Source organism: Snodgrassella sp. ESL0253, from assembly GCF_013344965.1.
In the GTDB taxonomy this organism is placed as follows: domain Bacteria; phylum Pseudomonadota; class Gammaproteobacteria; order Burkholderiales; family Neisseriaceae; genus Snodgrassella; species Snodgrassella alvi_B.
In genome coordinates, this window is sequence record NZ_JAAEDQ010000001.1 from 173,015 (window position 1) to 230,685 (window position 57,671).

A 57,671-nucleotide genomic window follows, 5' to 3' on the forward strand; every position below is an offset into this window, starting at 1 on the left:
CACCACTGCTTTGCCATCAGCCACATCGGTAATGCGATATACCATTACCTCACCAGTTTCCGGGTCGTCAGCTTCAAACATCATGCCCACTTCCACTTCAACCGGAAAAACATCCAGCGGTTCAATGCGAATTAAATCTTCTTCCTGTTCACCAAATGCATCGTCCGGTGCCAGTGTTACATCCACTACATCGCCTACTTCTTTGTCATGTAACTGTTCTTCCACCAGTGGAAAAATACCATCATAACCACCATGCAAATAGCTAATCGGTTCTTCAGTTTTGTCTATCAGCTGGTTATCAGCATTAAACATTTCATAATCCAGCATCACAACAGAGTTTTTGGCGATTTTCATAACATTTTTCCATAATAAACTGCATTCGCAGCAAACAGTGTCTAGTTTAACATGGAACAGGCAAAGCCACATGCAACAGCCGTAAAGTGCACTATCAGGATTGCAGACTATTCAGCCGCGCCATCATACTGGCCAGAATACTTTTGCCTTCCGACTGGCTAACAATGGGTTCACTGCCCTTGCGTCCAAGTAAACGAATATCTTCAGCCGGCATCTCGTCAATAAAACGGCTGGGTTCATGAAATTCCCATGAACCGGCACGTTTGCGTTTATGACAATGGGTCAGCGTCAGGGTTTGCCGTGCCCGGGTAATACCCACATACATCAGCCGGCGTTCTTCATCAATATTGCCTTCTTCCACACTGTCGGCATGGGGGAAAACGCCTTCTTCGCAGCCCACCAGAAATACATGCGGATATTCCAGTCCTTTGGAAGCATGCAGCGTTGACATGCTTACCATATCTGCATCTTCATCTTCTTTGCCCTCAAGCAATGTCATCAGTGCAATCGTCTGAGCTATTTCAAGAATATTTTTGCCGTCTTCTTCGCCTTTTTTGCCTATCCAGCCAAGTAAATCCCGAACATTGCACCATTTGATTTCTCCGGCGCGCCCTTCTTCGGTATTGAGCAGATGTGCCTCATAAGCGATATCAGCCAGCAGATTATGCAGCAGGCTACCGGCTGCCTCTGTACTGGCACGTGCCTGATAATCAGCCAGCATAGCCATAAACTGCTGTAAAGGTTCGCGGCTTTTTGGCGACAGTTCTGCTAAGGCATCCATACTGCGTGCTGCCTCAAACAGACTACATTGTGCCACTTTGGCATAATTATTCAGTTTGGCCAGCGTGGTTTCGCCCACTCCTCGCCGCGGTGTCGTCACTGCGCGTAAAAATGCCGGATCATCATCGGGATTGGCCAGCAAACGCACATAAGCGAGCACATCCTTGATTTCAGCCTTATCAAAAAAACTTTGTCCGCCGGAAAGCCGGTACGGGATACGCCGGCTGCGCAAGGCTTCTTCAAATACCCTTGCCTGATGATTACCTCGATACAAAATAGCAAAATCCCGGTAATGCACTGCATCACCACCAACCAGCTTCTGATGGGCAATCCGGCTTACCACCAAATCAGCTTCATGGCTTTCATTTTTACAGGCAATCACATCAATCATGTCGCCAAGGCCATATTCACTCCATAAGGTTTTGGCAAATAGCTTGGGATTATGCGCAATTACCTGATTGGCAACCCGTAATATGCGTGCTGTAGAGCGGTAGTTCTGCTCCAGCTTAATAATTTTCAAATCCGGATAATCCTGCTGTAACAGGCGCAGGTTTTCCATATTGGCGCCACGCCATGCATAGATACTCTGGTCATCATCACCCACGGCGGTGAATTTACCCTCCGCGCCGGTAAGCAGACGCATCAAGGCATACTGGCAGGTATTGGTATCCTGACATTCATCTACCAGCAAATAACGCAAACGTAATTGCCATTTATAACGAATCTCTGCCTCATTTTGTAACAGCTCAACCGGAATGCGGATTAAATCATCAAAATCCACCGCCTGATAACTGGTCAGGGTATCCTGATAGGAAGCGTATAGCTGCCCGATCTGATGTGTCCACGGGTCTTCTGCCTGCTGAATAATCGTTTCAGGTGTGAGTAGGCTGTTTTTCCACAGTGAAATCTGGTGTTGCGCTTTAAATACCATTTCCCGGCCGCTACTACCCAGTAACTCGCTGATAATTTTGCCAGCATCAGCACTGTCCAGAATGGAAAACTGTTTCTTATATCCGGCCGCAGCCGCTTCTTCGCGCAGAAAGCGCATGCCCAGTGAATGGAAGGTACATATGGTCAAACCACGTGTTTGCGGTTTACGCAATAAATGCCCCACCCGCTCTTGCATTTCGCGTGCTGCTTTATTGGTAAAAGTGATAGCGGCAATCTGCTGTGGCGGATAATTTGCCTGAGTAATCAGATAGGCAATTTTCTCGGTGATAACACGCGTCTTGCCGCTGCCGGCACCAGCCAGTACCAAGAGCGGCCCAGCAAGATAATGAATGGCTTCGTGTTGTTGCGGGTTTAGATTTAACATGGTTTTAATGATGCTTTCCAGCAAGGCAGAACAAGGTTATTTACCTGAAAACCGTAGCTGCGGCATGCTGGCCGATAAACAGCATACTATAGCTGCCAGTCTATCGGAGTCAGGCCGTGCTCTTGCAGGTATGCATTGGCTTTGGAAAAGTGCTTGCAGCCAAAAAAGCCCCGATAAGCCGATAACGGCGAGGGATGTGGCGCAGACAATACCAGATGCTTATGTCGGTCTATCATGGCACCTTTTTTCTGTGCATGGCTACCCCACAGCATAAATACCACGTGCTCACGCTCGGCATTGAGCACAGCAATAACCCGATCAGTAAAAGTTTCCCAGCCCAGTTCAGCATGTGAATGCGCCTGTCCGGCGCGTACGGTTAAAACAGTATTCAGCAGCAGTACTCCCTGTTCTGCCCAATGCTGCAAATAACCATGCTGTGGAATATGAAAGCCGGGAATATCATCCGCCAGCTCTTTATAGATATTGACTAATGAAGGTGGAATGGCAATACCCTGCCGTACAGAAAAAGATAAGCCATGTGCCTGTTGCGGACCATGATAAGGGTCCTGCCCAAGAATCACCACCTTAACCTGAGCAAACTCAGTTGCCTTGAATGCGTTGAACACATCCTGAGCAGGCGGATAGATTACCTTGCCGGCCAGCCTCTCCGCGCGTACCACTTCAAGAATATGCTGAAAATATGGTTGCTGTTTTTCTGCACCAATTGCCTGATGCCATGTCTGCATTAGCACTCCCCTGTCTGAAAAATGGCAATTACTGCCTTACCCTGATTAGCTGTCAAGCAGCCAATTTTAGCATACAGATGAAACCACTAATCACGTTTTATGCGCCAGAAATGGGCTAACGGACCATAACCATGTCCAAGATGCCAGTGCTGGCCCACCTCAATCGCACCATGCACATAGCTTTTAGCTGCTGCAACCGTATTGGCCAGATTCTCATGCTTGGGGCGCAATGCGGCTATCGCAGCTGAAAGTGTGCAGCCGGTACCATGGGTATGAGAAGTATTAATCCGTAAACTTTTGAAACACACTGGTTCGCAATCCACCTCCAGCAGCCAGTCAGTAGCTTCTTCAGAATCATTACGGTGCCCGCCCTTTACCAGTACAGCCTGACATCCCTCATCCAGCAATATCTGCCCTTGTTCCAGCATTTCCTGATCCGTGGTGGCAATCGGTTTCTGTGTTAGCGTAGACAGTTCAAACAAGTTAGGCGTAACAATATCAGCCAGCGGCATTAGCAGTTGCTTCAATGTCTGTACTGTATTCTCTATAGACAATGCCGAACCAGACGTAGCCACCATCACCGGATCTAACACAGTAAAAGGCAGATGATACTGCTGTAGCGTCTTTGACACTTTACGAATACTGTCAGTGTCGGCGAGCATACCGATTTTAACCGCATCAATCCGAATATCCGACATCACAGCAGCACACTGCGCCTCAATCATATCCGGAGGTACAACCATAACCTGATGTACACCGAAAGTGTTTTGCGCAGTAATGGCGGTAATGACACTGGTGCCATATGCGCCAAGTGCAGCAAAGGTTTTTAAATCCGCCTGAATACCAGCACCACCACTGGAATCAGAACCAGCAATAGTCATTGCACGAGGGTAAGGCTTGGCCAGCGCCATAGGCATCTCTCTAAATATTTCTATTAGTCAACGAATTAACTTATATATACTTCCTGCAAAAAAAACAAGCCTGTAAAAATATCCGCCCGCTGCCCAATCTGCCCGTTTGTAAAGACAAAATTGCGCAAAGCGGGGATGCTTTCAAATAAAAACAAAAAATTAACTAAAACAATCAGTCAGTAAAACTGTGCTCTACGCCCGGAAAAACTTTTGCCTTTACCTGATTTACATAAGTACTGATTGCCGCCTGAATAGTGTCATGCCCCTGCATAAAGTTTTTAACAAATTTAGCTGTTTTACCCGGATAAATACCCAACATATCGTGCATTACCAGTACCTGACCATCACAATCCACTCCAGCACCGATACCGATGGTTGGGCAGCTTACTGTAGCAGTAACCTGTGCTGCCAGCTGTCTGGGTACACATTCCATCAACACCATATCCGCCCCTGCCTGAGCATGCGCCTGAGCATCAGCCAGCAATTGTGCCGCAGCCTCACCACGCCCCTGCACTTTATAGCCGCCCAGCGTATGAACGGATTGCGGAGTTAGGCCAATATGCGCACAAACCGGGATACCACGCTGCTGCAAAAACTGCGTGGTTTCTGCTATCCACGCACCACCTTCCAGTTTAACCATGTGCGCACCAGCCACCATCAGACGTACCGCGGCAGCAAAAGCCTGCTCCTTACTTTGCTGATAGGCACCAAACGGCAAATCAGCCAGAATCAGTGCCTGCTGATTACCACGCGCCACCGCTGCCGTGTGGTAGCAAATATCCTCTACACTAACCGGTATGGTAGAAGTCTGCCCCTGTACCGCCATGCCGAGTGAATCACCAATCAGCAGCACATCAACACCTGCATCGCTCATCAGGCGGGCAAAGCTGGCATCATAACAAGTCAGCATAGCAATTTTTTCGCCAGCTGCTTTCATCTTTCTTAAAGTGTGAATAGTATGCATAAACAGATAAATCCGTTAATTATGTTCATTAGAAAAATACTGCCGGTGGCTACTGCTTATTTACCTGTCGTCAGCACACTGACAAAAGACATCTGTGTAAGTTAACGCAAATAGCATCCAGCCTGGATTAATGACCGGCAAAATACCACAGCCGCCCGCCATACCAGAGCAGATTAACAAACATTTTGCCAGCAGCCGCATTTTCATTAGCCTAATAAATAATCTCTAACATTTAATTCAATTCGAGCAAAATAATCAGGCTATGCAGCTAAAATCGGCAGCACTCGTTTACCACCAGACTTTATCTGTTTTATTTACTGCTGAATTTTGCGTCCAACAACCAATTATTCAGTTAGCCAATATACAAAAACTGTACTTTTCCAATGGAAAAATACAGTTCGCTACCATGCTCATTTGTAAATCAGTCTGCTAAATACCAGACAAAAAGCATAATATCATTGATATATTTTTACCTAGGTTAAACAGCGTAGCTAGCTAAAATAGCACATTTACGACAGACACAGGCTACAATAATTACCAAAACCAGCAGATATTAACAGCCTTTTCGGAAGCTACATCAGAAAGTTACTCGCTCAAATTCAGATAGTTGCGACTACCCTTCATATTGGCAATGGTATTGAGCAACAGCTCAAAATGGTCGTCATTACCCAGAAAATCCAGCTCATTGGTATTAGCAATTAACAGAGGCGCGTGCTGGTATAAATGAAAAAAACGACGATACTCTGCATGAATCTGTTGTAAATAACCCGCAGGAAACAGGTTTATCATCCCATCTTCACGCTGATGCAGACGCCTGTCCAGTAAATCATCATCTGCTTCCAGATAAATCACCAGATCGGGTACTGGAAATTTCGGCATCACTTTCTGTTTGATTTGCCAGTACAGAGTCTGTTCACCTTCACGCAAAATTACCGGTACATATATCTGGTCTTTTTCCAGCAGAAAATCAGCAATAATCCGTGAACGCCGCTCATCCTCAGCATAAATCACATTGATTGCCTCACAACGACGCATCAGAAAATGCATCTCGGTGGCCAAGCCATGATTAGTGGCATTCAGATAAAATTTTTCCAGAAACGGATTGCTTTCCGGTATTTCCGATAACAGCAAGGCATCGAAATACTGCGCCAGACGACGGCTTAAAGCTGATTTGCCACTGCCTATAGACCCTTCTACGACAATGTAGCGATAATCCATATTTTCCTCCGCCCTAGTCCTGACCGTCTGCAATAATGGTCACCGCATCTGGCTGTGCCTTCAATAATTTTGCGGCCAGAGTTGAGGCACTACCGTGTGTACCAATTACATAATACGGCGCAATAGCCGCAAGCGGAACCATCACAAAGGCACGCTCATGCGCACGCGGATGAGGCAGAACCAAATCAGCATCATTAAAAATCTGATGATGATAATCAATCAGATCCAAATCAATTACACGCGGGCCATTAGGGATATCGCGTACCCGGCCCTGCTGCTTTTCCAGTTTTAGCAAGGTGTGTAACAGCTCCGATGCACTCAGCGAGGTATGAACCAATACCGCCGCGTTAACAAAATCAGGCTGGTCAGTCAGCCCTACAGGCTTAGTAGTGTAAAGTGGTGAAATTGCCTTAACTCGAATTCCTTTAACCTGATTTAAAGCAGCCATGGCTGCTTCAACCTGCTGGCGCGGATTTTCCAGATTAGCCCCTAAAGCAATAACCGCTGTCACTGTATTCATGCTTCCTCCTGCTTAGATTGCTTAGTTCGTTTGTTACGATATCGTTTTTGTCTTATTGATGTTTTTTCCATTTGCATGGCAGTACCAATCAACTGCTCACGTTCTGTATCCGAGCCATGCTGAAAAGCCTGCCACCATTGAACAACTTCTTGTGGCACTTCTCCCAGATTTGCACGCAGACACATAAAATCAAAAGCGGCGCGAAAACGCGGCTGGCCAAGTAAACGATAAGGCCGTGCCCCACGCATAATTTCAAACTGAGGTTGTAAAGACCAGATTTCACGCATGGTAATACTATACCGCTGCGGCACACCCCAGCGTTTGTCCACATACTGGCGCTCCGAAGCGATTGCCGCATTCATAGCCGCATTGGTACGCATGCCAGCAGCCTGTTCGCGCTGCCATGCATCTCTGATATGCGGCCATAATACAGCAGCGAGTACAAAGCCCATCGAAACCGATTTATCTGCCCGCAGACGTTCATCCGTATTATGCAGAGCCAGTGCAACAATATTATCATTACTTTCACCGCCCGGCATCAGTGCATCCAGCAATGGATGAACATTTTTCAGCCCAAGAACAGCCATCTGGTGCAGACATGCTTGCGCATTGCCACTGAATAAAATCTTCAGCACTTCGTCAAATAGCCGGGCTGGCGGTTCACGCTGTAGTAACTGCGCACATTCAGCAATCGGCCTAGACGTATGTTTATCGACAGTAAAATCAAGTTTGCCTGATAGTCGGGCCGCACGCAACATCCGTACCGGGTCTTCCTGATAGCGTTCCAGTGGATTGCCGATCATCACCAGACGCCGGTTACGGATATCTTCAACGCCATGATGGAAGTCCAGAATAACCTGACGTTTCGGATCATAGTACAAAGCATTGGCGGTAAAGTCGCGGCGCATTGCATCTTGCTCAAGGGTGCCGAAACTGGCATCTTTCATAATCCGACCCAGCTCATTGTGGCTGTTGACGACTCCACCCCGGAAAGTTGTTACCTCAATCGTTTCAGGACCCACCATAACATGTACAATCGGAAAACGCCGGCCAATAATGCGGCTGCGCCTGAACAGCTTACGTACCTGTTCAGGCGTGGCATTAGTCGCCACATCAAAGTCTTTAGGTGTCACACCAAGCAACAAATCACGCACGGCACCACCCACCACATAGGCCTGATATCCTTCTTTCTGCAAGCGGGCAATTACTTTTTCCGCAGCAAAACTAAGCTCATCTGCCTGAATATGATGTTGTGCTAATGGTATTTCCCGTTTTCTGCCACCGCGGGCAGTCTTTCGCGGTAAAACCCTGTGTAACCACTTTGTTAGCATAAATAATACAATAATTTATGAAAAAAATACTCGCGTGCCGCAGCAAACACGACCGATAAAGCGGCATAGTATAACCTATCTGTTCACCTCTCATCATTCCCTGCTGCTAAAACCAGTGCAATTAGACCGGCATCTACACCAGTACGGCCTAATTTGTATATAATAATACTCTCGTTTCTGAATACCATATCCAAGAAGAAACCAATATGTACAATTATCAGTCTGACACTACCCAATTTCTGAATGAATTTATGGCTAAACACCCCGAAGAAGCTCAGGTTCAGCTAAAACATCGTGCCATGTTATGGGATGTTCAGCTCAATCCAGAAGATGAAGCAAACTTCGCCGCAGCCAAACTGCCAAAAAAAGGCTATACCTATCTGACTGAATAATCGCTGGCTGGTCTGTCATGAGTCAACATACCTGTCTGAGTACGCCGGCACTGGAGCAATATCTGGCCGGGATTAATCCTGTAGAAGAGCCATTGCTGGTACAGCTGCGGGCTGAAACTGCGCGGCATCGCAAGGGCGCCATGAGTATTGCACAGGAACAGGCAAAATTAATGGTATGGCTGGCACAGCTAATTCAGGCACGCAACTATCTGGAAATCGGTGTATTTACCGGCTACAGTAGTACAGCAATGGCACTGGCACTGCCTGAAGACGGGCACATTACAGCCTGCGACATCAATGTTACTTATACCGATATTGCCCGTCGCTACTGGCAGCAGGCTAATGTCAGCCACAAAATACAGTTACACCTGCAACCGGCGCTAATCACACTGGATAAATTGATTGCCAGTAATCAGACCAATCATTACGACATCGCACTGATAGATGCCGACAAAACACCCACTCCCCATTATTTTGAACGCTGCCTGCAATTGGTTCGTCCCGGCGGCATTATTGCCATAGATAATGTGCTGCTGCATGGCCGTGTTGCTCAGACAACCGGTGGTGGTGAGTCTGAAAGTGTCCTTATCATGCGTAAGTTTAATGCTGGCCTGATACACGATCAGCGCATACGCCCATTAACCATACCGCTAGGCGATGGCCTGACACTTATTCAGAAAAAATAATAACGATTACCCAGAGGAGAAAAGCATTTCATGCCACTTTCAAACTATCGCCATTTCAGTCTGGCCCTAATAGCCATTCTCACCATCAGCGCATGTAGCACCATGCCTTCCTCTGGCGCACCGGTTACCGTCACTTCAACTAAATCAGCAGCTGATACTACCCAAACTGCTGACCAGCTCAGCCAGATTCAGACACAACTGGCCAGCCTGCAAACCCAGATTGATGGTCTGCAAAATCAGATGAACGATATTCGCCAGCAACAGACAACCCTGTCGCGTTATATAAATGTACGTATTCCGGCCAGTGAGGGGAGTGCGACCAGCGACTCGGCCGCTAACGACAATACCAGCGAAGCACGCCGCTTATACAATGCAGGGCTCTATGCACAAAGTATCCGGCTGCTTAAAAATGCTGATAGTGGTGGCAATGGCAGCGCTTCGGCACAGGAACGCATGTGGTTACTCCTGCAAAGCCATACCCGATTAAACAACTGCGAATCGGTTATCAATATTGGCAAACGCTTTACCAACCTATTCCCGCAGAACAGCCATAGTCCTAATGCTCTGTATCAGGTGGCACAATGTCAGGCACATTTACAGCAGCAGGATATTGCCCGTACCACCTATCAGCACATTATCAGCAGCTACCCCAACAGCAGTGCGGCCAGCAGAGCCAGACATCTGTTAAAAAAATAACCCGTTATAGTAAATAAGGTACAACATGAACACTCCACTAATCGGCATCATTATGGGCAGTAACAGCGATTATCCGATAATGCAGCAGGCAGAACAGTTTCTGCAACAATTCTGCATTCCATATGAGATACACGTTGTTTCCGCCCATCGTACTCCAGATTTAATGTTTGAATATGCCGAAAATGCACGTGCTCGTGGTTTGAAAGCGATCATTGCCGGAGCCGGAGGTGCTGCTCACCTGCCAGGTATGATTGCCGCCAAAACCACCATTCCAGTACTGGGTGTACCTGTTCCTAGCAAATATCTGCGTGGTGAAGATTCATTATTGTCTATTGTACAAATGCCTAAAGGGGTACCCGTAGCCACATTCGCCATTGGTGAGGCTGGTGCAGCCAATGCTGCCCTGTTTGCCATCTCACTACTAGCCAATGATAATCCCGAGCTGGCACAAAAACTGGCTGATTTTCGTGAAAACCAGAAACAAAGCGTTCTGGCCATGAATTTACCCAGCCAGCCTGCCTGATTGCCATAACTTCTTATAGCCATCTTCTGAATAACAGCCCATGCTGAACAGAATTACTCTATTGCTGCTCCTACAGCATTTTATTCAGATAAAAACCTGTATAGTATTGCTGCCACGACACATATTCATTACCTGTTCAGATTAGTTATCACATCATTACCTGTTTGCCGCTCTATTGCCGAACTTTAGTGCTGAATCAATACATTTAATAAAATACAGAGGTATTGAATGTTTAAATTAACTAAAAAGGATATTCATTTAAATCAAAGTGCAACCGGTAAAATACAAGCAATAAAGAGTATTGCCCAAGCTTTGGTTGACGCAGATTTAGTAGAAGATGGCTATAGTGAAGAGATACAGCAATGTGAACAACAAGCGGCAAGCTATTTGGATAATGGAATCGCAATAATACCTACAACCGTATCCCGTCATTTAATTAAAAAAGCCGGAGTACAAATATTTCACTTTCCTCAAGGTATTGTTTGGGGTGAGAATGGTAAATTGGCTTATATCGTAATCGGCATTGCAGCAAATTCAGATGAACAACTCACTTTTCTTGACAAATTAACACGCAATATAAGTAAGGACGGTATTGAAGAAAAAATCAAAAACATAAAGACTGTCGAAGATGTTATTAATATTTTGACTGGAAAAAATGATAAAGTAACATTGCTCGAGCACACCATTGACGCTTTGCTAGACTCAATAATTTTTTAATTTTTAGATTCATTATCAAGCTCTGACTATTTATGCCATCGGTGCAACCGAACTCGTGCGAAACAGTCAATAAATTAAACGCATAATTACTTATTTTCATTTTTACCCATAATCTAGTTATACGCAAATGAACATTATTGAATTTTAAGAATTCTCGCCTACCCCGCATAGGCTTCATTTCTATTTTAAATATTGACAACAAATCATTTAATCAAAAATCCTATACATCATAACAATTAATTGATTAATATAATTTAAAGTCATTGTTTTTTATAAATATATTTGCAAACTACCTATTTTCATTAGCTAAAACTATAAATAAAATACGAATAAAATTTAATCACAGCTAAATATTACAAACTGAACTGACTAATGAGTGATTATATAAATCATTAGCAGATTATCTGTTATTTAGACTTTATAACATAGTTATTATCATATCACTTATATAGAACTAGCTATTATCCTGTCCGCAAATAATACACACGGATAGAACAAAAACGGTTACTGCATAATAGCAGTAACCGTTTTTCTGTACCTGAAAAGTTATTTATTGGTGCGTAAGTCCTTACGCAGAATCTTGCCTACCGCAGATTTAGGCAATTCAGTGCAGAACTCAATATCTTTTGGCACCTTATAGCCAGTCAGATTCTGGCGGCAATGGGCAATAATCTGTTCACGCGTCAGATTGGGGTCGCGCTTAACCACAAATAATTTAATCGCCTCACCACTTTTCTCATTGGGTACGCCAATACAGGCTACTTCCAATACTTCGGGCATAGCGGCTACTATTTCTTCCACTTCATTCGGATAAACATTAAATCCCGATACCAGAATCATATCTTTCTTACGGTCAACCAGACGCACATAGCCTTTGGCATCAATTTCAGCCATATCACCAGTAGCCACAAAGCCACGGCTATCCAGCACTTTAGCGGTTTCTTCCGGCCGGTTCCAGTAGCCTTTCATCACCTGCGGCCCCTGTACCCATAATTCGCCTACTTCACCAATACCCAGCACTTTACCATTATCATCACGGATTTCGATATCCGTATTCGATACTGGCAAGCCTGCTGTACCTGTGTATTCAGGATTATTTAAAGGATTAGCACACACGCCCGGGCTGGCTTCAGTCAGGCCATAGGCATCGATAATCGGTACATTGGTAATGGCTTTCCATTCCTGTGCCACTACTTTCTGAGTAGCCATACCGCCGCCCAAAACCAATTTCCATGATGAAAAATCAATCGTTTTAAATTCCTCATTATGAATCAGGGCATTAAACAGTGTATTGACTCCGCTCATTACCGTTACCCGATTCTTTTTCAATACTTTAACCAAAGCATTGATATCACGCGGATTGGTAATCAGAATATTCTTGGAGCCAGTATTGGCAAAAATCATAATATTCACAGTGAGTGAAAAAATATGATACAGCGGCAATGGCGTTACCACCACTTCCTCGCCGGGCGTCAGATTGGCCTTAATCCATTCCGATGCCTGCTGCATATTGGCCACAATATTGCCATGTGTCAGCATTGCCCCTTTGGAAACACCAGTTGTGCCGCCGGTATACTGCAATAATGCCAAATCTTCCAGTTCCAATGGTACTGGGGTAAAACGCTGCTTTTTCCCCAGCGCCAATGCCTGAGCAAAAGTAATCGACTGGGGCAGATGAAAAGGCTTCACCATTTTTTTAACTTTGCGCAGCATGAAATTGACGACGCTGCCTTTCAGCCAGCCAAGCATATCGCCCATACTGGCCACAATTACCTGTTTGACTGCTGTTTGCGCCAATACTTCGGCCACTGTATGGGCAAAGTTTTCCAGCACGATAATGGCAGTAGCACCCGAATCAATTAACTGATGTGCCAGCTCTCTTGGTGTGTATAGCGGATTGACATTTACCACTACGCCACCGGCCTGCAATACACCAAATACGGTAATCGGATATTGCAATACATTCGGCATCATAATTGCTACCCGTTCACCTTTTTGCAGCTTCAGTACATTCTGCAAATAAGAAGTAAACTGATTCACATAAGTAGCAGTTTGCGTATAAGTAAGCGTTGTGCCCATATTGGAAAAACTTGGCTGCGGGCCAAACTTCTTCACACTGGTGTGCAGCACGTCAATAATCGACGAATAAGCACGCACATCCACCTCTGCCCGCACCCCTTCCTGATAACTTTTTAACCAGATTTTTTCCATTATCTTTTATCCTTTGCAACAACGCGTCTGATTTAAAAGGAAGTAAGGAAATTTCAGTCGAAACCGACTGTAAAGAAAACATCAAATCAGAACTTCAGCATCATTGCCAGTAAGATGACTGCCTGTATCCAGACAATCTGTTGAAACCAAACTAATTATTATAAATACTGTGACTATCGGTATCGCTGATAATACCACCACCCAGACAAATATCGCCAGCATACAGTACAGCAGACTGCCCGGGCGTCACTGCCCATTGCGGTTCATCAAACACCAGCTCGGCACAACCATCATCCAGATAATGCAAAGTAGCCTGTGCATCTGGCATCCGGTAACGGGTTTTTACCCCATAACGGCCTTCAACCGGCCGCTGTGGAGTAGTAAAACTCAAATCATGCATAATCAGGCTGTGGCTGAATAATAGCGGGTGATCATGCCCCTGCACCACCACAAGCTCATTACGCGGCAGATTTTTACCGGCTACAAACCACGGTTTGCCATCGCCACCGATGCCCAAACCTTTACGCTGTCCCAGAGTGTAATACATCAGGCCTTCATGTTCACCTACCACTTTGCCTTCCGGCGTTACCATTGCACCCGGATTGGTTGGTAAATAACGCTGCAAAAACTGTCTGAAAGGCCGCTCACCAATAAAGCAGATACCGGTACTGTCTTTTTTCTTTGCTGTCGGCAATTGTGCCTGTTCAGCCAGCAGACGTACCTGAGATTTTTCTAGCTCACCCAGCGGAAATAAAGCGCGTTGCAACTGATAGGGTTGCAGACGATACAGAAAATAGCTCTGGTCTTTATTCTGATCCAGCCCCTTGAGCAGATAATGCACGCCATCACGCACATCCTTGCGCGCATAATGTCCGGTAGCAATCAAATCTGCGCCACCGGCCAGTGCGTGTTCCAGAAAACATTTAAATTTAATTTCAGCATTGCACAGCACATCCGGATTGGGTGTGCGCCCGGCCTGATATTCCTGCAGGAAATACGCAAAAACATTGTCTTTGTATTGGCCGGCAAAATTGACAATATCAATATCCATACCAATCAGGTCGGCCACTGCTACCGCATCAAGTGAATCCTGCTTGATAGAGCAATACTCGTCATCGTTATCGTCTTCCCAGTTTTGCATGAAAACACCGCGCACATCATAACCGCCCTGTCGGAGCAGCCAAGCAGTGACCGATGAATCCACACCACCGGACATACCAACAACAATACGTTGTGATAAATTTGCTTTTATATTCATTTACATTCATCCAAAACCGGCGCAGATTGTGCCACAGCCAGAGCTTAGCCACAACTTACCGGCATCATTAATCCTGTAGCAAACTAACTTTCTGCCAGCATAAATACACAGTAATAATCAAAAAACAGCATTATTTAACATAAAAAAACATCTGGCAGAGTAGCAACAGAATAAATAACACAGGCTGCCGGCACTGCATTATTTGCCCATGGACAAACAATCACAATACCGGCAGCCTGTGCAAATGCAAATCAGACTCAATTCTGGCGCAGGCGGCGCAATACCTCATCACGCCCCAATAACGCCAGTACCTGATCAATTGACGGAGTCTTACCTGTGCCACATACAGCCAGACGTAAAGGCATACCCAATTTACCCATTTTAATATTCTCTGCTTCACAGAATGGCGCAAACAGCGCATGAATGCTTTCCGCATCCCACTGTGGCAGCTGTTCTAGCTCAGTAGCAAAGCGCTGCATGCGCGCCGGAGCATCTGCATCCCAGTGTTTAGCTACTTCTTTCTCACTCGGCGTGGCTTTCGCATAAAAATACCTGCATTCGTCGGCCAGCTGATTCAAATCCTGAGCGCGTTCCTTTACCAATGCCACTACATCTGCCAAAGCCGGCTGCTCGGTAACTTCAATGCCTGACTGTGCCAGACGTGGTTGTATCAGTTCAGCCAGACGAATATCATCACTGGCTTTAATATGCTGCGCATTCAGCCACAACAGTTTCTCATGGTCAAAACGGCTGGCTGAGGGGCTGACATCCTTTAAGTCAAACCATTCAATAAATTGCGCCATGGTAAAGAATTCATCATCACCATGACCCCAGCCCAGCCGGGCCAGATAATTCAGCAAGGCTTCCGGCAAAATACCCTGTTTGTCGTAATCAACCACACTTACCGCATCACGGCGCTTGCTCATTTTCGCGCCTTTTTCATTCAGAATCATCGGCAAATGAGCATATTGCGGCAGTGTAGCCCCCATGGCGCGCAGAATATTAATCTGTTTGGGAGTATTGTTGACATGATCATCACCGCGGATTACCTGAGTGATACCCATATCATAGTCATCTACTACGACGCAGAAATTATAGGTAGGCGTACCATCGGCACGTGCAATAATCAGGTCATCCAAATCCTGATTGGCAATGGCGATATGCCCTTTAACCAAATCATCCCATGCCGTTTCGCCAGTCAGCGGCATTTTAAAACGCACCACCGGCTGCACACCTTCAGGTACAGGCGGCAGGGTTTTACCCTCATCCGGACGCCAGCGACGGTCGTACCAGAAATGTTCACCGCGCGCTTCGGCTTCCTGCCGCATCGCTTCCAGTTCTTCACGGCTAGTATAGTCATAGTAGGCATGGCCGGATGCCAGCAATTCACGCAAAACTTCCGCATAGCGGTCAAAGCGTTGCGTCTGGTAAAACGGACCTTCATCGTAGTCCAGACCTACCCAGTGCATACCATCCAGAATGGCCTGCACCGATTCGGCCGTAGAGCGCTCCAGATCCGTGTCCTCAATCCGTAACACAAATTTACCCTGCTGTTTACGCGCAAACGCCCATGAAAACAAAGCTGTGCGCACACCGCCAATATGCAGAAAACCGGTAGGACTGGGAGCAAAACGAGTACGTATCATGATTATCATTCAGACACAGAAAACCACTATTGTACGCGCAAGCCGGACTAAACAAAACCCATCCGTGCTATGCTTGCATCTGATACTTTTATTGTCTGAAAGGCGGTATATGCATATGACAACCCAGAAACATGTGGCTGTTTACTACACCGGTGGTACCATAGGTATGCAGCAAACCCCTGCCGGACTGGCACCTGCAGCCAGCCTCGCCAATCTGGCCGCGCCCATCTTTCAGGAATACAGTCATCAACTTCAGTGTGACTGGTTTATCAGCGAGCCATTAATCGATTCTTCAGCCATTACCCTGAGCAACTGGCAGACATGGCTTAACTGGATAGACAGTAAGGCCGCAGATTATGATGGCCTGCTTATCCTGCATGGCACCGATACTATGGCTTACAGTGCCAATATCATTGCACTGGCACGGCCACAACTTGGTATTCCCGTCATCCTTACCGGTGCCATGTTGCCGCTGGCTGCGCCTAATAGTGATGCGCCACTGAATCTGCGCACAGCGCTGGCAGCTTTCAGCCTGTCTGGGTTTACCCAGACAGCGATAGCTTTCAACGGCCAGCTCTGGCCAGCCATTGGCAGCAGCAAAATCAGTACGGAGCGGGCAGACGCATTTGCCAACCCGCAATTTGGCACACTGGCACAATGGTCGGTGACAGACGGCTGGTTTAACACCAATCTGCCTGTCAGCACACCCACTTCTGCACCAATGTGCCATAACATCAGCCCGTCTGCCAGAATTCACTGCTTTACTCTTACTCCGGGCGCCAATTTAGACATGATTACCGCCAGCCTGACTCACAACCCGCCCGATGGTGTGGTTTTGCAAAGCTATGGCAATGGTAATACGCCAACTGATGCCAGCTTTCTGGCGGCAATCAGACAAATCGGCCAGCAATCCATACCTGTTCTGAATATCAGTCAGGTTTTACAGGGTTGTGCCTCCGCGGTTTATGCGCAAGGGCATGAGCTGCGCGCAGCTGGTGTGATTAATGGTGGGAAATGCAATCTGGAAACTGCACTGGCAATCCTGACCTTGGCCGCCAGCAATCATTGGCAAAAAGAACAAATTGAAAATTTACTGCATCAACAGCAGTTAGTCTAAACCTTTGTGTCAGCACAGGATTATTCGGTTAATTTAAAACCGTTTAATCTTGTACTTTTAACCATTAATCCGGTTTAATAATTATCTTTTCATTATGAACAGCATATCATACATATTTAAAGAATTTTCTGAACAAACATATCTGCTCTTGCAAAATAAAATGCCAGCCATGCATGATTGATACATTGATACAGTGCATAGCAACCAGCCCTTATTATCTCCGGCCGTCAATTGCTTATACTACTATTTAGATACTAACTACCAATACATACGTATCAGATAAATAATAATTTAAAATCAGCTATCCGATTAATTAACAGATTAACAATAATTTATACTATCATACTGTCTGCAACATCCTGTTCAGGTAGAATTTTAGACATCCATCAGCATGAGATGTGATATAACTCTTTCTTTTCAGAATAGAAAAGTTAAACGTGGAAGAAAATATTGCTGTAAAACAAAAGACTTATATTATTCTGGGTTCTTTTCTGGTAGCTGCATTTATTATTGGTATTGCCGGTGCCTTACAGGCGCCTACTCTCAGCCGCTACTTAGCTGAAGATGTTAAAGTAAATCCGTATCAGGTAGGATTGTTTTATTCAATAAATGCTATCGCCGGAATAGTAGTGAGCTTTCTACTGGCACAGTACTCGGATAATAAAGGCATCCGGCGCAATATCATTTTATTTTGCTGCCTGATGGGTATCGGTAACTGCATCACGTTTGCCTTCTCTCGCCAGTACCTGATACTGGTCACAGTTGGTATCTTTTTTTCAGCACTCACTTCGGCAGCTATGCCGCAGATTTTCGCCTCTGCACGTGAATATACCGACCAGACTGGCCGCAATGTTGTGGTATTCAATGGCATTTTACGGGCACAATTATCGCTGGCCTGGGTAATCGGGCCGCCTTTATCATTCTTGTTGGCGGTAAATTACGGCTTTACCATCATGTATCTGAGCGCCGCAGCCATGTTTTTTGTGGCCTTGCTGATTGTTTTTCTGTTTTTTCCAGCCATCAGACGTCCTGCTCCTGTCAGTAAGCAGCAGGAGCAGAAAGAAAAGATTTTCAGTAATCACAATGTTGTCTTGCTGTTTATCGCCTCTATCAGCATGGGTACGGCCAATATGATGTATATGATTGACATGCCTTTGTATATCGACAAGATACTGCCCGGTTCACCCTCCCTGCCCGGCCATTTAATGGGTATTGCCGCAGCGATTGAAATTCCGGCTATGCTGGTGGCCAGTATGCTGGTACCGCGTTTTGGCAACAAGAATCTGATTTGCTTTGCTGTTATTTGCGGCATCATATTTTATATTGGTATGCTGTTTACCCAGAATGAACGGATGCTGATTGCCCTGCAATTGTTCAATGGTCTTTTTATCGGCATCGTGGCCAGTATCGGCCTGATTTATTTTCAGGATTTGCTACCCGGGCGCACCGGTGTTGCATCTACACTGTTTAATAACTGTGTATCTTGCAGCATTATTCTCGCTGGCATGCTACAGGGAGTAATTTCTGCCAATTTAGGCCATCATGTGATTTATGAAATTGCACTGGTGATGGTATCTGTATCCTTTGTGTTCTGTCTGCTTATCGGCAAGCCGGCACGTATTAAGGTACGCTCCTGAACTACTGTTAAAAATACTGTATTCATCTGGCATTTCCGTATTAAGACATGTTGATTTAGCATATTTTCCGGCTCAACCATTCTGGTTGAGCTTGTTAACCAGTAATGTCGGCCACCTCAGCATAATTAAATCGACATAAGCAATAAAAATCAAATAACTACTAAAAATCCGTATTTATAAGAATATATGCATAAATTAAGCAATCAAATTAATTATTAATAGTGATTTTTAATATAATTTGCCAATATTCACTACATAAAAATTACTTTATTCCAATTAATATGAGATTTTTATTTATAAGTCATGCCAGCGAAGTATCTGACTGGATTGACAGCATAAATTTAATCCCGTAACTTGCCGGAATAATGCAATCCCCCCTCTTGACTGACTGATTTCAGCCAGTTAATTATATTGTTACAACGCACATCATACCGGTGGTATGCGTGATATACCTGCTCAGGCCGGTCTACATTTTTCTGGAGAGAATTTATGAATCAAACAGGCAACATCCGCCAACGTCAACTGGCTGCCGCTCCGCGTGGTGTCGGCTTTATGTGTGATTTTTACATTGATCATGCCAAAAATGCCGAGTTCTGGACACCTGAAGGCAAGCGTTATATTGACTTTGCTGGCGGTATTGGCGTTCTGAATACCGGCCACCTGCATCCGAAAGTACAACAGGCAGTGACTACCCAGTTGCAGAAATTTTCGCATACCTGCTTTAATACCGTACCGTATGAGCTGTATGCCAAAGTAGCGGAAAAAATCAATGCCCGTGCCCCTATTGCCGGTGACAAGCGCACCATGTTTGTTACCTCTGGTGCTGAAGCGGTTGAAAATGCCATTAAAATTGCACGAGCCTATACCAAAAGACGTGGCGTGATTGCATTCAATGGTGCTTTTCATGGACGTACCAACCTGACCATGGCCCTAACCGGCAAAATTGCACCCTATAAAGTCGATTTCGGGCCATTTCCAGCAGATATCGTGCATGCACCCTATCCCAATGCCCTGCATGGTGTCAGTGTAGAAGATGCGCTGCATGGACTGCACAATATTTTCAAATGCCATCTGGCCGCCAGTGATGTTGCGGCAATCATTATTGAGGTGGTACAAGGTGAAGGTGGCTTTAATGTCACACCAAACGAATTCCTGCGCGCCTTGCGCCAGCTAGCCGATGAACACGGAATCGTACTGATTTTTGATGAAATCCAATCAGGCTTTGCCCGTAGCGGCAAACTGTTTGCTACCGAGCTGACTGGTGTGCAGCCTGATTTGATGACCATTGCCAAATCTCTGGCCGGAGGTTTCCCGCTGTCTGGCGTAGTGGGCAAGGAAGCCATCATGAACGCTCCTGTTGTTGGTGGTCTGGGTGGCACTTATGCCGGCAGCCCGCTGGGGCTGGCTGCGGCCGATGCCGTTATCGACGTTATTGAAGAAGAACAACTGTGTGAACGCGCCAATATTCTGGGTAACCGGCTGAAAGAACGCTTCAACGGCCTGAAACAAACTATTCCAGCAATTGCCGAAGTACGCGGCCCCGGCTCAATGGTTGCCATTGAATTAATCAAACCCGGCAGCACCGAACCAGATGCCGAGATGACTAAAAAAGTACAGCAGCTGGCACTGGAAAACGGCTTGATGATTCTGACATGCGGCCAGTACTATAACGTGATTCGCTGCCTGTATCCGCTAACCATCGAAGACAACGTGTTTGACGAAGCACTGGATATACTTGAAGCAGCCCTGCGTCAGGCTCAATAATATCCGGTATCCTGAGGCTGCCAGTACAGACTGGTTTACTGGCAGCCTGTTGTGTGTGTGTGTTTTAGTTACTTTGGGAAAAACCTATGCAATTGCATGATTCTGCACTATTAAAGACCCAGTGCTATATAAATGGTCAATGGGTAAACGCCGACAACGGCGCAGTAATTTCAGTGACTAATCCGGCGAGCGGAGACAATCTGGCCGATGTACCCCGAATGGGTACAGCAGAAGCAGAACGTGCCGTAGCCGCAGCTCATGCAGCTCTGAAACCATGGCAGGCCAAATCAGCCAAAGAACGCAGTAATCTGCTGCGCCGCTGGTTTGAACTGATGATGCAGCATCAGGAAGACCTGGGCATAATACTGACTTCAGAACAGGGCAAGCCGCTAGCTGAGGCCAAAGGCGAAATTGCTTATGGCGCTTCCTATCTGGAATGGTATGCAGAAGAAGCCAAACGCATTTATGGCGATACTATTCCTGCTCCGGCAAACGACAAGCGGATTATGGTGCTCAAACAGCCAATTGGCGTATGCGCAGCGATTACCCCGTGGAACTTCCCCAATGCAATGATTACGCGCAAGATTGCACCGGCTCTGGCGGCTGGCTGTACTTTTGTTATTCGTCCTGCTTCACAAACTCCCCTATCGGCACTGGCCATCGCAGAACTGGCACAGCGCGCCGGTATTCCAGCGGGCGTAGTGAATGTGATTACCGGCAGCTCAAGTGAAATCGGCAAGGTATTAACCGAAGACGACCGAGTTAAAAAATTCAGCTTCACCGGTTCCACCGAAGTAGGCCGCAAACTGATTGCCCAGTGTGCCAGCACCGTAAAAAAAGTTTCTATGGAACTCGGTGGTAACGCACCTTTTATTGTCTTTAACGATGCTGATATCGATGCTGCCGTTGAAGGGGCAATGATTTCCAAATTCCGCAATGCCGGCCAAACCTGTGTCTGTGCCAACCGTTTATATGTACAAAGTGCAGTATATGACCAGTTTGTCACTAAACTGGCACAAGCCATTGCCAAACTGAAAGTCGGCAATGGGCTGGAACAAGGTGTAACCGTTGGCCCTCTGATTGACGCCAGTGCAGTCAGCAAGGTTAAGGAGCATATTGCTGATGCCGTTGGCAAAGGAGCAGAAATCGTTACCGGCGGGACAGCAGACCATCACGGTGAGCTGTTCTTTCAGCCTACCCTGCTGAAAAATGTCACGCAGCAAATGAAAGTTGCCCGCGAAGAAACCTTCGGCCCGCTGGCACCAGTATTCCGCTTTGAAACCGAAGAAGAAGTGGTTAACTGGGCTAATGATACTGAATTTGGACTGGCCAGTTATTTTTATAGCCGTGACATCGGCCGGATTGTGCGTGTCAGCGAAAATCTGGATTATGGCATGGTGGCCATCAATACCGGCCTGCTTTCGAATGAAGCAGCCCCATTTGGCGGCGTTAAACAGTCTGGCCTTGGACGCGAAGGTTCCAAATACGGCATTGAAGACTACCTTGAAATCAAATATGTACTTCTGGCCGGTATAGACCAGTAATTCCTGAATCTAAGGCGGCATCAACACACGATGCTGCCACCTTCTTTTCTGCAAGAGTAAAACAATCCTGAATGCTTTGCATAAATCAGGAGAGCCCGTGGCCGACTGTAATCTGAGCATTCCAGCTTACCAGTCTGGCATTCACTACCACTTAGGAGGAACACGTTGAGTACATCATCCGCACTCAAAAACGGACTTAAAACACGCCATTTAGCCATGATATCCATTGCTGGCGTCATTGGTGGCGCATTATTTATCGGTTCCGGACCAGTAATCTACCATGCCGGGCCAGCCGCGATTCTTGCCTACGGCGCCGGCGGCATACTGGTTATGCTGATTATGCGCATGCTCGGCGAAATGGCTGTTGCCCATCCGGACAGTGGCTCTTTCTCTACCTATGCCGATATTGCTATCGGCCGCTGGGCCGGTTTCAGCATCGGCTGGTTATACTGGTATTTCTGGGCACTGCTCATGGGCTGGGAAGCATATGTAGCCGGTAAAATTCTTAATAACTGGTTCCCAATAATACCCATCTGGGGCTATATGCTGGCAGTAACAATAGCCTTAGTCATCATCAACCTGATGGATGTCAAAAATTACGGTGAATTTGAATTCTGGTTTGCTCTAATCAAAGTGATAGCCATCGTTCTGTTTCTGATTGTGGGCAGTCTGGCCATTATGCATTTATGGCCTTGGGGACAGGCAGATGCCAAAGGCTGGTCACATTTAAGCAGTCAGGGCTTTATGCCCAACGGTGTATCCTCAGTTGTCACCGCCTTACTGGGAGTAATGTTTGCCTATATTGGTGCGGAAATTGTTACCGTTGCCGCAGCAGAGTCCAGCCATCCGGCAACAGAAATCCGCAAAGCCACCAAATCCGTAGTCTGGCGCATTATTCTGTTTTATGTCGGTTCGATTTTCATCACCGTATGCCTGATTCCCTACAACGACCCACACCTGAACGATCCTACATGGGGCACATACAGCGTAGTATTAACCTCTTTAGGTATTCCGCAGGCTCGTCATATCGTCAATTTTATCGTACTTACCTCCGTATTAAGCTGTTTTAATTCAGCCCTGTATACCTGCTCGCGCATGTTGTACTCACTGGCCAAGCGTGGCGACGCACACCGGATAATGGCCTATACCGCGAAAAACGGCAGTCCGCAAATTGGCGTGCTCATTTCCTGTATCTTTACCCTGTTCGCCGTTTATCTGACTGCCAGTGCCAGAATGAACGTTTATGATTTACTGATGACAGCCACCGGCACCATTGCCCTGTACGTCTATCTGGCCATCAGCTTTTCACAGCTATTTTTGCGCAAAAAACTGGAAAAACAGGGGCAGACACTGACATACAAAATGTGGTGCTTTCCCTGGTTAACCTACGTTGTTATCGGGCTGATTATCGCCTCCATCATCACCATGGTTATTGAGGGAACCTATAAACATGAAGTGATTTACACCAGCATACTGGCAGCCATCATTCTGCTTATGGGCATACTGGCACAGGCATGCAAATTGGGCAGTAACATAACCAGAGCAGAATAAAACTGGCAGCCACTATCCACCACACTGAGGTTATCATTTTATATCAATATATTCACAAAGTTAGCCTAAGGTAAACATTGGGATAAATTAATTTAAAATTTATTCGCCATGTCAAGCAACTATTCTGTACACTATTCATTTTTCAAACTCAACCTGCGCAAAATGATTACACTAGAACAATGTCAGCAATGGGATGCCGCCGACACTCTGGCATCACTCAAAAACCAGTTTGAACTGCCACAAGGCATCATTTATCTGGATGGTAACTCCCTGGGCGCCAAACCCAAACAGGCAGCAGAGCGCGCACAGGCTGTGATTAATCAGCAATGGGGCACAGACCTGATTAATAGTTGGAACAAGGCCGGCTGGTGGGATTTACCCGTGCGGCTGGGCAACAAAATCGGCCGGCTGATTGGGGCACAGGAAAATGAAACCGTGGTTACCGATACCACCAGCCTCAACCTGTTTAAAGTTCTGGCTGCTGCGATACACATTCAGCAGAATAATGATAACAGCCGTAAAGTTATTATTGCCGAACGCGATTCTTTTCCCACCGATATTTACATGATTGAAGGCTTTATGGCTCTGATTAATCAGGGTTATCAGCTTCATTTAATCGACACACCTGCTGATCTGGCTACCAGCATCAACCAGCACACCGCCGTGGTAGTGCTTTCGCATGTCAACTACCGCACCGGCTACCTGCATGATATGGCTGCAACCAACGAACTGGTACACGCCCATGGCGCATTGCTCATCTGGGACCTGTGTCACTCAATTGGTGCCGTACCTATTGACTTAAATGGCAGTAACAGCGATTTTGCCATTGGCTGTACCTATAAATACCTGAATGGTGGCCCCGGCGCACCAGCCATGTTGTGGGTACATGAACGCTACCAGACTGCATTCAGCCAGCCCCTTTCTGGCTGGTGGGGACATGCAAAACCCTTCGACATGGCCGTAAACTACACGCCTGCCGACAACATACGCCGCTATTTATGCGGCACACAGCCGATTGTCTCCATGAGTCTGATAGAAAGCGGTATAGATATCTTTTTACAGACCGATATGCATGCTCTGCGGCGCAAATCCCTGCAACTAACCGACTTACTGATTGCGCTAACCGAACAGGAATGTGCCGGCTTTGACCTCACCCTGATTACCCCACGTGAGCATGCACAGCGTGGCAGCCACGTCAGCCTGCGCCATCCACATGGTTATGCCATCGTTCAGGCACTGATTGCCCGCGGCGTGATAGGTGACTACCGCGAACCCGAAGTTATCCGTCTGGGCGTAACCCCGCTATACCTGAGCCACGTCGATATCTGGCAGGCTGTGCAACACCTGAAACAGGTTTTGCTCAATCAGGAATGGGCACAACCCCAGTTTCATACGCGCGGACAGGTAACCTGATTTGCATTTTCAACTCAAACAGTTACAGGCCGGGCATAAGTATTCTGCTCGGCTTGTGCTTCTCATCATAAGGAAAAACGATGGGTAATTTCGAGCGAATACAGTCGCGGGAAACGGGGTTACACAAAAAACTGTCTGCCAGCCAGATGAGTATGATTGCCATTGGCGGTGCAATTGGTACAGGGCTGTTTCTGGGCAGCAAATTTGCTATTGGTTTTGCCGGTCCGGCCGTGATAATCAGCTATGCGTTGGGTGGGCTGATTGCACTGGCGCTGATGGGATGTCTGGCAGAAATGACCGTACAACACCCTACTTCCGGTTCTTTTGGTGCCTATGCAGAATTCTATCTACACCCAATGGCCGGCTTTCTGGTGCGTTACAGCTACTGGGCGTGTATCGTACTGGCCGTAGGCACAGAAGTCACCGCCATTGCCGAATACATGAAATTCTGGTTTCCGCAGGTAAACTCATGGATATGGATTGCCCTGTTTTCCTGTAGCCTGATTGGCGTCAATGCCTATAGTGTCAAAGCATTCGGTTCAGTAGAGTACTGGTTTTCCACCATCAAGATTTTCGCCATTATGGTATTCATTGTGCTGGCGGTAAGCGTATTACTGTCACAGGGCAGTATCAGCAGGATTGAGCATAATCTATTTAGCGGCGGTTTTGCCCCGCATGGATTTTCCGGTATCTGGACTGGCGTCATCATTTCCATATTTAGCTATCTGGGTATCGAAATGATTGCCATAGCCGCAGGCGAAGCCACCAATCCCGAACAGGCAGTAAAAACAGCATTCAAGGGCACACTGGCACGACTACTGATATTTTACCTGCTGGCACTCAGCCTGATTGTCATGCTGGTGCCGTGGCGCGAGCTGATTCAAGAAAATAGCACCAGCCCATTTGTTACCGTGATGCAAAACGTGGGGATACCCTTTGCCGACAGCATACTTAACTTTATTGTCATTGTAGCCGCACTTTCTGCCATGAACAGCATGCTCTACATCGCCACCCGCATGATGTTCAGCCTGTCCCGTGCCCACGAAGCACCACAAATATTTGGCAAAGTAAAAGGCAACGGCGTACCACTCAATGCACTGGCTTTGTCTTCTGCAGGCATTGCTGTGGCAGCACTGGTATATGTGTTTAATCCAGAAACCGCCTTTCCCATCATGATAGCCCTGTCCATGTTTGGGGCACTGTTTAGCTGGGGCGCAGTGTTTCTAACGCATCTGTGTTTTCGCATCCGCATGCGGCAGCAGCAAAAAACACTTAAATTCCGGGTTCCAGGATTTCCATTTATCACCCTAGCCGGCCTGATGGCCATCATCAGTATCATGATTACTACCTGGTTTACACCAATATTCCATGCCACCCTATTATTTGGCATTCCTTTTCTGGCATTTCTAATTCTGATGTATATTATTCAGGCATATCATAAAAAAAGCACAGGCAAATAAATAAGCCCATGCTTAATCGCATACAATAGCAGCTTCAATAGTAACAGCCATGAAGCTGCTATTTCATACTTCCATATCAGGATTTAACCGTAACAAATATAAATTGCAGCTTATTTAGCAGTGGCAAATATTGTCTGAGATCGAACCAAAAATTCAATCAACAACATGAAAGATATACTACAATCTATTTTATACAATTTGCGTAATCTAATTAACTAATTATACCTATGCTGCACAATCTGCCAGTACAAAACTGTTAGTATAAACCTTTGATTTCTTCATGAATATCGTCAACAAAACTCATATTTTCAAAATAGACAATAAATAAAACGGCTAAATAACGCATTCCCAAGAATACGATAAATAGCCGTTATCAATAAAATATTGCTTAAGCTGTTAAAATAATCCCTCAAATATATTAAAAGATTTGGATTTTTTTACTCTATGTAAATAATAGGCCGGATTGGCCAACTGTGCACACATCACTGCATTAATGGCTCCTATTCCTCTATCAGGTAAATTGCATATTGTAAAAATCAGATCAATTAAAGTTAAGAAAATTATTAATGATATTGCTTTACGCCACATACCCAGACATAAAAAATATAAGGGACCAAAAAAGAATGACCAGAGATTCCCTCCTATCTTCGCGCGCGACCAAAACGGCAATTTTTTAAAATTTTCTTTGTATTGAGCAGTTGGTTTTAATTTTGGTAAACCATTCTCTTCAAAAAACTCGAATCTGAACTGCCATACTGGCTTAAGATCCATGCTGGAAAAATCATATTTTTTTTCCGTACTGTTATCCATAAATGACCTTTTAATATACAACTTAAAAAAAGAAATCCTAATATTATATTTAACAAAAAATAATATTTTTAAAAATCAAATCCGAATTTTTAACGCAATTTATTATTTTAACCTATTTTATTAATATAAATATATTAAAATAATTTAATCAAAATTTTCTTTACATTTTATTTTATAAAACAGCTTCTAAAACCATAAACCCGTGTTGAACTAACCTATCTGAGCGATAAAAATAGTATGTAATCTCATACTGCTACTTATATTTTTGAATGTATTAATTTTTTTCTTGTCAAACAAAGCATATCGGAAAGAAATTATCATTACAGCAAAATAAATAATTGAATCTATCTACCTTATGCCACATTGCCATAAGTCACATCAAATAAAACAACTATTCAAACAGCAATAAAAAAGCTGCCTCAGACGAGACAGCCTTTATAAACCGTATAAACAGCTTTACTGATTTAATGTTAGTAATAAATGATTCATGCGTTTTACAAATGCAGCCGGATTTTCCAGTTTGCCACCTTCTGCCAGCAGCGCCTGATCGTATACCAGCTCAGCCAGCTCATTGCGCTGAGTTTCATCCTGTTCCCCTGCAATTTTCTTAATCAGCGGATGTTCCGGATTAATTTCCAGCGTTGGCTTGGTGTGCGGAATCTGTCCGGCCGCGCCAGAAGCTTCCAGCATGCGCGCCAGATGCTGGCTCATATCATGCTCACCAACCACCAGACAGGCCGGACTTTCAGTTAACCGCGCTGTTGCACGCACAGCATCTACTTTATCACCCAGAGCTGCTTTAACCTGCTCAACCAAGTCTTTATTGTCTTCTTCAGTTTTAGCCTGTGCCGCTTTTTCTTCCTCATCGGCCAGATTACCCAAATCAAGTGAGCCCTTGGCCACACTCACCAAAGCTTTACCATCAAATTCCGGCAGACTGTTTACCACCCATTCATCCACACGGTCAGTCAGCAGTAATACCTCAACACCTTTTTTCAGGAAAATTTCCAGATGCGGGCTATTCTTGGCAGCAGCATAACTATCGGCAGTAATATAATAAATTTTTTCCTGCCCTTCTTTCATGCGACCAATATAATCAGCCAGCGTCACATTCTGCTCGCTGCTATCATTATGCGTAGAGGCAAAACGGCATAAGCCAGCAATTTTATCTTTATTATTATAATCCTCAGCAATACCCTCTTTCAGCGTATTGCCAAATACCTGCCAGAATTCAGTGTATTTCTCCGGCTGGTTTTTCTTCAGGTCTTCCAGTAAAGACAATACCTTTTTCACACTACCAGCACGAATAGCATCCAGATCACGGCTTTCCTGCAAAATTTCACGTGATACATTCAGCGGTAAATCACTGCTATCAATTACCCCGCGGATAAAACGCAGATAGGAAGGCATCAGCTTTTTCGCATCGTCCATAATGAACACACGTTTTACATACAGCTGCACCCCGTGCTTGGGTTCACGTTCATACAAATCAAACGGCGCATGTTTAGGCACATACAGCAATCCCGTATATTCATGCCGGCCTTCCACACGAAAATGCGTCCACGCCAGAGCATCATCATAATCATGCGATACATGACGATAAAAAGTCTGATACTGCTCAGCAGTAATTTCATTTTTCGGCCGTTGCCATAAAGCCTGAGCCTGATTAACCACTTCCAGCTCATCTGAAGGTTTTACATTACCTTCCTCATCATATTCCGGCGCCTTTTTCATATAAATCGGCACAGAAATATGGTCACTGTAAGTAGTCACAATCCGGCGTAACGTCCAGTCAGACAACAAATCCTTTTCGTCTTCTTTCAGATGCAGAATCACATCCGTACCACGCGCAGCCTTGCTGATGGATTCAACAGTAAACTCACCATCACCGGCGCTCACCCAGCGCACCGCCTCATTTTCAGCCACACCAGCCTTACGGCTTTCAACAGTTACCCTGTCTGCTACAATAAATGCAGAATAAAAGCCTACCCCAAACTGACCAATCAGATTGGCATCTTTCTTATCATCACCCGTCAGCTTTTCCAGAAATGCTTTAGTACCAGATTTGGCAATCGTACCCAGATGTTCAATCACATCTGCTTCATTCATACCAATACCATTATCAGATACCGTAATCGTTTTAGCCTCCGCATCCGCAGTAACAGTAATTCTGAATTCCGTATCATCCCCAAGCAAAGAAGCATCATTCAATGACTCAAAGCGTAATTTGTCGCAAGCATCTGCCGCATTGGAAATCAGCTCACGCAAAAAAATCTCTTTATTACTGTATAAAGAATGAATCATCAACTGTAACAACTGTTTTACTTCAGTCTGGAAACTGTGTGTCTGTTTCATAATCTTTCTCAAAATACCTAAAAATAATTGTTGTAGATTCAAAATAAGGGCAGCACAATCCAGTTTCAAGCCAGCCTGTTGCCCAAATTACCAGCTTGCCCACTTACACCAGCAAGCAAATAAATACAGCCAGATATCAGCATCTGCATTTCCGCCAAAACTAATTTGCTACAATAGCACATTTACACAAGTCTACTAAAATTGACTCAACATTATGAATACCACACATCACTGCCTGCCAGATACACGTGCCTATCCTACCGACCACGTTAAAAACGAGCTGTTACTGCATGCAGCCAGTCTGGTAACGCCTACATCAAAAGCCCAAACCACCCTCGCCAGAGAAAGCCTGCAAGCAGAAATCACCCGGATGCTGGCACAAAATAATTACACCAACCTCTCAGTAGCACTGGCCATGGCTGCCAATAGCGATATTTACAATATCCTGTGGAACACCATGGAAACAGTATTACAGGCACACAACCAGACAGAAGTACAGTGGCTGGCTTTACCTGTCATAGTAGTAGGTGGTGCCAAAGAAAATATCCGCCTGCCCGAAACCATTCCCGCAACCGCCATCGCCGAAACCTTTAAAAACCAGCCCTGGGCTGAAGCCTGGAATAACATTCACTGGGCAGACTATCTCATCAACGACACCACCTTAACCCATATCAAGGCCAGCCAGTGGTTTGCAGCCAAACAAAACCCACAAGTGGCCGCTAACTTCCTCAGCCAGTTACCACATTCACCGCTACTGGTAGAAAGCGGGCAATCAGTACAGGTTTTCTACGCCCTGGGTTTTGCCAGCACAGACATTCAGCCTGCCCTGAACTGCAATCTGGCCGATACCGCCCTGCCCCTGATGCAAGTCTGGCAAACCCATCTGGCTACCGCCGGTGCCACCTTATTCATCAACCCGCTTTCTCCACAATCGCCCCTGAATGCCCTACGTTCAGGTAATACCATGCGTTTGCGCATGGCCTGCGATGTATTCACCACCAACGCCATACGCGCCATACGCCTACAAAGTCCGCGCGTAGGCGTCGTCATCGCAGCACAGGAAGGTGGAAAAATTCTGTTTGGCTTTAACGCTACCGACAGCGCATTCGAACTACAGCCACAAATTTTCCACTGGCCGCTCACTCAGGCTGATAATATCGACAGCATCGTACAAAATTTCATTGATTTACTGGCCGAATGCCAAGTTGAAAATATCCGCCTGCTGCACGAACCCATCAGCACACAGGCGCAACTTCCCAGTTATGCCCAGTCTATCAACATGATAGGGCACAATCCCCTTTTTCCACGGAGTCACTAACATGTCTGTCACCAAAGTCCTGTTTGTCTGTCTGGGTAACATCTGCCGCTCACCCATGGCTGAATATGTTCTGCGTGATCTGATAGCCCAAAAAGGCCTGAGTCAACAGATTGAAATTGCCAGCGCAGGTACTTCCGGCTGGCACAACGGCGAAGACATGCATCAAGGCAGTAAAGACATTCTGCATGCGCACAACATCAACACCAATGGCTTCCAAAGCAGCGAAGTAAAGCCGGAAGACATCGCCATCTACGACCATATCATCGCCATGGACGACAAAAATCTGCAAGATTTATCCCGGATTTTTGGCAGCAATCGCCCAGACAAAGTCTATAAAATTACCGATTTACTGCCAGACAGCGAATACGATTACGTACCCGACCCCTATTTCAGCGGCAATTTCAGCGAAACCTACACCATCGTCCACGCCGGCTGCATCGCCTGGCTAAACCACTGGCAAAACAACCGTACAAAATAGCCCAGATTACCCACCCAATTTATACAAGATAGCAACCTACTCAATAAAAAAGCAATATGGTAAAATTAATACCATATTTCAATTATTTGATGGCGTTCCAACCTGCCAAAGCCCCAAGCTTTGGCTTTGTTTTAACGCATAAAATCATCACAAAAACAAGGATTTCAAAATGGCAGGACACAGCAAGTGGGCCAATATCCAGCATCGTAAAGGACGTCAGGACGCCAAACGCGGCAAAATATTCACCCGCCTGATTAAAGAAATTACCATTGCCGCCAGACTCGGAGGCGGTGATCCAAACGCCAACCCGCGCCTGCGTCTGGCCATGGATAAAGCCACCGATGCCAATATGCCCAAAGACAATATTCAGCGTGCAATAGACAAAGGCACAGGCAATCTTGAAGGCGTTGAATATGTAGAACTGCGTTACGAAGGCTACGGCATCGGCGGCGCAGCAGTCATGGTAGACTGCCTCACCGATAACAAAACCCGTACCGTGGCCGACGTACGCCACGCATTCACCAAACATGGCGGTAATCTGGGCACCGATGGTTCCGTAGCATTCCAGTTTACCCATCAGGGCTATCTGCTTTTCAGCCCGGATGTAGACGAAGACAGCTTAATGGAAGCCGCACTGGAAGCAGGTGCCGAAGACGTCATCATTCAGGAAGACGGCTCCAAAGAAGTCATCACCGAGCCCTATCAGTACAGCAGCATCAAAGAAGCACTCGAAGCTGCCGGCTTTCATGCCGCAGATGGCGAAGTAACCATGCGCCCAGTCAACGAAACCGTACTGGCAGGAGCCGAAGCAGAAAAAATGCAGCGACTTCTGGATGCACTCGAAGACCTGGATGATGTCCAGAACGTGTACACCACCGCCGTACTGGAAACTGAATAAAACAAAACGGACTGCAATCCAGTCCGTTTTTTATTATTCACCGCCCCACAACCATTAGTACCTACAGATTCATGCAAGCCACAACCCAACTTTTCCAAACAGCTTCAGCCGGAGAATGTGCCGAAGTTCTCGATTTCTGGTTAAACGAATGCAGCCTTGATCAAGCACCGGATACACAGACAGTGCAGCAATGGCAGCAACTCTTCCAGCAGCGTGGCAGCAAATTTATCCGTCTGGCTTCCCTGTGCCAGCAATGGCTGAACGAAACCAACCCTCAATGAAAATTGCCTACCTTAACAAATGGCTGTTACTGGCCACCTGCTGGTTTATCGCCAGCATCTACTTTCTGTTTTTCAAAGCCAGCAGCAATCCGGTACCCATTCCCCAGTTCGACAAAATCTGCCACTTCGGCCTGTTTTTCGGTCAGTTCTGGTTACTGGCCAAAGCCTACTTCAGTGCCAACATCACCATACCACAACGCCTGTTTATCATAACAGCAATCATCTGGGCAGCAGCCAGCGAAACCATTCAGGCACTATTCACCACTCGTGAAGGGGATATAATGGATGCCATTGCCGACCTCATCGGTGCAGCACTGGCACTGTGGCTGGCTCAACAAATACAAACTGCTCGCCGCAACAGCAGCAGGGAGAAATACTAACAATGGATATCGACATTACCGTTTATCAGCAACGTCGTCAGCAAGTACTGGAACAAATCGGCGAAGATGGCATTGCCATTCTTTTTGCCGCACCAGAACAGCGCCGCAGCAACGATACAGAATACCCTTTTCGGCAGGACAGCTATTTTCATTACCTGACCGGCTTTCCCGAAACCGGCGCCGCACTGATACTAAATGGCCGAGAACACAGCGCCACCTTGCTGTGCCGGAATAAAGACCCCAAACAAGAAATCTGGAATGGCTTTCGCTATGGCCACACAGCAGCACGAGAAATATTTGCTTTCGATGCCACCGACGACATCAGCCAATGGCCGACTTACCTCAGAAATGCCCTGCCCGGACATCGGCGCCTTTTTGCCCTATGGGGTTTGTATCCAGAAAACGACCCGAAACTAATCGAATTATGGTACGAAGTTGCCCGCATCGCTAACTATCGCAGCGCCAATGGCAGCACCCTCGCACCAGACAGCATGGTCAATCTTGCCACCATACTCGACCCAATGCGTCTCATTAAAGACCAGCATGAGCAGGCATTAATGCGCACAGCCGCCGAAATCAGTGCACAAGCGCATATCCGCGCCATGCAGACCACCCGCTCGGGACAATATGAATATCAGATAGAAGCCGAAATCCTGCACGAATTCATGCAGCGCGGAGCACGCTACCCTGCCTATAACAGCATCGTCGCCAGTGGCAAAAATGCCTGCTGCCTGCATTACGTCAGCAATAACTGCCAGCTTCAGCACAACGAACTACTCATGATAGATGCTGGTGCCGAATACCAGATGTATGCAGGCGACATCAGCCGTACCTTCCCCATCAGCGGCCGCTTCAATAGCGCGCAAAAAGATATTTACGACATCGTACTGGCCACTAATCAGGCCAGCATTGCCGCTACCGTCAAACAAGCCAACTGGCAAACTATCAGTGCCACAGCCATCAGCATGCTTACTCAGGGGCTCATAGATTTGCGTATACTGCATGGCAGCCTTGAACAAAATATCGAAACTAAAGCCTACCGACGCTTTTACATGCATGGCCTCGGCCACTGGCTCGGTCTGGATGTCCATGATGTTGGCGGCCGTTTTGATGAAAACGAACAGCCTATCCTGTTACAGCCCGGCATGGTAACCACAATCGAACCCGGCTTGTATATCAGCGCTGCCGATGACATACCAGCAGCATTTCATAACATCGGTATCCGCATAGAAGACAACGTACTCGTTACCGAAACAGGCAACGAAGTCCTTACCGCCTCCGTGCCCAAAACCACCACAGAGATAGAAACATTAATGCAGCATTAAAACAGCAGCATTACCACAATCAGACAGCAAAAAAGCAGCCAGCGAATTCCGCTGGCTGCTTTCTGTTGCAAACTCAGTACTTAATGATTCAACTGCCGCGCTGCCAGCTTCTGCTGTGCCGTTGCCACAACATCACTGCCAAATAAAGCACTCACGTTAGCTGATAGATAAAAAAGAAACAATTACACCATATATCATTTTGAAATTACGATTTTCAATAATATAATATCATTAACAATAGTGATAGAAATAGTTATATTTTTATATATAACAAATATATATATCACGTACTGGCCATAGATGGATAAACATGATCAAGCAATAACCGTTATAAATGACAAAAGGATAATCGATGATTCAGTATGCTATGGATTAAAATAACGTTACGGCAGATGGTAAATCTATTAAATTAAATATGTTTCGGGATAGGAGTATTTGACGTCTTTTCGGGCGTAAATCCAACAACAAATATTGCAGAATGTGCATTTAAGAATAAGGCAGCCCTTCCTTCTGGAACTTATGGGATAGTCCCGCGTCCTGAGGGTAGCTTTGCTAATCGTGTACAGACTTTCATAAAAGATTATATAAATGGAACAGACCACAGTGAATAGTTTGGGCTGTATAACAATCTAACGATGAGTAATCACCTTTTTGTTAATGACGTTGAAAGAGGCGGATTTAGGCTACATCCATTACGCCCAAATGGTTCCGGTGAATCATGGGGTTGTATAACATTTCGCCAATATTCGCAGTTTCAAATGCTTAGAAGGGCACTTCTTTCTACAAAAAAAGTTAAAGTCAAAGATGGCGTTCAAGCATATGAACAAATTGTCATTAGAGGAAACACCAATTATGCAAACTGCAGAATCAAATAGTCGCTTTCATTCTATTGCATTATTCATAGTTATTTACATAATATGTCAGGGAATAGTATTTTTCGTCCATCCTGTTTGGCAACTCATAGAAAAATTATCATTTCTCATAGATGATTTACTAAATATAACTGGAATCGCATTGGCTGATGGTGAATTTAATCCATCTGGATTATGGGTTATTTTTGGTGTTCCCTTATTATGTACCCTTATTATTTTCTACCTCATCAGAAAACTAAGTTAATTTTGACAATCAGGTAAAGCCTCTTTTCAGGATAAGATAAATACAATTAATTCTTTTACAACCTATACCAATAATATCAAGTATGGCTTTGGAAAAAATGACGTAATTGATTTTCGCTACCTGCATACAGACCTTTATCAAAAATAATATAAAGCTATTATTTGAATTGATTGCCTGCAAAAAAAGCAGCCAGCGAATCCCGCCGGCTGCTTTCTGTTGCAAACTCAGTACTAATGATTCAACTGCCGCGCCGCCAGCTCCTGCTGTGCCGTTGCCACAACATCACTGCCAAAGAGAGCATTCACATCAGCCTCATCAAACACATAGCGCGCATAACAGAAATCACAATTCACCTCAATACTGCCCTGCTCCACTACCGCTTCACCTACCTCCTGTCCGCCCAGCAACAGCAGCATATCACCCACCTTGGCACGGGAACAGGTACAGGCAAATTCCACATCCTGCGGCGCAAACAGCCTTACCTCATGTTCATGAAACAGCCGGTACAGCAAAGTCTCAGCATCCAGTTGCAACAACTCATCCCCGGTAAGCGTACCAGCCAGCGCAGACAATTCCGTCCAGCTATCTTCCTCGATATCCTGTTCTGGCAATCTTTGCAGCAACAATCCACTGGCATGCTCATCATCTGCCGCCAGCGTAATATGAGTCGCCAGTTGTTCCGAGCGCGCCATATAATTCATCAGCATCTGCGCAATACTGTCACCGGCCAGTTCCACCACCCCCTGCCATGACTCACCCTGAGCCGGTTGCAACGTCAGCACAAACATGCCGCCCTCACCCAGCAAATCCACTAGCCTCATATTCTCATCAATTACCGCAGACTCATCCCAGCGCGCAGTTGCCCGGCAGGTTGCTGCTGACGTAGCTTCCGCCACCAGCATTTTCAACACCCCCTTACCTTGCACCTGCACAATCAGATTACCATCAAACTTCAAATTACTGGCCAGCAACACCGCCGCTACCGTCAGCTCCCCCAAAGCCTGATGAATCGCCTTTGGATAAGCCTTATTCTGCGCCACATGCCGCCATACCTGCTGCAAATTCACATGCAGACCACGCACCGGACAATCATCAAACATAAAACGCGTCAACTGATCTGCCTTAGCCATCTTACTTTCTGTCATCATTACCATCCCAGCAAAATAATCAGCCAATATGGCCGCACCGGCCAAAAAAATCAAGTCAGATTATCGCCAAACCAAAACCTGAAAACCCCAATCAGTTCAGCATACGAAATATAAGAGCTGTATAAATAGAAAGCGATACACAGGGATATCAAAACACAGCAACTGCTCACACACTTGATAAAAAATAAATATTAATAAAATATAACTTTAAAGTTATAGCTTTCACTAGTACCATATCATTAATAATAATGATAGAAACAGTTATATTCTTTAAAACTGGTTACACTCAAAACCAGATTAAGCAACTACTATCATCATTAAATTTATTTCATTTTAATAGAGAAAAGAAGCGTGATAATCAATTACCAAATAAGCATGCAGCGCATTGACTATTCAACGCGGCTCCCCGAGTAAAAAAGCATGCTCATATGATAATGCAGTAGTGCATGCAAAAATTAAAACAGTCAGAGCGAAATTTGCCAAAGGCGAAAATTTTATGCCAGTTCAAAAATTGCTACAAACCTTTGCTATTTATGCTCATTAGTACATACACAAATGGTTGCATCCATCATTAGGCAACCTGCCGGCTGCGGAATTTAAAAACATCCACATATTAATTTTATTGTGTGCCAACGTATTGCCACACCAGAAAGAGAAATCATAGTTATACTATTTCAGTAATGACAGCTAATGAACTACTTTGAAAATGCAATAACAAATTATTTAACGAATTTAATTACAAAATTTTGATATAAAATCAAACCCAACTCAAAATTTTAAAACTAGCTTATGATATAAGCTAATAAATACAAATTACCCGGAGCGATGCGAACGCCCGACCCTCTGGCTCGTAGCCAGATACTCTATCCAACTGAGCTACGGGTGCAATTATTTTTTATTCTAATCTAAATAAAAAATACCGTTAAATTTCTCAGATTAAACTTATCCTGCATAAAAGAGGCCACTTCCCAGAGCTTGGTTCTTAATTTAGCTCATAATAACCATGCCCCCTATAATCTGCTAAAGATTAGTGGGGGCAGAAGAAAAATAGCCAACATAAATTCAACAACTATTTAGTTAATAACATCATCGATACAGTCAAAATAATTATATTCATAATCAATATAACAGCAATTGGACGCCCCATAAATTTTAACCAAGTACTGTAATTTACCTTAGATAATTGCAAGCCACCCATAACAACACCAGACGTTGGCGTAATCAAATTTACCAAACCACTACCAGCCACAAAAATCATAATCATAATATTAGGATCCATCCCTAACTTAGCCGTCAGCGGCCCCAGAATTGGTATAGAAACAAAGGCCAGAGCAGATGTTGAAGGAATCAAGAAAGACAGACCTAAATAAATCAAGTAGGCTACAGGAACAAAAATAACTGGCGACAACCCTGTTAACAGGTTTTGGGCTTTATCTAAAATAAATAGATCAAAATGTGTTTCCCCCATTAATACCGAAATAGAACGAGCAACAACAATAATCAACACTACAGATAAAATATCACAAGCTCCCGCAATAAAATTATCAACAATTTCTTTTTCTGACATTTTTGCCGCAATACCAATGACTACTGACATCAGCAAAAACCACATGGCTAAATCACCAAAGGTCCAGTCTCCGAAGTTACTGCCAGTCAAAAATGACGTCCAATCATTAAAAACGGTTATATTGAACTCTCCCCAAGGTATCAATGAAATTATCATTACAATAAAAGTGAATGCAAACAGAATTAAAATATTTTTTTCACGCCGTCCGAATCTAAGATGTTCTGTATTTTCCGTATTAAAATACAAATTCATTTCCGTTTGTTCTTGTTGGGACAATAATGTAACTGTTTTATCCTTTTTAATCCTTTTGGCATACCTCATCACATACCATATACAAAAAGCAAGCGTTGACAGCCAGAGGGCTGTTCCTACCGTAATTATGGTTCCCTGATTCGGATTATAGCCAACACCCTTCAATGCATCACCAGCCACACCAGTAGCGAAAGGATTTACCGTTGATCCCAATACCCCCGCTCCTGCTCCTAAGAGAATAACTCCCACTGCAATCAAAGTGTCAAAGCCAGCGGCAACTAAAGTTGCAGTGATAAGAACATAAAATGCAATAGTTTCTTCAGCCATGCCATATACAGTTCCGCCAACAGAAAACAAAAACATCAGCAGCGGGATAAGCACCAATTCTTTTCCTTTTAATTTCCGCACCAATGCAGAAATACCAGCTTCTAAAGAATTTGTTTTCATCGCCACATTGATAAAACCGCCCAAAACAAGAATAAATACCGCTATATTGATTGAATTTTGAAAAGATTTGAACGGAGCCATCACCAGATTACTAAGTGATGGAGAAATAACAGTAGAGACTACTTCTGAACTTTCAGGGAGAGTGACCGGAGTAAATGAATGACCAGATAATAATTTAGAAATAATCCATAGCAAAGTCAGAATAATAAATAAAATACTAAATGCTGATAAGGATTTTTTCTTTTCTTTTGATTGAGTATTTTTTTCAGATTGCATAATAACGAATCCTTAAAAAAAAGGTACCGCATTCATTCAATACGATACCTAATTTGCTTTAGTTAATAGTATGTTAGCTCAGTAGAAAACGATGTATTAATCTTCGTACCAGCAATACCTTTAACAATATCATCAATATCAGCCAAAGACCCGATGACTGCTGATTTTCCCGGATTTTCTCGTGCAAAATTTATGGCAGCCTGTACTTTTGGCCCCATAGAACCGGCGGCAAAGCCCATTTTCTCTAACGTATCCGGATGTGCCTCCTTAATCGCATGTTGATTTGGTTTGCCCCAATTAACAAAAGTTGCAGATACATCCGTTGCAATAATAAAAATATCAGCCGCAACCTGCTTTGCTAACACCGCCGAACAAAGATCCTTATCTATTACCGCTTCTACTCCTTTTAAAGTACCATCATCGTCATAAAATGTCGGTATACCACCACCTCCAGCACAAATAACCACAGTACCTTTTTCTAATAACCACTTAACCGGCCTAATTTCAAAAATACGTTTAGGAATCGGGCTAGGAACAACACGCCTGTATTGATCGTTATCAGGAGCAATACTCCAATTTTTTTCTTTTGCCAGCTTTTCAGCCTCTTCTTTTGTGTAAACAGGACCAATAGGCTTAGTTGGATTCATAAATGCCGGATCGTTTTTATCAACTTCCACTTGAGATAATAACGTTGCCAATGGAGTCTCGAGAGGAAGCAGATTACCTAATTCCTGCATAATCATATAACCAATCATCCCAATAGATTCTGCCCCTAAAACATCTAAAGGATATGAAGGAACATCAGTATATGACAAAGATTGCAATGCAATTAATCCCACTTGCGGACCATTGCCATGCGCAATAACCAACTCATTTCCCGGGTAAACCTTAGCAATTTGCTGGCAAGCAATTTTAGTATTCTGGCGTTGATTCTCAACCGTTAAAGGCTCTCCTCTGCGTAAGAGCGCATTACCACCTAAAGCAATGACAATTCTCATTTTAATTCCAATCGTTTTTATTTTAAATCAAGCTGGATACAATAACTGCTTTAATGGTATGCATCCTGTTTTCTGCTTGTTCGAACGCAATGTTAATAGGAGACTCAAATACATCCTCTGTAACTTCAATCCCATTTTTAAATTGGGGATATTGTTCGGCAACTTCCTTACCAACTTTCGTTTCTGAATTATGAAAAGCCGGTAAACAGTGCATGAACTTAACTCGCGGATTACCTGTAGCCGCAATTAATTCTTTATTAACCTGATAGGGAGTTAATGCATCAATACGTTCCCCCCAAGACTCAATAGGTTCACCCATAGAAACCCAAACATCCGTATGAATAAAATCCACACCTTTTACTGCTTTTTTGACATCATCAGTAACCGTAATACGAGCACCACTTTCCTCTGCAAATCTTTCACACATTGCTACTAACTCAGGCTCAGGCAACAATGATTTCGGGCCGGAAATACGAACATCCATCCCTAACTTCGCCCCGATTAACAACAATGAATTACCCATATTATTGCGCGCGTCACCAACATATGCATATTTAATCTCATTTATTGGTTTGCCATTAGAATATTCCAACATCGTTAATACATCGGCAAGCATTTGCGTTGGGTGGAATTCATCGGTTAAACCATTCCATACAGGAACACCGGCATAATCAGCAAGTTCCTGCACAACAGATTGCTTATAACCACGATATTCAATCCCGTCATACATACGTCCTAACACACGGGCAGTATCTTTCATACTTTCTTTATGGCCAATCTGTGAACCACTTGAACCAATATAAGTTACATTGGCGCCCTGATCATGAGCGGCCACCTCAAAAGCACAACGTGTTCTGGTAGAAGTTTTCTCAAAAATTAAAGCAATATTTTTACCTTTCAGTAACTGTTGTTCAGTACCTGTATACTTAGCTCTTTTAAGATCACGAGCCAAATCAATTAAATAATTAATTTCTCGTTCAGTATGATGAACCAAACTAAGTAAATTACGATTTTTTAAATTGAAAGCCATAATGAATTTCCTTTATTTAAATTTAAATGATTGAGTCACGGATAATTGGACAAGTCATACAATGACCGCCGCCACGCCCACGTCCCAATTCACCTGCATCCACTTCTAATACCTCTACACCGTGATCACGCATTATCTTATTTGTATAAATATCACGGTCATAAGCAATACAAACCCGTCTATCCAGCATAATTACATTATTAGCATCGTCCCATTGCTCTCTTTGAGCTTGGAAACTATTCCCGCCAGTTTGAATACGGGTAACTTGCGAACCTGTTACCTTGCCCATTGCTTCGGCAACAACATCAACAAAATGTTGCCCCTTATGTTCTTCAATAGTGATTTCTTCTTCAGCACTCCTTTTATATAAGCTGTAGCATTTAATCTGATCGACAACTTCCGGAAAAACTGAAAATAAATCATAATCTAACATCGAAAATACGGTATCCAGATGCATTGCTGCACGCGATTTAGGCATTTGACATGCAATTACCCTAGTTGCTCCATCCTCTTGACCACAAATACTTTTAGCTAATTGAGATACCATTTGCGGGTTAGTGCGTTCGCCCATACCAAGCAAAACGATGCCGTTTCCTATCGGCATGACATCTCCCCCCTCTACCGATAATGTTCCTGAACTTTCATCCGTATCGCCCCACCAGATTTTGGTCTTACCTGCAAAATAAGGATTAAATTTATAGATTGCGCGCATGATTAATGTTTCTGGACGACGTGCAGGCCAATACATCGGATTTAAACTGACACCGCCATAGATCCAGCAACTTGGATCACGTTGGAAAAGAGCATTTGGCGTAGGAGCAATTAAAAAATCATCATCGCTCATATAATTAAACATCAAATCACTACTTGTCTTAAAAGGTAAATCTGATTTTGTAATACCACCGAATAAAAACGCAGATAAATCTTCAGCAGCAAGCTCATTTAACCAGGCACGCACATCACTTAGCATATGAGCCCCAATGTTTTGAGGAATAAAAAGACGATCAAGAATCCAGTTTCTATGTTCTTTATTTTGTAATACTTCACTTAACGCAATATTGGCATCAATGACATGAACACCACGATCTTTCATTATTTTCACAAAGTTATCATGATCACGTTGAGCTTTTTCAACCCAAATCACATCATCAAACAAAAGATCATGGCAATTAGTTGGGGTCAATCTGTTATGGGCTAAATTAGGGCGACACACCATGACACTGCGTAATTTACCGCACTCTGAATTAACACCGAAATTTCCTGACATTATCAAAACTCCTCAATACATTATTTAACATGTAGATACTGAATTCAGAACTATTATGACTTTTTTGTATTGAAATTAAATTTTTTTAATTATCTATCTTTAATATATTTTGAAATTTTGTTTCAAACAATCCATGATTAATAGAATCAGATTTTAAATGTAAATTAAGCTGAAAAAAGTCCTGCAAAATTCTTCAAAATTCTCTATCATTAAACAAAAAGGGAAGCATGAAGTGACAAAACCAGCAGAACATCAAACAGTATCAATATCAGAAAAAGCCGAAGCTGACATACCTGTCAAAAGCTTTTGCGGCCAATACGAAAGAGGTATTTATACATTGCAGAAATGATAAAACAGCCAGTTTTCAGAAATTAAAAGTACAGGAGCAAATAAACTGACAACCCTAAACTAACGTAGCTATATTAAGTGATTTAACCAAATAGATTAATCAGGAGTACATAATGTATATCTTTTTGTTAACCTTTAAAATGCAAAAAGCATAAAACAGTTAACAATATATAGCACCAAGCATCCTCATAAGGAATTAAGCAATATGATACCAATAAAATATAAATTATTTGAACAAGATACATAATTTTCTATGCAATTGCTGTACTAACAATGAGGCATATATAATGAAATTAGATAACATTGATAAAAGAATACTTCGAATACTTCAGCGAGAAGGTAATATTCAAAATAATGAACTTGCCAAAAAAGTAGGATTATCTCCATCCCCCTGTCTGCGACGCATAAAAATATTAGAAGATGCCGGATTTATAAAACAATACGTAGCACTACTCGACAAAAAAACCATTAACAAACAACTAATAATATACGTCAGAATAAAGATAGATATTGCCAACACTAACTCTGCTGCCATCGAAAGATTTATTTATGAAGTAAAATTACTGTCACAAATCCAAGAATGTTATGTAATGGCAGGAGAAAATGATTTTTTACTGCGGGTTTTGTGTAAGGATTTAGAAGAGTATAGAAGTTTTCAAGTCAATACCTTAGCATTGTTACCAGGCGTCTGTAATATCAGAACAGAAATACCATTACAGGTTGTGAAATGGACAACAGAAATAGACATTTAAATATAGAAATAAAAAAGCCTGAATTTACAGGCTTTTTTATTTCTTACATTTTGTCTAATACATCTAACCCCAAAAGATGCATTCCCTGTTTTAAGGTTTTCCCTGTTAATCTGGCTATCTGTAAACGACTATTTCTGATTTCATCCTTTTCTTTTAAAATCGGATATTTTTCATAAAATTTAGAGAAAGAAGAGGCTAATTGAAATAAATAATTAGCAAGATAATGAGGCATACATTCTTTCGCCACAGAAATAATCACATCCTCAAACTGCAACAATAAGCATAACAGATTTATCTCATCCTGCTCTATTGCCCTGATAACATGATCAACATCAGGCTCAATAGACTGTCCGCTTTTATTAAGCAAACTTTGAATACGTGTATAAGCATATTGTAAATAAGGCGCAGTATTCCCATCAAAAGACAGCATGCCTTCCCAGTTAAAGATATAATCACTAGTTCTATTTTTAGACAGATCTGCGTATTTTATTGAAGAAATACCAACAGCAGTAGAAATTTTATCAATTTCTGCATCTGATAAAGCCGGATTCTTTTGACGTACCAATACCGCTGCCCTCTCTACCGCTTCATTCAGCAGATCAATTAACTTCACCGTATTACCATCACGAGTTTTAAATGGTTTACCATCCTTTCCCATCATAGTACCAAAGGCAATATGCTCTAACTTAGTCTTTTCTGTCGCGAATCCTGCTTTATGAACCGTTGCGAATAACTCTTTAAAGTGCAAACTTTGGCGGACATCAACAACATAGATAATCCGGTCTGCTTTTAACTGTCTAACACGATAGCGAATACATGCCAGATCAGTAGTCGAATACAGAAAACCACCATCGCGCTTCTGAATAATAAATGCAGTCGGATTACCGTCGTTATCTTTAAATTCATCCAAAAATACTACCTTTGCCCCCTCACTATCTACTGCTATGCCTTTCTGAACAAGTTCATCAACAGTTGGCTGTAAATCATCATTATATGAAGATTCCCCTTTCAAATTACTTTCATTAACCAACAATCCAAGCTTTTTATAGACGCCCAAACAATGTTTTTGAGACACCTGTACAAAGCGACGCCATAAAGCAAGAACCTTTTCATCGCCACTTTGTAATTGCACCACATAGCTTCTGGCTGTTTTTGCAAATTCTTCTGATTCTTCAAATCTTTTTTTTGCATTTCGATAGAATTCTTCTAAATCAGCCAACGCAACATCACTCTGCCCGACTTTTTCCGCTTCTACCATATAGGTAATCAGCATACCAAACTGCGTTCCCCAGTCACCAACATGGTCCTGACTAAAAGCATCATGGCCTAAAAATCTTAAAACTCTATTTAAAGCATCGCCAATAATACTGGCACGCAGATGCCCAACATGCATCTCTTTGGCTAAATTGGCAGAAGGATAATCAATTGGTATAATTTGTTTTGGTTGTTTTTTTACGCCTAGCCGTTCATCAAACAAAGTTTCAAATGCCCTCTGGCTAAGAAAACCGCTAGATAAAAAAATATTAATAAAACCCGAACCCAATATTTCGATACTATCAACAATCCCTTCTTCTTTTAAACTTGCTAAATTATTTACAACATTTTCAGCAACCTCTCTAGGATTTAATTTTAAAGATTTTGCTGCCCCCATGGCACCATTAATCTGATAATGGCCAAATTCAGCTTTCGATGCAGGGCGTAATAAAGCTGGATATAAAGACAAGCCACTAATTTCAAAAGCTTTATCCACATAATGACTTAAAAATTTTTGTAATTCCATTATCACACACCTCATCTTTTATATTTATACTTCTATATATAACATAAAAAAATATAAAAGAAATTATAATTATTAATAGAATTTATTGATAAATGTGCTTTTTATTAAATTATTTAACAAAATCTATAAATATATTGATACTAAACATATATTTATAAAAAAATATATACGCATACTAAAAACTAAAACATTAGCACAAATATAGCATATAAAATATAAACCATAATTTTTCTCATACAATTCAGAATTTCCTCAATATACCAGCAACATGCCAAGCATACTTCACTTACACAGACTTTATTAAAATAATAGTAGCCACACGCTGAAAAAGAATTACAAATATTGCGTAATTTCTTGAGCATCAAACCAAAAATAACCAGCTCAATAGCAAAATCGCATCAACATCAAAACAAACAGAAATTAAGATAATTATCAATGATTCTGGCCTAAATATAAAAATAGATACTTAAAACCTTGATAAACAGCTAGAAAAATACGGCAGTATGGAAACAATCAATATCAGGTAATTAAAAGTTTTAAATCTATCCAAAACCACATCAACTTATTACACATGCCTGTTAATAATATTTTTATCTATAAATTCGTTTATCTGACACCAGACATATATCAGCAAAATAAAAATGTCAGCTTCACAGCTTCACATCCAAAAACAAACAGCAAAAACTAGCAATAGATGTTGCCATTTATTTGTACCAGACTATGCTTTTTCGCCATTAAATTCTACCTACCCCCACCACCGTGCATTTATCGTAAAAAATAATTATTGCTTTCAGCTTATCTTTTCATTACATAGATTAAATTTTGTATAACCGATTATTTCCTTTATGTTAAAACTGTGATAATTTCTATATTAGCTATAGAGGACAAATCAGTATGAAGAGCATATTTAAACTGTATTTTAAGCTTAGCTGTTTAAGCTGCCTGCTACTGCTAGCTGGTTGTGATGATGATAAGCAGAGCGGCGATAAAGCGGCACAGCAGCAACCGGCACCTGTAGTACGCCATCGGGACAGATTTGGCCGCTATGATTCTATTGGTAATCTGGGCGGCAAGCCAGTAAGTATCCCTGGTGGAGTGGTGTTTACCTGGGTACACTATATCGGCGACCCGAGCGATTTCGATACCAGCAAACAAGCACAAAAATATCAGCGTCCGCCGATTACTTACCAATTGCCTATTGAAGGTTTTGATTTTCAGTACCGGCTAACAGATGGCGCGGTTAAAACCAGAAGAGAGCAGACAGATGAGGATTATCTGCGTGATAACAGAACTTTGATTCCAGAGGGGAAGCCATTTCCATGGGGCTATACCATTGTTTACAACATTGTTGATCCACACCAGCCACTTAATTTTAATAAAGCACTAGCTGACGAGTTACAAGCCACCAAGAAAGTCTGGCACTTTGACTATTTTGAACAACCGCAAAAAGTATATGGCTTAACTTATTTCAAAGCCAATAATGGGATTGATCCCCGTACCAATCAGCCGTGGCAGGATAATATCGCCGGACCGGATATTTTTATTTCCAAAAATGCGCAAGGTGATATTAAAACCTATATTCTGTGTGATTTTATTGGCGATGTTCAGCAATGCAACCATCGATTTTATCTTAACTATATGCCAGTAATGGTAGATATAAACTATAACCGGATTTATTTAGAAAAATGGCAACAAACCGAAAAAAATATAGCCGGCATACTGGATAGCTGGGTGGTTACGGATAAAGGCGCATTAATTAAGAAGCAGGCAGGGAAGATGTAAAAATTCCTGCTAATTATGTCTGTATTGTTAACAACTGATGAAAGAGGTAAGTAGATATCTAAGCTACAGCTTTTAATAAAAAAACTGGCAGCCATCACTGGCAGAAAATCTTGCCATTTATTTTTATCAAACTATGCTTTTTCGCCATTAAATTCTACTTATCCCCACTACAGTGCATTAATCGTAAAAATAATTGTTGCTTTTAGTTTATTATTTCATTACATAGATTAAATTTTGTATAACTACTTATTTCCTTTAGGTTAAACCTGTGCTAATTTCTATATTAGCTATAGAGGATAAATCAGCATGAAGAGCATATTTAAACTGTATTTCAAGCTTATTTGTTTAAGCTGCCTGCTACTACTGGCTGGTTGTGATGATGATAAGCAAACCGTCGATAAAGCGGCGCCGCAACAGCAGCCGGCGCCTATAGTACCCCATCAGGACAGATTTGGCCGCTATGATTCTATTGGTAATTTGGGCGGCAAGCCGGTAAGTATCCCCGGCGGTGTGGTGTTTACCTGGGTACACTATATCGGCGACCCGGGCGATTTCGATACCAGCAAACAAGCGCAAAAGTATCAGCGCCCGCCGATTACTTACCAATTGCCTATTGATAGCTTTGGTTTTCAGTACCGGCTGACAGATGGCGCGGTGATGAGCTATAGAGAGCAAACGGAAGAGGATTATTTGCATGATAACAGAACTTTGATTCCAGAGGGGAAGCCATTTCCGTGGGGTCATATTATTGTTTACAACATTGTTGATCCACACCAGCCACTTAATTTTAATAAAGCGTTTACTGACACTCAGCAAACTAAAAAAGAAGTCTGGCACTTTGAATATTTTGAACAACCACAAAAAGTACATGGCTTAACTTTTTTCAAAGCCAATAATGGGATTGATCCCAGCACCAATCAGCCGTGGCAGGATAATATCGCCGGGCCGGATATTTTGATGTCCAAGAATGCGCAAGGCGAGATTAAAACCTATATTCTGTGTGATTTTATTGGCGAAGTTCAGCAATGCAACCATCGATTTTATATTGATAATTTACCTATATTGATAAGCATAACTTATAACCGCCACTATTTGAAACTCTGGCAGCAAACCCAAAAAAATATAGCCGGCATACTGGATAGCTGGGTGGTTACGGATAAAGGCGCATTAATTAAGAAGCAGGCAGGGAAGGTGTAAAAATTCCTGCTAATTATGTCTATATTGTTAACAACTGATGAAAGAGGTAAGAATATGTCTCAACCACAGGTCTTAACTAAAAAAGATATAGAAGCTTGGAGCGAGCAAATCAAAACCGGCGAGCTGTCGGCCATAGGGGAAGTGTATCAGGCGCTGGCCCAAAAGGGCTATGACTATGCTCAATGGGCATTTGGGGTGGCCACGGCTGATACCCTTACTGGCAATGGCGCTTTGCAGTTTATGCAGGCGGTGGCCAAAGACCATAAGCAAAAGCTCCCCCAAGCGCGGGTTGACAGTGTACGGCGCGATATGGCGCTGGGCTATCTGGCCATGCTGCAAAAAAAACTGGAAAACGGCCAAGGCGGTAAAGATATTACCTATGAAGAAATGTTAGACTTTCATGTAAAAGTTTTTAATGACAATAAGCTGGATATCAGCTACTGGACGCTGTATACGCCGATGTCGATTATCCAGAACCATGCTTCGGCTACCGGCAGCAATGGTCAGGTGATTGGTGGTAAGCAGGTTGTGGAAAATATGTGGCAGCATATGCGGGCTACTAAGGGAATCAAGCTTAAAGGCTCATGGGTAAGCCTGATGTTATACGGAGTAATGCGGGATGCGCAGAAGGGCTACATTTACGTTAATAAGTCCAACGGTGAGGTTGCGCCAATAGACTACATTATCAAGACTGCTGCTTATTCAATTAATATTCCTATCGCTAATATTGTAGTAGGTACCGATGTGGAGAAGTTGGCTAATGTACTTGGCTATAAAAAGGTGGCCGTTTCCAGTGCTGAGCAGCAGCAGGCGCGGCAGTGGTGCAAAGATACGGATATGGCGGCTGCTTTCACTGCTTTTGCCAAGGAAATGGTTGGCGATAATATTCTTGTTTATGGTTCAACTCATACTTGGTATAAGGATTATGCTACGCCGGAAAACAGGCTTACCGGCAAGTTTTTTGCCAATCGGAATACTTCTGCTGCCACGCAGAAGCGGCTGGCCAATAACTGGCAATTGATGGGCGGCGCGAGTATGACTAAATGGATTATCGCCGCGGTATTAAATGAAAATCTGGCCGATAGTTCTAGCGCGCTACTGTCTTCCATTAATGAGACTAACTTTCTGGATAAGGGATTGGGGTTTGTTTTTGAGCCTAAAGCTGGGCACCGCAGGCCGATAGCGGGTGCAACAGATGAGTATGAATTCAAATATGAGCTGGAATATATTGATGCTACGCCGGATAGTGTGCTGAGTATTTTGCAGAATTTAACCAGTAAGAGAGAAACAGCTAAGGTATCGCAGTATTTACATGCGCTGTTGCAGTTGAATCCGGTGGTGGTATTGAATCCGGATTTTACGCCACAGCAAAGAAGTGTGGATGATGTAGGTGAAGACTGGATTAAAATCCGCTGCTGGGCCATTCAGGAGATGAAATACGCTAAGGCAGTAGAACACAATGAGTATGTACGTGCCCTGCTCCATGGGCTGTCGCCTACTCCGGCTCCCGAGATTGATATTAATCAGCAGCTAACCATGCATCTGCGGCAACAGAAAGAGCTGGTTGAGTCTATCCGGACGAAATATGGTTTTGGTAAAGATGATGTGATTCGTTTTCGTGATGAGAATACCGGCCTAAGCTGGGTGACCAATGGTGCGATAACTCAAGCCGGCCATGTGGTGCTGATGCTTTCTGATAATGCCACTGGTACTCATTCTGGCAGTAGTTTAGGCGATGTGATTATAGGTGGTGGCGGTGATGATGTTATCGATGGCGGCGCTGGCGATGACTATTTATATGGTGGTGCCGGGAATGATACGTTGATTGGCGGTAGCGGCAATGATTTATTGTCTGGCGGTGAGGGAACAGACCGTTATTATTTCAATGCAGATGATGGGCAGGATCGTATTATCGATAGTGATGGTAATGGCTATATCTATCTGGACAATAAGATTTTTTCATCATATCAGTGGATAGGGAAAGAGCTGAATGTATGGCAGTCAGAGGATAATAAATGGCAGGTGTGGCTGAATAAAACCGGTGATTTATGCATTCAGTCTCTGACAGACAATAAAGATATTCTTGCTATTGAGGGATGGAATGAGCTTAAAGGGAATAAACTCGGCATTAATTTACCCAATATGCGCCCGCCTAAGGAAAAAAATAAAATTCTGGGCGACTGGCGCACGAAAATCATTCATGTAGAAGGCCATTTTGAGGAAGAATTAGAGTCTCTTAAAGGCCATTATCACTATGATTGGGATAAGCGCAGTGCCGACGGCCGTATTATCGATGGTAAACACGAAAACGGTTTTGAGGACGTTATTTTCGGCACAGCCAAGGATGATGAAATTTCGGGGCTGGACGGCGGCGATGCTATTGATGGCATGGCCGGTGATGATGTGATTCTGGGTGGCGATGGCATTGATCTGCTCGCAGGCGGCGGTGGCTCCGATACCATCAGAGGTGGTGCCGGAGATGATTATATTTTTGCCAATAATCATTTAACGATATCTCAACGAGAGAAGCCGGATGAGCGCTGGAAGCTGCCTGATTTTGGTAAAAAACCGATTCATGCTGGCCCAAACTGGGGTATATTTTTTGACAGAGGTAATTATTTGAATATCTCTGGTATTAGCGACTGTTTTGATGAGCCCATCTCTGCTGTAGGCGGTATGTCATATGGGGGAGATTTTCTATATGGTGATGAGGGCAATGACTTTATTGTTGGCGGTAATCTGAATGATTATATCGAAGGTGATTCGGTAGCACCGGGCAGTACGCAAGAAGGAGATGATGTCGTTTTTGGTATGGGTGGCAATGATTATATTGTCGGTGGCAAGGGTAAAGATATCTTATATGGCGATGGCCTTGTTAGACGTGGTCACTTAAATTCTCTTGCTAGCTGGGCTCATGGAGATGATCACATTGATGGCGGCGAAGGTGATGATGAAATCATTGGTGGTGGCGGCAATGATGTGATTATTGGCGGCGATGGTGATGACTGGCTGTATGGCGATGATGGTGGAAAGACATTAAGAGAAATACTTGATAGCCAATATCATGGTAGTGACACCATTTATGGCGGTGCCGGTAAAGACTTTATTGTAGGTGGTGGTGGCGATGATTTTCTCTATGGCGGTAATGACGAAGACATTATATATGGCGATTCTTATGATATGAATAGAAATTTTTCACAATCAACATGCAATGATCATATCTGGGGCGATGCCGGTAATGATGAGCTGTATGGTGGCTACGGAGACGATGTGATTCATGGCGGCGCTGATCATGACAAAATTTATGGCGGCCACGGTAATGATGAGCTTTATGGCGATGAAGGCAATGACGTTATTTACGGGGATGATGAGAATAACAAAGAAATTCAGGGTGCAGACTATATTGATGGCGGCGCCGGCAATGATAGTTTAATAGGCGGCGGTGGAGACGATTGGATTTTCGGGGGCGATGGCGATGATAAGATATGGGGTGATGAGAATAAAAATTTTGTCGATGCTGACTGTTCAATAAACGGCAATGATCATCTGTTTGGCGGAAATGGTAATGATATTATTGATGCCGGATATGGTACTGATGAAGTTGATGGCGGCGAAGGAAATGATGTTATATTCGGCGGCGGTGGTCATGATTACCTTTATGGTGGAAATGGCGACGATATAATTATCGGTGATTTCAATAATATTATTGGTTGGGGAGTTGGTTCGGATGGTTCTCGTGATCCTATTTTAATTACAACCGAAAATTCTAAATATACCGGCGATGATGTTATATACGGCGGAGAGGGTAATGACAGAATATATGGAGATGTTTTGCAAGAATTAGAAAGTTTTTCTGGAAATGATGTTTTATATGGTGAAGGAGGAGACGATTATATTAATGGGGGTTATGGTAATGATTACATTGATGGAGGTATCGGTAATGACCGGCTAATTGGCAGTGGTGGTGATGATGTGATTTATGGTGGTGATGGTAATGATATTATTTATGGCGACAGTGAAGAACCTGTAAATAGCGATAATGCAAAAACCAGTGGTAATGACGTTATCTTCGGCGGAGATGGAAACGATTTTATCAGTGGCGGCAGCGGCAATGATAATTTACAGGGTGATGATGGCAATGATCAGCTGTATGGAGGCCTGGGCGATGATAATTTATATGGCGGAGCCGGTAATGATTTGCTTAACGGTGGTAAAGGCAATGACTATCTAAATGGCGGTATGGGTGATGATATGTATGTAATTAAAAACGGCGACGGCATCACTACAATTGAAGACCATAATGGATTGTCTTATATTAAGGTTGATCAGATAAAATCGCTTACTTTCAGTGCTTATAAAGACGGAATAGTGATTAAAAACGGGGTTAAAGGCGATATTATTTATCTGCTCGGCTATAATTTGAAAAACCGGGGCAAAGATTCTGATTTAGGCAATATTATATTTACCGAAGATGGTAAGCATGGGCAAACTTTATTAAGCCTGCTTACAAAGCGAAAACCTGTTGATATGCCCCTTATTCCGCAGTTTGAAAAAGATTCGGCTCTCAGTAATCACCTGTTCCATTCTGCTGACAATAGTCTGCATGAAGATTCAGGCAATTATGCCGCAGGCCTTGCCAGAATTCCTGTAAAGAATGCGGCGCCGGATAACCATGCCAATGAAATTATCAATTCCGGTTTTAATTACGCTGATGCGATGCTACTCAAGCAGGCAATGGCGGCTATGAGTTCAGGACTTGTTGATAGCAGCATGGCAATATCACCGCCACAGGATAAACTTTTAGATACTGCTAATAATTATTTGAGTGTTTCGGCTGTATAAAAGCAACTTTCTGTTCTGTTAATTTGAATTTATGCCTGTAACAACAGTTACAGGCTTTTTTTACGGGCAAATATTGGCATCAGTTATCGATTACTATAATCAGGATGTATAATCTTTACTTGATGAAACAGCAAATATTAAATTATTAATTTATTTATGGAGAAATAACACATGTGCCAGTTGTTAGGCATGGATTGCAATACGCCCACTGATATTGTGTTTTCTTTTGAAGGTTTTCGTTTGCGTGGTGGTTTAACGGATCATCATGCTGATGGTTTTGGTATTGCTTTTTTTGAAGGCCATGGTGTACGCCTGCTTCAGGATGACAAGCCCTGTGCTAGCTCACCGGTGGCTGATCTGGTGCAGCAGTATAAAATTAAGTCGGAAAATGTGATTGCACATATTCGCAAGGCTACGCAGGGGCAGGCTCATCTGGTAAATACGCATCCGTTTGTACGCGAATTATGGGGAGAATACTGGGTATTTGCCCATAATGGTAATCTGCGCCGCTTCGCGCCGGCCGGAGGAGAATATTTTAATCCGGTAGGTACTACCGATTCCGAGCAGGCATTTTGCTATCTGCTTGAGCAGCTACGCCAGCGTTTTCGCCACAAGCCTACACGCGAGGTTTTATTTCATACAGTAGCAGAAATCACTGCTGAACTGCGCCAATACGGGCTGTTTAATTATATGCTTTCTAATGGCGACTGGTTAATAGCCCATGCCAGTACCCTGCTCTTTTATATTATCCGGCAGGCACCTTTTGGTAAGGCCGTTCTGGCAGATGAAGATGTGGCCATTGATTTTTCCGCCGTAACTACGCCGCACGATCGAGTGGCAGTAATTGCCACCCTGCCTCTTACCTGTAATGAGCATTGGCAGCAACTGGCCATTAATGAGCTGGTGATGTTTAGTCAGGGAGAAATTGTTTTGCGTGATTGTATTCAGCCGCCGCAATATATGAGTGTGGAAGAAGGGCTGGCCATTGCACGTAAAGCGGGGGTAAGTATGTAATGGCTTATTGAAACAGATGATTTATTTATCTGGTACAAGGAAAAATTTTAGTCTGCGGGTTGATTGCAGTAAACACAATATCGCTGATTTTGATGATTGCCAGACAATAGCATGCATTTATACAGCATAGTATTAGCTGTTTATTTTGTTGGTTTACGTGCCTCTGTAGCCGGTAAATACATTCTACTTTTAATTTAATCTTACCGGCTAATCAACATCGGGATATTTGTATGCACAAACAGACTGTGTAATAACAAACTGCAATGGATTTCTCTGTCTAATAAACTAATTTACGTGCTATACCAGCGAATCAATACAGATTTAATATTGAAGCATTCACTGCTTTGAATTGGCATTTATTGCCAACTTATTATTTTTACAGCAGTATTGGTTTATTCTACTGTGTAGATTCAGGTTTTTATACGCTATAAATAAAGCCATTAACACACAGGCTCCTGAATGTTCAGGAGCCTGTGTGTTAATGGCATAAGCCTTGATTACAATGTTAACGGTATCGGAATTACATAAAACCGTATATCAGGATAGCAATTACCGCCACAGGGATAACAATCCGGCACAAGAACTTCCAGCCAGCAAATATTGCCGGGCTTAAATTCAGTTCCTGCCGAATGGTTTCCTGCTTCATCAGCCAGCCTGCAAAAATAATGGTACCCAGACCGGTTAACGGCAGCATAAGTTTACTGGTGATGTAATCCAGAAAATCAAAAATATTTTTTCCAAATATGGTGACATCCTGCCATGCATTAAAGGACAACAGACAGGCAATACCCAATGCCCAGATAACCACACTGCTTGCTAATGTAGCTGATTTACGGCCTAAGTGAGTTTTCTCTTCCAGCAGTTCTACTGTTGGTTCCAGTAATGAAATAGAGGAAGTGAGTGCAGCAAAGGTAAGGAAGATAAAGAACAGTACACCGATGATGGTACCGCCAGCCATATTACCAAAAGCAATCGGCAAGGTAACGAAAATCAGGCCGGGGCCTTCCGCCGGTTGCAGGCCGTTGGCAAATACCAATGGAAAAATAGCCATACCGGATAATACGGCCACGATTACGTCCAGAATCACAACGGTACGGGCGGTGGAAATCAGATTAACATCTTTGCCCAGATAGGAGCCATAGGCCATCATGATGCCCATACCCAGAGACAGACTGAAAAATGCATGTCCCAATGCCGCCAATACTGCTTTACCGGTAATGGCAGACCAGTCTGGGGTAAACAGGAACGCAAATGCCTTGCCAAATGATGGGCCACTGACAACGCCAGCATAAATCACCAGTCCAATCAGCAAAACACCCAGCCCCGGCATCATGATTTTGCATGAGCGCTCCAAGCCAGCACCTACACCCATGGCTACAATCAAGCCAGTAGCCAACATAAACACGGTATGCCAAGTAAGCAGATGGTTTACACTGCCAAGAAACTGCTCAAAAACCTGGCTGGTGCCATCACCATGCAGACCTTTAAAAGTACCATTGGCGGCAAGGAAAATATAGTCAGTAGCCCAGCCACCAATCACGCTGTAAAAAGACAAAATCAGGAAGGAACCAAGTACACCGATAATGCCTACCCAGCGCCATGATTTAGACCGCCCTTCAGCAACAGCCACATCTTCCATGGTGTGAATCGGATTTTTCTGTCCACGACGGCCAATCAGCCATTCGGCTACCAGAATCGGCAAGCCAATCACGAACATACAAATCAGATAGGTGAGCACAAAGGCAGAACCACCCATCTGGCCGGCCATATAGGGAAATTTCCAGATATTGCCCAAACCTACTGCTGAACCTGCTGCGGCGAGCATAAAACCCATCCGCGAGCTCCATTGTGAATGCGATTTTTTCTTTGTTCCGCCACTCATAACTGCCCCTTACATCCTAATTCAAGATTCAATAGAAAACTCAACATTTAACTCAATAATGTAAAATTAATTGGTAATCATGCCATGAATCGCTTTTTTGGACAAGAAATGATTGCTTATGTGCTATCTTTCCGGCTATCAACCGGATAATTTAGACATTATGTCCAAATTATCCGGTTGGTGTATTCAATTAATTCAACATCTGTTAAGGCAGATGATAATTTATGATTACAGTAAGCGATGTTGTAGTGCCGGTAATTTGGTGCGTACCGATTGCAGGAATTCTGCATCCAGCTCAGCACAAATAACGCCCTCGCCTTCCGGTAATGAGGCGATTACTTCACCCCACGGATTAATAATCAGGCTGTGGCCATAGGTACGGCGGCCATTCTGGTGCTGCCCGCCTTGTGCTGAAGCCAGTACATAACACTGATTTTCAATTGCTCTGGCTGTTAATAATGTATGCCAGTGTGCCTTACCGGTGGTATAGGTAAAGGCTGCCGGTAAAACCAGTACATCAAATGGGAGCTGGGCACGGAAGAATTCAGGAAAACGCAAATCGTAACAAATACCCTGCGCCACAGCGATATTATCAACTTTCAGCTCCGGTACATCCATGCCGCGCAATATGGTATCGGCTTCGGCATAGTATTCATTGGCACCGCTGTAACCAAACAAGTGCATTTTGTGATAGAAACCAAGCAGCTCACCGGCACGCCCATACACCAGCATGGTATTAAGCACCTTGGTTTTATCGGTACTTTGTAAGGGTATGGTGCCACCAAACAATACAATACCCAATTCAGCCGCCAGTGTTTTTAAGGCAGTTTGCAGTGGCCCATCGCCAAATGTTTCTGCTACAGCTACTTTGTCGGTATCGTCTTTACCCATAATTGGCCAGTATTCAGGTAATACCACCCATTCAGCCCCTGCTGCGGCAGCCTGCCGCACTAATCGCTGCATAGACTGGATATTTTCGGCAATGTCAGTACCCGAAACCATTTGTACAATGCCAACGTTGATATTCTTCATGTATTGCTCCTTAAATACTCAAAAACTGATGCCATAACTGTAGCAGTAGGATTATTTATAGCCTTAACTGGATTGATACGCAAATAAATCAATATTTATTGTGATAATGCAGGTAGTTGCGGTGATGGTAAAGCATTTGTTGTAGAAATGTTATTCCGATTTCCAATAACATATTAATATTAATTAATAAATTTATACTTATATAAATTTATTTTGACTTTAATATAAGGCTATTACTAGAATTATCATGAAATTAAACAGAGGTTAATACTTAGCTGCTTTAACAGTATAAGAGAGGAATAGACAGTAATACAAACCAGACTACTACTTTTAAAAATATGA

Annotated in this window: 46 protein-coding genes (1 of these 46 cut by a window edge); 25 read left to right on the plus strand and 21 right to left on the minus strand. The window is 43.6% G+C overall.

The window, feature by feature from the left end:
* The 8 genes from GYX26_RS00730 to pcnB all read right to left on the minus strand — a co-directional run.
* Nucleotides 1-354, minus strand: partial view of a peptidylprolyl isomerase gene (locus GYX26_RS00730; protein ID WP_100113764.1) — the 5' portion only. Its footprint begins 126 nt before the window's first position; only the first 354 of its 480 coding nucleotides appear in the window; the start codon lies at nucleotides 352-354; its stop codon lies off the left edge, out of view.
* Between the two features lie 94 nt (nucleotides 355-448).
* Complete coding sequence (gene rep, locus GYX26_RS00735) at nucleotides 449-2,449, minus strand: DNA helicase Rep (protein ID WP_174827649.1); 2,001 nt, start codon at nucleotides 2,447-2,449, stop codon at nucleotides 449-451.
* A gap of 86 nt (nucleotides 2,450-2,535) precedes the next feature.
* Complete coding sequence (gene ung / locus GYX26_RS00740; RefSeq protein ID WP_100113763.1) at nucleotides 2,536-3,195, minus strand: uracil-DNA glycosylase; 660 nt, start codon at nucleotides 3,193-3,195, stop codon at nucleotides 2,536-2,538.
* A gap of 86 nt (nucleotides 3,196-3,281) precedes the next feature.
* Nucleotides 3,282-4,106: a bifunctional hydroxymethylpyrimidine kinase/phosphomethylpyrimidine kinase gene (gene thiD / locus GYX26_RS00745; RefSeq protein ID WP_174827650.1), complete on the minus strand. Its 825-nt coding sequence runs from the start codon at nucleotides 4,104-4,106 to the stop codon at nucleotides 3,282-3,284.
* A gap of 172 nt (nucleotides 4,107-4,278) precedes the next feature.
* The gene (gene panB, locus GYX26_RS00750; RefSeq protein ID WP_100113761.1) at nucleotides 4,279-5,070 is read right to left on the minus strand and encodes a 3-methyl-2-oxobutanoate hydroxymethyltransferase; all 792 of its coding nucleotides are present in this window, start codon (nucleotides 5,068-5,070) and stop codon (nucleotides 4,279-4,281) included.
* A 585-nt stretch (nucleotides 5,071-5,655) separates the two neighbouring features.
* On the minus strand, nucleotides 5,656-6,288 hold the full coding sequence (locus tag GYX26_RS00755) for a deoxynucleoside kinase (RefSeq protein ID WP_100091052.1): 633 nt from the start codon (nucleotides 6,286-6,288) through the stop codon (nucleotides 5,656-5,658).
* A 13-nt stretch (nucleotides 6,289-6,301) separates the two neighbouring features.
* The gene (folK, locus tag GYX26_RS00760; RefSeq protein ID WP_174827651.1) at nucleotides 6,302-6,808 is read right to left on the minus strand and encodes a 2-amino-4-hydroxy-6-hydroxymethyldihydropteridine diphosphokinase; all 507 of its coding nucleotides are present in this window, start codon (nucleotides 6,806-6,808) and stop codon (nucleotides 6,302-6,304) included.
* Nucleotides 6,805-8,139, minus strand: coding sequence for a polynucleotide adenylyltransferase PcnB (gene pcnB / locus GYX26_RS00765; protein WP_174827652.1), 1,335 nt, complete (start codon nucleotides 8,137-8,139; stop codon nucleotides 6,805-6,807). The genes folK and pcnB overlap by 4 nt, the downstream gene beginning before the upstream one ends.
* Nucleotides 8,140-8,345: 206 nt before the next feature.
* On the opposite strand from pcnB, the gene GYX26_RS00770 reads away from it, so the two are divergent.
* The 5 genes from GYX26_RS00770 to GYX26_RS00790 all read left to right on the plus strand — a co-directional run bounded on the left by GYX26_RS00770 (nucleotide 8,346) and on the right by GYX26_RS00790 (nucleotide 11,153).
* Entirely contained in the window at nucleotides 8,346-8,531 is a 186-nt protein-coding gene (locus tag GYX26_RS00770; protein WP_100091055.1) for a DUF3460 family protein, read from the plus strand.
* Nucleotides 8,532-8,548: 17 nt separating this feature from the next.
* A complete protein-coding gene (locus GYX26_RS00775) occupies nucleotides 8,549-9,217 on the plus strand; it encodes an O-methyltransferase (RefSeq protein ID WP_174827653.1) in 669 nt (222 codons plus the stop codon).
* A 30-nt stretch (nucleotides 9,218-9,247) separates the two neighbouring features.
* On the plus strand, nucleotides 9,248-9,913 hold the full coding sequence (locus tag GYX26_RS00780; protein WP_174827654.1) for a tetratricopeptide repeat protein: 666 nt from the start codon (nucleotides 9,248-9,250) through the stop codon (nucleotides 9,911-9,913).
* Nucleotides 9,914-9,938: 25 nt separating this feature from the next.
* Nucleotides 9,939-10,436 carry a 5-(carboxyamino)imidazole ribonucleotide mutase gene (gene purE, locus GYX26_RS00785; RefSeq protein ID WP_174827655.1) on the plus strand — a complete coding sequence of 166 codons (498 nt, stop codon included), beginning with the start codon at nucleotides 9,939-9,941 and terminating at the stop codon, nucleotides 10,434-10,436.
* 228 nt (nucleotides 10,437-10,664) lie between these two features.
* Nucleotides 10,665-11,153, plus strand: a complete 489-nt coding sequence (locus GYX26_RS00790) for a PTS sugar transporter subunit IIA (protein ID WP_174827656.1) — start codon at nucleotides 10,665-10,667, stop codon at nucleotides 11,151-11,153.
* 546 nt (nucleotides 11,154-11,699) lie between these two features.
* Here the strand turns inward: GYX26_RS00790 and GYX26_RS00795 are convergent.
* The 3 genes from GYX26_RS00795 to gltX form a co-directional block, all read right to left on the minus strand.
* The gene (locus tag GYX26_RS00795; protein ID WP_174827657.1) at nucleotides 11,700-13,364 is read right to left on the minus strand and encodes an AMP-binding protein; all 1,665 of its coding nucleotides are present in this window, start codon (nucleotides 13,362-13,364) and stop codon (nucleotides 11,700-11,702) included.
* Nucleotides 13,365-13,515: 151 nt separating this feature from the next.
* Nucleotides 13,516-14,622 (minus strand): tRNA 2-thiouridine(34) synthase MnmA, encoded by a 1,107-nt coding sequence (mnmA, locus tag GYX26_RS00800; RefSeq protein ID WP_174827658.1) that lies wholly within the window; start codon nucleotides 14,620-14,622, stop codon nucleotides 13,516-13,518.
* 257 nt (nucleotides 14,623-14,879) lie between these two features.
* On the minus strand, nucleotides 14,880-16,271 hold the full coding sequence (gene gltX, locus GYX26_RS00805) for a glutamate--tRNA ligase (RefSeq protein ID WP_174827816.1): 1,392 nt from the start codon (nucleotides 16,269-16,271) through the stop codon (nucleotides 14,880-14,882).
* Between the two features lie 112 nt (nucleotides 16,272-16,383).
* Between gltX and GYX26_RS00810 the strand changes: the two genes are divergently transcribed.
* From GYX26_RS00810 to GYX26_RS00840, 7 genes are all read left to right on the plus strand, one after another.
* Entirely contained in the window at nucleotides 16,384-17,385 is a 1,002-nt protein-coding gene (locus tag GYX26_RS00810; protein WP_174827659.1) for an asparaginase, read from the plus strand.
* A gap of 437 nt (nucleotides 17,386-17,822) precedes the next feature.
* Nucleotides 17,823-19,022 carry a sugar efflux transporter gene (locus GYX26_RS00815; protein ID WP_100113756.1) on the plus strand — a complete coding sequence of 400 codons (1,200 nt, stop codon included), beginning with the start codon at nucleotides 17,823-17,825 and terminating at the stop codon, nucleotides 19,020-19,022.
* Nucleotides 19,023-19,511: 489 nt separating this feature from the next.
* Nucleotides 19,512-20,786, plus strand: a complete 1,275-nt coding sequence (gabT, locus tag GYX26_RS00820; protein WP_174827660.1) for a 4-aminobutyrate--2-oxoglutarate transaminase — start codon at nucleotides 19,512-19,514, stop codon at nucleotides 20,784-20,786.
* 86 nt (nucleotides 20,787-20,872) lie between these two features.
* Nucleotides 20,873-22,330, plus strand: a complete 1,458-nt coding sequence (gabD, locus tag GYX26_RS00825) for an NADP-dependent succinate-semialdehyde dehydrogenase (protein ID WP_174827661.1) — start codon at nucleotides 20,873-20,875, stop codon at nucleotides 22,328-22,330.
* A gap of 165 nt (nucleotides 22,331-22,495) precedes the next feature.
* Nucleotides 22,496-23,881 carry an amino acid permease gene (locus GYX26_RS00830; RefSeq protein ID WP_202984263.1) on the plus strand — a complete coding sequence of 462 codons (1,386 nt, stop codon included), beginning with the start codon at nucleotides 22,496-22,498 and terminating at the stop codon, nucleotides 23,879-23,881.
* Between the two features lie 162 nt (nucleotides 23,882-24,043).
* Nucleotides 24,044-25,294: a kynureninase gene (gene kynU / locus GYX26_RS00835; protein WP_174827662.1), complete on the plus strand. Its 1,251-nt coding sequence runs from the start codon at nucleotides 24,044-24,046 to the stop codon at nucleotides 25,292-25,294.
* 80 nt (nucleotides 25,295-25,374) lie between these two features.
* Entirely contained in the window at nucleotides 25,375-26,754 is a 1,380-nt protein-coding gene (locus tag GYX26_RS00840) for an amino acid permease (protein ID WP_174827663.1), read from the plus strand.
* Nucleotides 26,755-27,150: 396 nt separating this feature from the next.
* On the opposite strand, the gene GYX26_RS00845 is transcribed toward GYX26_RS00840, so the two are convergent.
* Both GYX26_RS00845 and htpG read right to left on the minus strand, forming a co-directional pair.
* The gene (locus GYX26_RS00845; RefSeq protein WP_174827664.1) at nucleotides 27,151-27,564 is read right to left on the minus strand and encodes a DUF2628 domain-containing protein; all 414 of its coding nucleotides are present in this window, start codon (nucleotides 27,562-27,564) and stop codon (nucleotides 27,151-27,153) included.
* Nucleotides 27,565-28,020: 456 nt separating this feature from the next.
* On the minus strand, nucleotides 28,021-29,919 hold the full coding sequence (htpG, locus tag GYX26_RS00850; RefSeq protein ID WP_174827665.1) for a molecular chaperone HtpG: 1,899 nt from the start codon (nucleotides 29,917-29,919) through the stop codon (nucleotides 28,021-28,023).
* A 214-nt stretch (nucleotides 29,920-30,133) separates the two neighbouring features.
* On the opposite strand from htpG, the gene GYX26_RS00855 reads away from it, so the two are divergent.
* From GYX26_RS00855 to GYX26_RS00890, 8 genes are all read left to right on the plus strand, one after another.
* Nucleotides 30,134-31,237: a conjugal transfer protein gene (locus GYX26_RS00855; RefSeq protein WP_174827666.1), complete on the plus strand. Its 1,104-nt coding sequence runs from the start codon at nucleotides 30,134-30,136 to the stop codon at nucleotides 31,235-31,237.
* 1 nt (nucleotide 31,238) lies between these two features.
* Entirely contained in the window at nucleotides 31,239-31,715 is a 477-nt protein-coding gene (locus GYX26_RS00860) for a low molecular weight protein-tyrosine-phosphatase (protein WP_174827667.1), read from the plus strand.
* Nucleotides 31,716-31,884: 169 nt separating this feature from the next.
* Nucleotides 31,885-32,613, plus strand: coding sequence for a YebC/PmpR family DNA-binding transcriptional regulator (locus GYX26_RS00865; RefSeq protein ID WP_174827668.1), 729 nt, complete (start codon nucleotides 31,885-31,887; stop codon nucleotides 32,611-32,613).
* Between the two features lie 71 nt (nucleotides 32,614-32,684).
* Entirely contained in the window at nucleotides 32,685-32,894 is a 210-nt protein-coding gene (locus GYX26_RS00870) for a dioxygenase (protein ID WP_100089344.1), read from the plus strand.
* Nucleotides 32,867-33,274 carry a VanZ family protein gene (locus tag GYX26_RS00875; RefSeq protein WP_238791194.1) on the plus strand — a complete coding sequence of 136 codons (408 nt, stop codon included), beginning with the start codon at nucleotides 32,867-32,869 and terminating at the stop codon, nucleotides 33,272-33,274. The genes GYX26_RS00870 and GYX26_RS00875 overlap by 28 nt, the downstream gene beginning before the upstream one ends.
* Nucleotides 33,275-33,276: 2 nt before the next feature.
* Nucleotides 33,277-34,599, plus strand: coding sequence for an aminopeptidase P N-terminal domain-containing protein (locus GYX26_RS00880; RefSeq protein ID WP_174827669.1), 1,323 nt, complete (start codon nucleotides 33,277-33,279; stop codon nucleotides 34,597-34,599).
* A 617-nt stretch (nucleotides 34,600-35,216) separates the two neighbouring features.
* Nucleotides 35,217-35,474 carry a tlde1 domain-containing protein gene (locus tag GYX26_RS11625; RefSeq protein ID WP_370520826.1) on the plus strand — a complete coding sequence of 86 codons (258 nt, stop codon included), beginning with the start codon at nucleotides 35,217-35,219 and terminating at the stop codon, nucleotides 35,472-35,474.
* Entirely contained in the window at nucleotides 35,419-35,715 is a 297-nt protein-coding gene (locus GYX26_RS00890; RefSeq protein WP_174827550.1) for a hypothetical protein, read from the plus strand. Before GYX26_RS11625 ends, GYX26_RS00890 begins: the two co-directional genes overlap by 56 nt.
* A gap of 230 nt (nucleotides 35,716-35,945) precedes the next feature.
* Here the strand turns inward: GYX26_RS00890 and hslO are convergent, their stop codons facing one another.
* The 5 genes from hslO to GYX26_RS00915 all read right to left on the minus strand — a co-directional run bounded on the left by hslO (nucleotide 35,946) and on the right by GYX26_RS00915 (nucleotide 42,700).
* Nucleotides 35,946-36,860 carry an Hsp33 family molecular chaperone HslO gene (gene hslO / locus GYX26_RS00895; protein ID WP_174827819.1) on the minus strand — a complete coding sequence of 305 codons (915 nt, stop codon included), beginning with the start codon at nucleotides 36,858-36,860 and terminating at the stop codon, nucleotides 35,946-35,948.
* Nucleotides 36,861-37,932: 1,072 nt separating this feature from the next.
* Nucleotides 37,933-39,405: a YfcC family protein gene (locus tag GYX26_RS00900; protein WP_174827670.1), complete on the minus strand. Its 1,473-nt coding sequence runs from the start codon at nucleotides 39,403-39,405 to the stop codon at nucleotides 37,933-37,935.
* Between the two features lie 62 nt (nucleotides 39,406-39,467).
* On the minus strand, nucleotides 39,468-40,403 hold the full coding sequence (gene arcC, locus GYX26_RS00905; protein ID WP_174827671.1) for a carbamate kinase: 936 nt from the start codon (nucleotides 40,401-40,403) through the stop codon (nucleotides 39,468-39,470).
* 22 nt (nucleotides 40,404-40,425) lie between these two features.
* Nucleotides 40,426-41,433 carry an ornithine carbamoyltransferase gene (locus GYX26_RS00910; protein ID WP_174827672.1) on the minus strand — a complete coding sequence of 336 codons (1,008 nt, stop codon included), beginning with the start codon at nucleotides 41,431-41,433 and terminating at the stop codon, nucleotides 40,426-40,428.
* Between the two features lie 22 nt (nucleotides 41,434-41,455).
* Entirely contained in the window at nucleotides 41,456-42,700 is a 1,245-nt protein-coding gene (locus GYX26_RS00915) for an arginine deiminase (RefSeq protein WP_174827673.1), read from the minus strand.
* A gap of 635 nt (nucleotides 42,701-43,335) precedes the next feature.
* On the opposite strand from GYX26_RS00915, the gene GYX26_RS00920 reads away from it, so the two are divergent.
* Nucleotides 43,336-43,800 carry an Lrp/AsnC family transcriptional regulator gene (locus GYX26_RS00920; RefSeq protein ID WP_174827674.1) on the plus strand — a complete coding sequence of 155 codons (465 nt, stop codon included), beginning with the start codon at nucleotides 43,336-43,338 and terminating at the stop codon, nucleotides 43,798-43,800.
* Between the two features lie 43 nt (nucleotides 43,801-43,843).
* On the opposite strand, the gene argS is transcribed toward GYX26_RS00920, so the two are convergent.
* Nucleotides 43,844-45,580: an arginine--tRNA ligase gene (gene argS / locus GYX26_RS00925; protein WP_174827675.1), complete on the minus strand. Its 1,737-nt coding sequence runs from the start codon at nucleotides 45,578-45,580 to the stop codon at nucleotides 43,844-43,846.
* Nucleotides 45,581-46,474: 894 nt separating this feature from the next.
* Between argS and GYX26_RS00930 the strand changes: the two genes are divergently transcribed.
* The 4 genes from GYX26_RS00930 (at nucleotide 46,475) to GYX26_RS00945 (ending at nucleotide 54,415) form a co-directional block, all read left to right on the plus strand.
* Nucleotides 46,475-47,362 (plus strand): hypothetical protein, encoded by an 888-nt coding sequence (locus GYX26_RS00930; protein ID WP_174827676.1) that lies wholly within the window; start codon nucleotides 46,475-46,477, stop codon nucleotides 47,360-47,362.
* A 306-nt stretch (nucleotides 47,363-47,668) separates the two neighbouring features.
* Nucleotides 47,669-48,559 (plus strand): hypothetical protein, encoded by an 891-nt coding sequence (locus GYX26_RS00935; RefSeq protein ID WP_174827677.1) that lies wholly within the window; start codon nucleotides 47,669-47,671, stop codon nucleotides 48,557-48,559.
* Between the two features lie 54 nt (nucleotides 48,560-48,613).
* Complete coding sequence (locus tag GYX26_RS11585) at nucleotides 48,614-53,401, plus strand: calcium-binding protein (RefSeq protein ID WP_304944908.1); 4,788 nt, start codon at nucleotides 48,614-48,616, stop codon at nucleotides 53,399-53,401.
* Between the two features lie 171 nt (nucleotides 53,402-53,572).
* A complete protein-coding gene (locus tag GYX26_RS00945; RefSeq protein WP_174827679.1) occupies nucleotides 53,573-54,415 on the plus strand; it encodes a class II glutamine amidotransferase in 843 nt (280 codons plus the stop codon).
* A gap of 520 nt (nucleotides 54,416-54,935) precedes the next feature.
* Here the strand turns inward: GYX26_RS00945 and GYX26_RS00950 are convergent.
* Nucleotides 54,936-56,297, minus strand: a complete 1,362-nt coding sequence (locus tag GYX26_RS00950; protein WP_100090096.1) for a sodium-dependent transporter — start codon at nucleotides 56,295-56,297, stop codon at nucleotides 54,936-54,938.
* Nucleotides 56,298-56,525: 228 nt separating this feature from the next.
* Nucleotides 56,526-57,329 (minus strand): carbon-nitrogen hydrolase family protein, encoded by an 804-nt coding sequence (locus tag GYX26_RS00955; RefSeq protein ID WP_174827680.1) that lies wholly within the window; start codon nucleotides 57,327-57,329, stop codon nucleotides 56,526-56,528.
* Nucleotides 57,330-57,671 lie beyond the last annotated feature (342 nt).

Bases quoted from the DNA above. Each gene is read 5' to 3' on its own strand.
- rep (WP_174827649.1), bottom strand. From the start codon at position 2,449: ATGTTAAATCTAAACCCGCAACAACACGAAGCCATTCATTATCTTGCT.
- ung (WP_100113763.1), bottom strand. From the start codon at position 3,195: ATGCAGACATGGCATCAGGCAATTGGTGCAGAAAAACAGCAACCATAT.
- thiD (WP_174827650.1), bottom strand. From the start codon at position 4,106: ATGGCGCTGGCCAAGCCTTACCCTCGTGCAATGACTATTGCTGGTTCT.
- panB (WP_100113761.1), bottom strand. From the start codon at position 5,070: ATGCATACTATTCACACTTTAAGAAAGATGAAAGCAGCTGGCGAAAAA.
- GYX26_RS00755 (WP_100091052.1), bottom strand. From the start codon at position 6,288: ATGGATTATCGCTACATTGTCGTAGAAGGGTCTATAGGCAGTGGCAAA.
- folK (WP_174827651.1), bottom strand. From the start codon at position 6,808: ATGAATACAGTGACAGCGGTTATTGCTTTAGGGGCTAATCTGGAAAAT.
- pcnB (WP_174827652.1), bottom strand. From the start codon at position 8,139: ATGCTAACAAAGTGGTTACACAGGGTTTTACCGCGAAAGACTGCCCGC.
- GYX26_RS00770 (WP_100091055.1), top strand. From the start codon at position 8,346: ATGTACAATTATCAGTCTGACACTACCCAATTTCTGAATGAATTTATG.
- GYX26_RS00775 (WP_174827653.1), top strand. From the start codon at position 8,549: ATGAGTCAACATACCTGTCTGAGTACGCCGGCACTGGAGCAATATCTG.
- GYX26_RS00780 (WP_174827654.1), top strand. From the start codon at position 9,248: ATGCCACTTTCAAACTATCGCCATTTCAGTCTGGCCCTAATAGCCATT.
- purE (WP_174827655.1), top strand. From the start codon at position 9,939: ATGAACACTCCACTAATCGGCATCATTATGGGCAGTAACAGCGATTAT.
- GYX26_RS00790 (WP_174827656.1), top strand. From the start codon at position 10,665: ATGTTTAAATTAACTAAAAAGGATATTCATTTAAATCAAAGTGCAACC.
- GYX26_RS00795 (WP_174827657.1), bottom strand. From the start codon at position 13,364: ATGGAAAAAATCTGGTTAAAAAGTTATCAGGAAGGGGTGCGGGCAGAG.
- mnmA (WP_174827658.1), bottom strand. From the start codon at position 14,622: ATGAATATAAAAGCAAATTTATCACAACGTATTGTTGTTGGTATGTCC.
- GYX26_RS00810 (WP_174827659.1), top strand. From the start codon at position 16,384: ATGACAACCCAGAAACATGTGGCTGTTTACTACACCGGTGGTACCATA.
- gabT (WP_174827660.1), top strand. From the start codon at position 19,512: ATGAATCAAACAGGCAACATCCGCCAACGTCAACTGGCTGCCGCTCCG.
- gabD (WP_174827661.1), top strand. From the start codon at position 20,873: ATGCAATTGCATGATTCTGCACTATTAAAGACCCAGTGCTATATAAAT.
- kynU (WP_174827662.1), top strand. From the start codon at position 24,044: ATGATTACACTAGAACAATGTCAGCAATGGGATGCCGCCGACACTCTG.
- GYX26_RS00840 (WP_174827663.1), top strand. From the start codon at position 25,375: ATGGGTAATTTCGAGCGAATACAGTCGCGGGAAACGGGGTTACACAAA.
- GYX26_RS00845 (WP_174827664.1), bottom strand. From the start codon at position 27,564: ATGGATAACAGTACGGAAAAAAAATATGATTTTTCCAGCATGGATCTT.
- htpG (WP_174827665.1), bottom strand. From the start codon at position 29,919: ATGAAACAGACACACAGTTTCCAGACTGAAGTAAAACAGTTGTTACAG.
- GYX26_RS00855 (WP_174827666.1), top strand. From the start codon at position 30,134: ATGAATACCACACATCACTGCCTGCCAGATACACGTGCCTATCCTACC.
- GYX26_RS00860 (WP_174827667.1), top strand. From the start codon at position 31,239: ATGTCTGTCACCAAAGTCCTGTTTGTCTGTCTGGGTAACATCTGCCGC.
- GYX26_RS00865 (WP_174827668.1), top strand. From the start codon at position 31,885: ATGGCAGGACACAGCAAGTGGGCCAATATCCAGCATCGTAAAGGACGT.
- GYX26_RS00870 (WP_100089344.1), top strand. From the start codon at position 32,685: ATGCAAGCCACAACCCAACTTTTCCAAACAGCTTCAGCCGGAGAATGT.
- GYX26_RS00875 (WP_238791194.1), top strand. From the start codon at position 32,867: ATGGCTGAACGAAACCAACCCTCAATGAAAATTGCCTACCTTAACAAA.
- GYX26_RS00880 (WP_174827669.1), top strand. From the start codon at position 33,277: ATGGATATCGACATTACCGTTTATCAGCAACGTCGTCAGCAAGTACTG.
- GYX26_RS00890 (WP_174827550.1), top strand. From the start codon at position 35,419: ATGAACAAATTGTCATTAGAGGAAACACCAATTATGCAAACTGCAGAA.
- hslO (WP_174827819.1), bottom strand. From the start codon at position 36,860: ATGACAGAAAGTAAGATGGCTAAGGCAGATCAGTTGACGCGTTTTATG.
- GYX26_RS00900 (WP_174827670.1), bottom strand. From the start codon at position 39,405: ATGCAATCTGAAAAAAATACTCAATCAAAAGAAAAGAAAAAATCCTTA.
- arcC (WP_174827671.1), bottom strand. From the start codon at position 40,403: ATGAGAATTGTCATTGCTTTAGGTGGTAATGCGCTCTTACGCAGAGGA.
- GYX26_RS00910 (WP_174827672.1), bottom strand. From the start codon at position 41,433: ATGGCTTTCAATTTAAAAAATCGTAATTTACTTAGTTTGGTTCATCAT.
- GYX26_RS00915 (WP_174827673.1), bottom strand. From the start codon at position 42,700: ATGTCAGGAAATTTCGGTGTTAATTCAGAGTGCGGTAAATTACGCAGT.
- GYX26_RS00920 (WP_174827674.1), top strand. From the start codon at position 43,336: ATGAAATTAGATAACATTGATAAAAGAATACTTCGAATACTTCAGCGA.
- argS (WP_174827675.1), bottom strand. From the start codon at position 45,580: ATGGAATTACAAAAATTTTTAAGTCATTATGTGGATAAAGCTTTTGAA.
- GYX26_RS00930 (WP_174827676.1), top strand. From the start codon at position 46,475: ATGAAGAGCATATTTAAACTGTATTTTAAGCTTAGCTGTTTAAGCTGC.
- GYX26_RS00935 (WP_174827677.1), top strand. From the start codon at position 47,669: ATGAAGAGCATATTTAAACTGTATTTCAAGCTTATTTGTTTAAGCTGC.
- GYX26_RS11585 (WP_304944908.1), top strand. From the start codon at position 48,614: ATGTCTCAACCACAGGTCTTAACTAAAAAAGATATAGAAGCTTGGAGC.
- GYX26_RS00945 (WP_174827679.1), top strand. From the start codon at position 53,573: ATGTGCCAGTTGTTAGGCATGGATTGCAATACGCCCACTGATATTGTG.
- GYX26_RS00950 (WP_100090096.1), bottom strand. From the start codon at position 56,297: ATGAGTGGCGGAACAAAGAAAAAATCGCATTCACAATGGAGCTCGCGG.
- GYX26_RS00955 (WP_174827680.1), bottom strand. From the start codon at position 57,329: ATGAAGAATATCAACGTTGGCATTGTACAAATGGTTTCGGGTACTGAC.